56 protein-coding genes and 1 pseudogene (1 of these 57 cut by a window edge) are annotated in these 55,497 nt (G+C 71.7%); 47 read left to right on the forward strand and 10 right to left on the reverse strand.

Annotation, left to right across the window (positions count from 1 at the left end; all coding sequences use genetic code 11):
* Positions 1-754: 754 nt before the first annotated feature.
* The 15 genes and pseudogenes from ffh to ABZS66_RS10390 all read left to right on the forward strand — a co-directional run.
* Complete coding sequence (ffh, locus tag ABZS66_RS10320) at positions 755-2,293, forward strand: signal recognition particle protein (protein WP_354756794.1); 1,539 nt, start codon at positions 755-757, stop codon at positions 2,291-2,293.
* Positions 2,277-3,374 carry an amidohydrolase family protein gene (locus ABZS66_RS10325; protein WP_354756795.1) on the forward strand — a complete coding sequence of 366 codons (1,098 nt, stop codon included), beginning with the start codon at positions 2,277-2,279 and terminating at the stop codon, positions 3,372-3,374. Before ffh ends, ABZS66_RS10325 begins: the two co-directional genes overlap by 17 nt.
* Positions 3,375-3,384: 10 nt before the next feature.
* Complete coding sequence (locus ABZS66_RS10330) at positions 3,385-4,035, forward strand: DUF402 domain-containing protein (RefSeq protein WP_354756796.1); 651 nt, start codon at positions 3,385-3,387, stop codon at positions 4,033-4,035.
* Positions 4,036-4,064: 29 nt separating this feature from the next.
* Positions 4,065-4,691, forward strand: coding sequence for a DUF402 domain-containing protein (locus ABZS66_RS10335; protein WP_354756876.1), 627 nt, complete (start codon positions 4,065-4,067; stop codon positions 4,689-4,691).
* Positions 4,692-4,866: 175 nt separating this feature from the next.
* Positions 4,867-5,337 carry a 30S ribosomal protein S16 gene (gene rpsP, locus ABZS66_RS10340; protein WP_354756797.1) on the forward strand — a complete coding sequence of 157 codons (471 nt, stop codon included), beginning with the start codon at positions 4,867-4,869 and terminating at the stop codon, positions 5,335-5,337.
* On the forward strand, positions 5,312-5,569 hold the full coding sequence (locus ABZS66_RS10345) for an RNA-binding protein (protein ID WP_033357826.1): 258 nt from the start codon (positions 5,312-5,314) through the stop codon (positions 5,567-5,569). The genes rpsP and ABZS66_RS10345 overlap by 26 nt, the downstream gene beginning before the upstream one ends.
* A gap of 4 nt (positions 5,570-5,573) precedes the next feature.
* Positions 5,574-6,125 (forward strand): ribosome maturation factor RimM, encoded by a 552-nt coding sequence (gene rimM, locus ABZS66_RS10350; RefSeq protein WP_354756798.1) that lies wholly within the window; start codon positions 5,574-5,576, stop codon positions 6,123-6,125.
* Positions 6,122-6,826, forward strand: a complete 705-nt coding sequence (trmD, locus tag ABZS66_RS10355; RefSeq protein ID WP_354756799.1) for a tRNA (guanosine(37)-N1)-methyltransferase TrmD — start codon at positions 6,122-6,124, stop codon at positions 6,824-6,826. The genes rimM and trmD overlap by 4 nt, the downstream gene beginning before the upstream one ends.
* A gap of 117 nt (positions 6,827-6,943) precedes the next feature.
* A complete protein-coding gene (gene rplS / locus ABZS66_RS10360; protein ID WP_354756800.1) occupies positions 6,944-7,303 on the forward strand; it encodes a 50S ribosomal protein L19 in 360 nt (119 codons plus the stop codon).
* Positions 7,304-7,910: 607 nt separating this feature from the next.
* Entirely contained in the window at positions 7,911-8,750 is an 840-nt protein-coding gene (lepB, locus tag ABZS66_RS10365; protein ID WP_354756877.1) for a signal peptidase I, read from the forward strand.
* A gap of 21 nt (positions 8,751-8,771) precedes the next feature.
* Positions 8,772-9,413, forward strand: coding sequence for a signal peptidase I (gene lepB / locus ABZS66_RS10370; RefSeq protein ID WP_354756801.1), 642 nt, complete (start codon positions 8,772-8,774; stop codon positions 9,411-9,413).
* Between the two features lie 21 nt (positions 9,414-9,434).
* Positions 9,435-9,893 (forward strand): NUDIX domain-containing protein, encoded by a 459-nt coding sequence (locus tag ABZS66_RS10375; protein ID WP_354756802.1) that lies wholly within the window; start codon positions 9,435-9,437, stop codon positions 9,891-9,893.
* 1 nt (position 9,894) lies between these two features.
* Positions 9,895-10,641: a ribonuclease HII gene (locus ABZS66_RS10380; RefSeq protein WP_354756803.1), complete on the forward strand. Its 747-nt coding sequence runs from the start codon at positions 9,895-9,897 to the stop codon at positions 10,639-10,641.
* The gene (locus ABZS66_RS10385) at positions 10,638-10,958 is read left to right on the forward strand and encodes a DUF2469 domain-containing protein (RefSeq protein WP_354756804.1); all 321 of its coding nucleotides are present in this window, start codon (positions 10,638-10,640) and stop codon (positions 10,956-10,958) included. The genes ABZS66_RS10380 and ABZS66_RS10385 overlap by 4 nt, the downstream gene beginning before the upstream one ends.
* A 110-nt stretch (positions 10,959-11,068) precedes the next feature.
* Positions 11,069-11,458: pseudogene (locus tag ABZS66_RS10390) on the forward strand (M23 family metallopeptidase); the annotation flags it as partial.
* Here the strand turns inward: ABZS66_RS10390 and ABZS66_RS10395 are convergent.
* Genes ABZS66_RS10395 through ABZS66_RS10405 form a run of 3 tightly spaced genes read right to left on the reverse strand, consistent with a single transcriptional unit; the run spans position 11,451 to position 13,712 of the window.
* Positions 11,451-12,620: an aminotransferase class V-fold PLP-dependent enzyme gene (locus tag ABZS66_RS10395; RefSeq protein ID WP_354756805.1), complete on the reverse strand. Its 1,170-nt coding sequence runs from the start codon at positions 12,618-12,620 to the stop codon at positions 11,451-11,453. The pseudogene ABZS66_RS10390 and the gene ABZS66_RS10395 overlap by 8 nt on opposite strands.
* On the reverse strand, positions 12,595-13,485 hold the full coding sequence (locus ABZS66_RS10400) for a tyrosine recombinase XerC (RefSeq protein ID WP_354756806.1): 891 nt from the start codon (positions 13,483-13,485) through the stop codon (positions 12,595-12,597). The genes ABZS66_RS10395 and ABZS66_RS10400 overlap by 26 nt, the downstream gene beginning before the upstream one ends.
* Positions 13,482-13,712, reverse strand: coding sequence for an ACT domain-containing protein (locus tag ABZS66_RS10405; RefSeq protein ID WP_354756807.1), 231 nt, complete (start codon positions 13,710-13,712; stop codon positions 13,482-13,484). The genes ABZS66_RS10400 and ABZS66_RS10405 overlap by 4 nt, the downstream gene beginning before the upstream one ends.
* Positions 13,713-13,808: 96 nt before the next feature.
* Between ABZS66_RS10405 and ABZS66_RS10410 the strand changes: the two genes are divergently transcribed.
* From ABZS66_RS10410 to dprA, 4 genes are read left to right on the forward strand one after another with little or no spacing between them, the layout of a single operon-like run.
* Entirely contained in the window at positions 13,809-14,756 is a 948-nt protein-coding gene (locus ABZS66_RS10410; protein ID WP_354756808.1) for a helix-turn-helix domain-containing GNAT family N-acetyltransferase, read from the forward strand.
* Between the two features lie 48 nt (positions 14,757-14,804).
* Complete coding sequence (locus ABZS66_RS10415) at positions 14,805-15,170, forward strand: YraN family protein (RefSeq protein ID WP_354756809.1); 366 nt, start codon at positions 14,805-14,807, stop codon at positions 15,168-15,170.
* The gene (locus ABZS66_RS10420; RefSeq protein ID WP_354756810.1) at positions 15,170-16,678 is read left to right on the forward strand and encodes a YifB family Mg chelatase-like AAA ATPase; all 1,509 of its coding nucleotides are present in this window, start codon (positions 15,170-15,172) and stop codon (positions 16,676-16,678) included. The genes ABZS66_RS10415 and ABZS66_RS10420 overlap by 1 nt, the downstream gene beginning before the upstream one ends.
* On the forward strand, positions 16,675-17,871 hold the full coding sequence (gene dprA, locus ABZS66_RS10425) for a DNA-processing protein DprA (protein WP_354756811.1): 1,197 nt from the start codon (positions 16,675-16,677) through the stop codon (positions 17,869-17,871). Before ABZS66_RS10420 ends, dprA begins: the two co-directional genes overlap by 4 nt.
* Before the next feature lie 10 nt (positions 17,872-17,881).
* Here the strand turns inward: dprA and ABZS66_RS10430 are convergent, their stop codons facing one another.
* Positions 17,882-19,048: a pyridoxal phosphate-dependent aminotransferase gene (locus tag ABZS66_RS10430; protein ID WP_354756812.1), complete on the reverse strand. Its 1,167-nt coding sequence runs from the start codon at positions 19,046-19,048 to the stop codon at positions 17,882-17,884.
* A 233-nt stretch (positions 19,049-19,281) separates the two neighbouring features.
* On the opposite strand from ABZS66_RS10430, the gene ABZS66_RS10435 reads away from it, so the two are divergent.
* From ABZS66_RS10435 to ABZS66_RS10470, 8 genes are all read left to right on the forward strand, one after another.
* Positions 19,282-20,052, forward strand: coding sequence for a hypothetical protein (locus ABZS66_RS10435; protein ID WP_354756813.1), 771 nt, complete (start codon positions 19,282-19,284; stop codon positions 20,050-20,052).
* A gap of 336 nt (positions 20,053-20,388) precedes the next feature.
* A complete protein-coding gene (gene rpsB / locus ABZS66_RS10440; protein WP_354756814.1) occupies positions 20,389-21,216 on the forward strand; it encodes a 30S ribosomal protein S2 in 828 nt (275 codons plus the stop codon).
* A gap of 21 nt (positions 21,217-21,237) precedes the next feature.
* Entirely contained in the window at positions 21,238-22,065 is an 828-nt protein-coding gene (tsf, locus tag ABZS66_RS10445; RefSeq protein WP_354756815.1) for a translation elongation factor Ts, read from the forward strand.
* Between the two features lie 120 nt (positions 22,066-22,185).
* On the forward strand, positions 22,186-22,977 hold the full coding sequence (gene pyrH, locus ABZS66_RS10450) for a UMP kinase (protein WP_308195704.1): 792 nt from the start codon (positions 22,186-22,188) through the stop codon (positions 22,975-22,977).
* A complete protein-coding gene (gene frr, locus ABZS66_RS10455) occupies positions 22,974-23,531 on the forward strand; it encodes a ribosome recycling factor (RefSeq protein ID WP_354756816.1) in 558 nt (185 codons plus the stop codon). The genes pyrH and frr overlap by 4 nt, the downstream gene beginning before the upstream one ends.
* 116 nt (positions 23,532-23,647) lie before the next feature.
* Positions 23,648-24,514, forward strand: coding sequence for a phosphatidate cytidylyltransferase (locus tag ABZS66_RS10460; protein WP_354756817.1), 867 nt, complete (start codon positions 23,648-23,650; stop codon positions 24,512-24,514).
* Positions 24,515-24,582: 68 nt separating this feature from the next.
* Positions 24,583-25,773, forward strand: a complete 1,191-nt coding sequence (gene rlmN, locus ABZS66_RS10465) for a 23S rRNA (adenine(2503)-C(2))-methyltransferase RlmN (protein WP_354756818.1) — start codon at positions 24,583-24,585, stop codon at positions 25,771-25,773.
* The gene (locus ABZS66_RS10470; RefSeq protein WP_354756819.1) at positions 25,770-26,864 is read left to right on the forward strand and encodes a DivIVA domain-containing protein; all 1,095 of its coding nucleotides are present in this window, start codon (positions 25,770-25,772) and stop codon (positions 26,862-26,864) included. The genes rlmN and ABZS66_RS10470 overlap by 4 nt, the downstream gene beginning before the upstream one ends.
* A 495-nt stretch (positions 26,865-27,359) precedes the next feature.
* Here ABZS66_RS10470 and ABZS66_RS10475 read toward each other — a convergent pair whose 3' ends face one another.
* Complete coding sequence (locus ABZS66_RS10475) at positions 27,360-27,623, reverse strand: DUF2631 domain-containing protein (protein ID WP_354756820.1); 264 nt, start codon at positions 27,621-27,623, stop codon at positions 27,360-27,362.
* A 127-nt stretch (positions 27,624-27,750) separates the two neighbouring features.
* On the opposite strand from ABZS66_RS10475, the gene ABZS66_RS10480 reads away from it, so the two are divergent.
* Complete coding sequence (locus ABZS66_RS10480; protein ID WP_354756821.1) at positions 27,751-28,485, forward strand: DUF2786 domain-containing protein; 735 nt, start codon at positions 27,751-27,753, stop codon at positions 28,483-28,485.
* Here ABZS66_RS10480 and ABZS66_RS10485 read toward each other — a convergent pair.
* Positions 28,451-29,482, reverse strand: coding sequence for a YihY/virulence factor BrkB family protein (locus tag ABZS66_RS10485; protein WP_354756822.1), 1,032 nt, complete (start codon positions 29,480-29,482; stop codon positions 28,451-28,453). The two genes, ABZS66_RS10480 and ABZS66_RS10485, sit on opposite strands and share 35 nt — an antisense overlap.
* A 216-nt stretch (positions 29,483-29,698) precedes the next feature.
* On the opposite strand from ABZS66_RS10485, the gene aspS reads away from it, so the two are divergent.
* Positions 29,699-30,925: an aspartate--tRNA(Asn) ligase gene (gene aspS / locus ABZS66_RS10490; protein ID WP_354756823.1), complete on the forward strand. Its 1,227-nt coding sequence runs from the start codon at positions 29,699-29,701 to the stop codon at positions 30,923-30,925.
* Positions 30,926-31,143: 218 nt separating this feature from the next.
* Here aspS and ABZS66_RS10495 read toward each other — a convergent pair whose 3' ends face one another.
* Entirely contained in the window at positions 31,144-31,893 is a 750-nt protein-coding gene (locus ABZS66_RS10495) for a TetR/AcrR family transcriptional regulator (RefSeq protein ID WP_354756824.1), read from the reverse strand.
* Between the two features lie 161 nt (positions 31,894-32,054).
* Between ABZS66_RS10495 and ABZS66_RS10500 the strand changes: the two genes are divergently transcribed.
* From ABZS66_RS10500 to ABZS66_RS10525, 6 genes are all read left to right on the forward strand, one after another.
* Entirely contained in the window at positions 32,055-34,121 is a 2,067-nt protein-coding gene (locus ABZS66_RS10500) for an MMPL family transporter (protein ID WP_354756825.1), read from the forward strand.
* A gap of 962 nt (positions 34,122-35,083) precedes the next feature.
* Positions 35,084-36,268 carry a 1-deoxy-D-xylulose-5-phosphate reductoisomerase gene (gene dxr / locus ABZS66_RS10505; protein ID WP_354756878.1) on the forward strand — a complete coding sequence of 395 codons (1,185 nt, stop codon included), beginning with the start codon at positions 35,084-35,086 and terminating at the stop codon, positions 36,266-36,268.
* Positions 36,268-37,557: a site-2 protease family protein gene (locus ABZS66_RS10510; RefSeq protein ID WP_354756826.1), complete on the forward strand. Its 1,290-nt coding sequence runs from the start codon at positions 36,268-36,270 to the stop codon at positions 37,555-37,557. Before dxr ends, ABZS66_RS10510 begins: the two co-directional genes overlap by 1 nt.
* 12 nt (positions 37,558-37,569) lie before the next feature.
* The gene (ispG, locus tag ABZS66_RS10515; RefSeq protein WP_354756827.1) at positions 37,570-38,736 is read left to right on the forward strand and encodes a flavodoxin-dependent (E)-4-hydroxy-3-methylbut-2-enyl-diphosphate synthase; all 1,167 of its coding nucleotides are present in this window, start codon (positions 37,570-37,572) and stop codon (positions 38,734-38,736) included.
* Positions 38,737-38,786: 50 nt separating this feature from the next.
* Positions 38,787-39,626, forward strand: coding sequence for a GNAT family N-acetyltransferase (locus ABZS66_RS10520; protein WP_354756828.1), 840 nt, complete (start codon positions 38,787-38,789; stop codon positions 39,624-39,626).
* 81 nt (positions 39,627-39,707) lie between these two features.
* Positions 39,708-40,247, forward strand: a complete 540-nt coding sequence (locus ABZS66_RS10525) for a hypothetical protein (protein WP_354756829.1) — start codon at positions 39,708-39,710, stop codon at positions 40,245-40,247.
* Here the strand turns inward: ABZS66_RS10525 and ABZS66_RS10530 are convergent.
* Positions 40,178-40,996 carry a helix-turn-helix transcriptional regulator gene (locus tag ABZS66_RS10530; RefSeq protein ID WP_354756830.1) on the reverse strand — a complete coding sequence of 273 codons (819 nt, stop codon included), beginning with the start codon at positions 40,994-40,996 and terminating at the stop codon, positions 40,178-40,180. The genes ABZS66_RS10525 and ABZS66_RS10530 overlap by 70 nt on opposite strands.
* 101 nt (positions 40,997-41,097) lie before the next feature.
* Between ABZS66_RS10530 and ABZS66_RS10535 the strand changes: the two genes are divergently transcribed.
* The gene (locus ABZS66_RS10535; RefSeq protein WP_354756831.1) at positions 41,098-41,799 is read left to right on the forward strand and encodes an SDR family oxidoreductase; all 702 of its coding nucleotides are present in this window, start codon (positions 41,098-41,100) and stop codon (positions 41,797-41,799) included.
* A 31-nt stretch (positions 41,800-41,830) separates the two neighbouring features.
* Here the strand turns inward: ABZS66_RS10535 and ABZS66_RS10540 are convergent, their stop codons facing one another.
* Positions 41,831-42,700: a LysR substrate-binding domain-containing protein gene (locus ABZS66_RS10540; RefSeq protein WP_354756832.1), complete on the reverse strand. Its 870-nt coding sequence runs from the start codon at positions 42,698-42,700 to the stop codon at positions 41,831-41,833.
* A gap of 79 nt (positions 42,701-42,779) precedes the next feature.
* Here ABZS66_RS10540 and ABZS66_RS10545 point away from each other — a divergent pair, with 79 nt between their 5' ends.
* Positions 42,780-43,109 carry a nuclear transport factor 2 family protein gene (locus ABZS66_RS10545; RefSeq protein WP_354756879.1) on the forward strand — a complete coding sequence of 110 codons (330 nt, stop codon included), beginning with the start codon at positions 42,780-42,782 and terminating at the stop codon, positions 43,107-43,109.
* A gap of 188 nt (positions 43,110-43,297) precedes the next feature.
* Here ABZS66_RS10545 and ABZS66_RS10550 read toward each other — a convergent pair whose 3' ends face one another.
* On the reverse strand, positions 43,298-45,712 hold the full coding sequence (locus ABZS66_RS10550) for an FAD-dependent oxidoreductase (RefSeq protein ID WP_354756833.1): 2,415 nt from the start codon (positions 45,710-45,712) through the stop codon (positions 43,298-43,300).
* A 199-nt stretch (positions 45,713-45,911) separates the two neighbouring features.
* On the opposite strand from ABZS66_RS10550, the gene ABZS66_RS10555 reads away from it, so the two are divergent.
* The 10 genes from ABZS66_RS10555 to ABZS66_RS10600 all read left to right on the forward strand — a co-directional run.
* On the forward strand, positions 45,912-46,853 hold the full coding sequence (locus ABZS66_RS10555) for a choline/ethanolamine kinase family protein (protein WP_354756834.1): 942 nt from the start codon (positions 45,912-45,914) through the stop codon (positions 46,851-46,853).
* Positions 46,854-46,869: 16 nt separating this feature from the next.
* On the forward strand, positions 46,870-48,429 hold the full coding sequence (locus ABZS66_RS10560; protein ID WP_354756835.1) for an amino acid permease: 1,560 nt from the start codon (positions 46,870-46,872) through the stop codon (positions 48,427-48,429).
* Between the two features lie 56 nt (positions 48,430-48,485).
* The gene (locus ABZS66_RS10565) at positions 48,486-49,226 is read left to right on the forward strand and encodes an FCD domain-containing protein (protein ID WP_354756836.1); all 741 of its coding nucleotides are present in this window, start codon (positions 48,486-48,488) and stop codon (positions 49,224-49,226) included.
* A 36-nt stretch (positions 49,227-49,262) separates the two neighbouring features.
* Positions 49,263-50,588 carry a glutamine synthetase family protein gene (locus ABZS66_RS10570; protein WP_354756837.1) on the forward strand — a complete coding sequence of 442 codons (1,326 nt, stop codon included), beginning with the start codon at positions 49,263-49,265 and terminating at the stop codon, positions 50,586-50,588.
* Positions 50,589-50,701: 113 nt separating this feature from the next.
* Positions 50,702-52,057, forward strand: a complete 1,356-nt coding sequence (locus tag ABZS66_RS10575) for an aldehyde dehydrogenase family protein (protein ID WP_354756838.1) — start codon at positions 50,702-50,704, stop codon at positions 52,055-52,057.
* Entirely contained in the window at positions 52,058-52,825 is a 768-nt protein-coding gene (locus ABZS66_RS10580) for a 3-oxoacyl-ACP reductase (RefSeq protein WP_354756839.1), read from the forward strand.
* On the forward strand, positions 52,822-53,505 hold the full coding sequence (locus ABZS66_RS10585; protein WP_354756840.1) for a gamma-glutamyl-gamma-aminobutyrate hydrolase family protein: 684 nt from the start codon (positions 52,822-52,824) through the stop codon (positions 53,503-53,505). Before ABZS66_RS10580 ends, ABZS66_RS10585 begins: the two co-directional genes overlap by 4 nt.
* A gap of 14 nt (positions 53,506-53,519) precedes the next feature.
* Positions 53,520-54,431, forward strand: coding sequence for an LLM class flavin-dependent oxidoreductase (locus ABZS66_RS10590; RefSeq protein ID WP_354756841.1), 912 nt, complete (start codon positions 53,520-53,522; stop codon positions 54,429-54,431).
* 4 nt (positions 54,432-54,435) lie between these two features.
* The gene (locus ABZS66_RS10595; RefSeq protein WP_354756842.1) at positions 54,436-55,140 is read left to right on the forward strand and encodes a gamma-glutamyl-gamma-aminobutyrate hydrolase family protein; all 705 of its coding nucleotides are present in this window, start codon (positions 54,436-54,438) and stop codon (positions 55,138-55,140) included.
* 60 nt (positions 55,141-55,200) lie between these two features.
* Positions 55,201-55,497, forward strand: partial view of a hypothetical protein gene (locus tag ABZS66_RS10600; RefSeq protein ID WP_354756843.1) — the 5' end (the start) only. It continues 492 nt past the right edge of the window; the window shows 297 of its 789 coding nt (coding positions 1-297); it begins with the start codon at positions 55,201-55,203; its stop codon lies off the right edge, out of view.

A 55,497-nucleotide genomic window follows, 5' to 3' on the forward strand; every position in this document is an offset into this window, starting at 1 on the left:
ACGCGGCGCGGTTTCGGTCGGTCGACTGACCGACTTGGGTGCTCGCGGTTTCGGTCGGTCGATCGACCGGCTGGGGGCTCCGCATGGCGGTCACGGCTGGTGCTCGCGGTTGCGGTCGACCGACCTGGGGCAACGCGGCGCGGTTTCGGTCGGTCGACTGACCGACTTGGGTGCTCGCGGTTTCGGTCAGTCGACCGACCGACTTGGGGCACTCGGCATGGCGGTTAGCGCTGGTGCTCGCGGTTGTGGTCGGCCGACCGGCCTGGGCGGGGTGGTTCGGTCGGTCGACCGACCGACCGAGCAACCGAGCGGCCTCGGGTGCTCGGGTGTCGGTGGCCGCTGGTGTTGGCGGACTCGGTCCGTAGGCCACTGTTTGTCCGGCGTGCTTGTTCGGTCGGTCGACTGACCGACCTGAGGTGGGTTCGGCGCCATTTCGGTCGGTCGACTGACCGAATGGTGGCGACACGACCGCGGCGTGCGTCGGTAGTCGGCTCATGATCGATGGCGAGTTCTGGTTGTCGGGGCAGCCAGAACTCGCCATCGATCATGATGGGTTGGCCGGGAACCGGGCCGGCGGATGCCGAGCTCAAGATCCAGGGAAACATCTGGTCGCCATGACAGCCAGATTCTTCCCTTGATCATGAAAGCGAAGCAGCGCGCATCGACCTTGAGCGAGTCGAAGTGTGCGTAGTGCGAAGGAATCTGCACCGTCGCGTACCCTTCAAGGGACTCCTACACCCGAGGACGGATCGTCGTGTTTGACACCCTCAGTGACCGGCTCTCCGGCATCTTCTCGAAGCTGCGGAGCAAGGGCCGGCTCACCGACGCAGACGTGGACGCCACCGCACGTGAGATTCGGCTCGCGCTGCTCGAGGCCGACGTCGCGCTGCCGGTCGTCAAGGCGTTCATCGCCCGGCTGAAGGAGCGCGCCCGCGGCGCCGAGGTGTCGCAGGCGCTCAACCCGGCCCAGCAGGTTATCAAGATCGTCCACGAGGAGCTCGTCACCACGCTCGGTGGGGAGGCGCGGCGGCTGCAGTTCGCCAAGAATCCGCCCACCGTCATCATGCTCGCCGGCCTCCAGGGGTCCGGCAAGACGACCCTCGCCGGCAAGCTTGCCCGCTGGCTCAAGGGGCAGGGCCACCAGCCGCTGCTCGTCGCCGCCGACCTCCAGCGGCCCAACGCCGTCAACCAGCTGCAGGTGCTGGGCGGCCGGGCGGGCGTCGAGGTGTACGCGCCGGAGCCGGGCAACGGCGTCGGCGACCCGGTGGCCGTCGCCCGCGAGTCGATCGAGCACGCGCGGCGGCAGATGCGCGACATCATCATCGTCGACACCGCCGGCCGGCTGGGCATCGACGCCGAGATGATGCAGCAGGCCGCGAACATCCGGGACGCGGTCGACCCCGACGAGGTGCTGTTCGTCATCGACGCCATGATCGGTCAGGACGCGGTCACCACCGCCGAGGCCTTCCGCGACGGTGTGGGCATCTCGGGTGTGGTGCTGTCGAAGCTCGACGGTGACGCCCGCGGTGGTGCGGCGCTGTCCGTGCGGCACGTGACCGGCCAGCCGATCATGTTCGCGTCGACCGGCGAGAAGCTGGAGGACTTCGACGTCTTCCACCCCGACCGGATGGCCTCGCGGATCCTCGGTATGGGTGACGTGCTCACCCTCATCGAGCAGGCCGAGCAGGCGTTCGCCGACGACGAGAAAGAGCGGATGGCCGCCAAGCTCATGGGCGGCGAGCAGTTCACGCTCGAGGACTTCCTGGAGCAGCTCCAGGCGGTGCGCCGGATGGGCCCGATCGCCAACGTGCTGGCCATGATGCCGGGCATGGGGCAGATGAAGGACCAGCTGGCCGAGCTCGACGACAAGCACTTCGACCGGGTCGTCGCGATCATCCGCTCGATGACCCCGAACGAGCGGGTCAACCCGAAGATCCTCAACGCCTCGCGCCGGGTGCGCATCGCCAACGGCTCGGGCACCAGCGTCACCGACGTCAACCAGCTGCTCAGCCGCTTCGCCGACGCGCAGAAGATGATGAAGCAGATGGGCGGCATGATGGGCCTGCCCGGCGGCCGGCGGAAGGCGACCAAGTCGCCCAAGAACAAGCGCAAGGGCACCAAGGGCGCCAACAGCCGCCAGCCCCGCCTCGGCGGCGGCATGCCCGCGATGCCGCAGCTCCCGCCCGGCCTCGACCCGGCGCAGATGGACCCCAACGCGGCCGGCCTGCCGCCGGGCTTCAAGCTGCCGAAGCTGGACTTTTCGAAGCTCCAGAAGCGTGACAAGGACAACTGAGCAGCCCCTCCACGTCCGGGGCACGGTCCTTCCGGGCGGGGAGCGGCGCGACATCTGGCTGGTCGGCGACCGGGTGACCTTCGAGCCGGTCGGCAACGCCCTGACGGTGGCCGACGGCGGGTTCGTCCTGCCCGGCCTCGTCGACGCCCACTGCCACCTGGGCATCGCCCGCGGCGGCCGGCCGTCCGCCGGCGTGGACCACGCCCGGTCGCTCGCCGTCGTCGACCGCGACGCGGGCGTGCTCGCGATTCGCGACGCCGGCTCCCCGATCCCGTATGCGCAGCTCGACGACGATCCCGACATGCCCCGGCTGGCGCGGGCGGGGCGGCATGTCGCGCCGCCCAAGCGGTACCTGAGAGACATCGGCGTCGAAGTGGGCGAGGGCGACCTGGATGCCGAGGTCGCCCGGCAGGCCGCCGCCGGGAACGGCTGGGTGAAGCTGGTCGGTGACTGGATCGACCGCGGGGTCGGTGACCTCGCCCCGGCGTGGGACGTGCAGGCGATGGCGGGTGCCGTCGCGGCCGCGCACGCCGCCGGCGCGCGGGTCGCGGTGCACGCGTTCGCCGAGGAGTCCGTGGCCGCCCTGGTGCGGGCCGGGGTCGACTCGGTCGAGCACGGCACCGGGCTGTCCGCGGACGACGTCGCCGAGATGGCGGCGCGAGGCACCGCGCTCGTGCCGACGATGATCAACATTGCCACGTTCGGCGGTATCGCGGCGCAGGCCGAGGAGAAGTTCCCGGGGTACGCCCGCCACATGATCGCGCTCCGCGACCGCTTCCCGGCGGTGGTCCGCGCGGCCCACGAGGCCGGCGTGCCGATCTACGTCGGCAGCGACGCGGGCGGCGGCATCGACCACGGGATGGCCGCGCGGGAGATGCTCCTGCTGCACCGCGAGGCCGGCCTGCCCGCCGAGGCGGTCCTGCGCGCCGGCTCCTGGGGCGCCCGGGAGTGGCTCGGCTTCCCCGGCCTGGTCGAGGGTGGCCTGGCCGACCTGGTCGTGTACGCCGAGGACCCGCGCGGCGACCTGACGACCCTGCTGCGGCCGCAGCGCATCGTGCTACGCGGCAGGGTGATCGTCTAGACTCGGCAGCGTGCCGCTGCGTCCCGGAAGACCGGTTCTGCACCGGCACTTCACCCGCGACACGCTGGTCTGGGCGCCCATGACCCGGGTCGTGTCCGATGACGAGCAGGGCACCCGCCTCTGGCTCGCGACCGGCAGCCCGCTCATCCGCGAGGTCACCGTCGACGGCGCCGGGCCGCGCGACCTGCCCTTCGCCGACTGGATCGAGACCCCCAAGAAGATCATCCAGGATGTGTACCGCGGCCCGCACTGCCTGAAGTTCCACCCCCGCGACGCCGCCTACTCCGTCTGGTGGCTCTTCGACCCGTCGTTCGCCTTCCTCGCGTGGTACGTCAACCTCGAAGAACCGTCGGTAACCTGGGACGACGGCGATCTTGCCGGCATCGACCTCACCGATCAGGACCTTGACATCTGGGTGTACCGCGACCGCCGCTGGGGCTGGAAGGACGAGGACGAGCTCGAGGAGCGCCTCGCCTTCCCCGACGCCTACTGGGTCGGCGATCCCGACGCCGTCTGGGCCCAGGGCCGCGCGATCGTCCCCGCGATCGAGGTGGGCGACTGGCCGTTCGACGGCACGTGGACCGACTTCCGGCCGCCGGCCGACTGGACCATCCCCGAGCCCGTCACCAAGGGCTGGGACCGACCGAGGGAGCGCGGTTGAGCGTCGTCTTCACGCCCGGACAGGCGATCATGCACCGCAACGTGCGGCTCGGGCGGCTCGGCTGGGTGCGCCCGGCCCGGGTCGTCTCCGACGACGAGCGCGGGCTGCTGGTGTGGATCGCCCGAGGCACGCCCGTCGTCAACGAGGTGTCGGCGGACGGGCGCGGGATGCGGTCGATGCCGTTCGCCGAGTACGTCACGCTCGGCGCCCCGACGCTGCGGCACGGCACCTGGAACGGCCCGGGCGTGCTGAAGCTGCACCGGCCGGGTGATCCGGCCCACTCGGTGTGGTGGTTCCGCGACGACACCGGGCGGTTCACCGGGTGGTATGTCAACCTCGAGCGCCCCGCGGTCCGCTGGAGCGACGAGGGCGGGGCGGCCGGGGTCGACGTCACCGACGAGGACCTCGACGTGCAGGTCGCCCCCGACCGGACCTGGAACTGGAAGGACGAGGAAGAGTTCCTGGAGCGCCTCGCGATCCCTGAGCACTACTGGGTGCGTGACGAGGCAGCGGTACGGGCAGAGGGCGAGCGGGTCATCAAGGAGATCGAGGCGGGGGCGTTCCCGTTCGACGGCACGTGGACCGACTTCCGCCCACCGGCGGAGTGGGACATTCCGGGCCTGGTGCCCGGCTGGGACCGCCGGCCGCTGCAGTGAGCCCCTGGTTTTTGCGCTCGGTAGCGGGTCTGGCACAATAGTCTGCTGGTATCCGGTGTGTGTCCGAGCCCTCTAACCCGGCGTCACACCAGTCCAACAGAGCAGCCGACCGCGTCATCCCCACGACGTCCGGGCGGTCGCTCGGCTTCCAACAGATCCAGGAGCGAGCAACCAAGTGGCCGTCAAGATCCGGCTCCTGCGGATGGGCAAGATCCGCAACCCGCAGTACCGCATCGTCGTCGCCGACTCGCGCACCAAGCGCGACGGCCGGGCGATCGAGTTCGTCGGGCTTTACCACCCGAAAGAGGAGCCCTCGCGCATCGAGGTCAACTCCGAGCGCATTCAGCACTGGCTGTCGGTCGGCGCGCAGCCGAGCGAGCCGGTGCAGGCGATCCTCAGCAAGACCGGCGACTGGCAGCGGTTCAAGGGCCTGCCCGCGCCGGCCGAGCCGCTGAAGGTGCGCGCCGCGGCGCCCGACCGTCGCGCCACCTATGAGGCCGAGGCCCAGGCCGCCGCCGGTGTGGCGGACGCGCCGAAGGCCAAGAAGGCCGCCGAGCCGAAGAAGAAGGCCGAGGCCGAGGCGCCCGCCGCCGAGGCCGCGCAGGCTGAGGAGCAGTCCGGTGCCGGCGCCGGCGCGGAGGCCTGACGTGCTGCGCCCCGCGCTGGAGCACCTGGTCAAGGGCATCGTCGACAATCCCGACGACGTCCGCGTCCGCATGGTCGACTCCCGTCGCGGTCAGCGTCTCGAGGTCCGGGTCAACCCGGAGGACCTCGGCACGGTGATCGGGCGCGGTGGGCGCACCGCCAAGGCGCTGCGGCAGGTCATCACCTCGATCGGCGGTCGCGGCGTGCGCGTCGAGATCGTCGACGCCTACTGACCGCATGCTCCTCGTCGTCGGTCAGGTGATCCGGGCGCACGGCGTCCACGGCGAAGTCGTGGTCGACGTCCGCACGGATGCTCCGGCTGAACGTTTCGCCGTCGGGTCGGTCCTCACGACCGACTCGACGGCGGTTCGGCGTCTGCAGACCGTCCCGGCCGGGGCCTGGCGGCCGCCGGCGACGCTGACGGTCGAAACCGTCCGGCCGCACCAGGGGCGGCTGCTGGTCGTCTTCGACGGCATCTACGACCGCAACCTCGCCGAGGACATGCGGGGTGTGTTGCTGTGCGTCGACAGCGACACGATTCCGCCCAGCGACGACCCCGACGAGTTCAACGATCACGAGCTGATCGGCCTCGCGATCGTCCGGCCCGACGGCGAGCGCATCGGCGAACTGCTGCGCATCGACCACGCGCCCGCCCACGACCTGCTCGTCGTGCGGCTCACCGACGGGCGCACCGGGCTGGTCCCGTTCGTCCGCGAGATCGTCCCCGAGGTCGACGTGCCCGGCGGGCGGATCGTCGTCACCCCGCCGGAAGGCCTCTTCGACCTATGAGGGTCGACGTCGTCACGATCTTCCCCGACTACCTCGCGCCGCTGGAGCTGTCGCTCATCGGCAAGGCGCGCGCCGCGGGCACGCTCAAGGTCGACGTCCACGACCTGCGCCGCTGGACGCACGACGTGCACCGCACGGTCGACGACTCGCCCTACGGCGGCGGCCCCGGCATGGTCATGCGCCCCGAGCCGTGGGGCCAGGCCCTCGACGAGCTGGCCGGCCCCGACACCCATCTCGTCGTGCCCAGCCCGGCCGGGGCCCCGTTCACGCAGGCCACCGCCCGCGCCCTGGCCGAGGACCCGCACCTGCTGTTCGCCTGCGGGCGGTACGAGGGAATCGACCAGCGCGTCATCGACCACGCGAGCACCCGCATGCGGGTGACCGAGCTCTCCCTCGGCGACTACGTGCTCTTCGGTGGCGAGGTCGCCGTGCTGGTCGTCCTGGAGGCCGTCACCCGGCTGTTGCCCGGGGTGCTGGGCAACGCCGACTCGCTGGTGGACGAGTCGCACGCCGCCGGCGTCCTCGAGGCGCCGATGTACACCAAGCCCCCGACCTGGCGGGGTCTCGACGTCCCGGAGATCCTCCGGTCGGGTGATCACGGAAAGATCGCCCGCTGGCGCCGTGAGCAGGCGCTGCTGCGCACCGCCGAGCGCCGGCCCGACCTGCTCGCGGCCCTCGAGCCCGGTGATCAAGGGACCTGATTTCAGGTTCCGGGCGTCGATGTGGCAAAGTGGTGAGGTTGCCACGGGCATTCGCCCCACAAAACCTATGCGCGTCCCGCACTCGGGCGTGCCTTGAAGTGACGAGGAACAGCCGCGATGAACACGCTGGACGCGCTGGACGCACAGTCGCAGCGGACCGATATCCCCAGCTTCCGCGCCGGTGACACCGTCAAGGTGCACGCCCGCGTCGTCGAGGGCAACCGGTCCCGGGTCCAGATCTTCCAGGGCGTGGTGATCCGTCGCCAGGGCGCCGGCCTGCGGGAGACCTTCTCGGTCCGCAAGGTGAGCTTCGGCGTCGGCGTCGAGCGCACCTACCCGGTGAACAGCCCGGCCGTCGACCGCATCGAGGTCGTCACCCGCGGTGACGTGCGCCGCGCCAAGCTTTACTACCTCCGTGACCTTCGCGGCAAGAAGGCGAAGATCAAGGAGAAGCGCGACACCAGGGTCAGCAGCTGACCCTGCGGTTCGCCACAATGCCATCAGGGAGGGGCGCCATGCGCACCCTCCCTGAGCCATGTCCCGGAACGGCCTTTTCGGCCACGAGGGACTGGGCTCCCCAAAGTGGTCTTGTGCATCTAGGCTGACGCCGATGGCAAGCGACCCCTATGGCCGCGATGGTTACGACGATCGCGGCGATGACTCACCCCCACGTCAACGCCCCCTCGACCAGGAGGGCGAGCAGCGTGGGCAGTTCGGTTTCGGCGGTGTGAGCTACCCGGGACACGATTACTGGGCAGCCACGGGCCGGCCCGAGAACGTCGACCAGCGCTCGTACGACGGCAGTTGGAACCGCGACGGCTACGACACCGAGCCGCGCCGCGACGACCGCTACGACGAGCCGCAGGGTGGCCGGAACGCGGGCCGGGCCGATGAGCTGTACGGCGGCGGCCGGGGTCGCTGGGACCGGGAGCGGTACGACGAGCCGCCGATCGTGCGCGACCGCGCCTTCGAGGACCAGCGCTCGCAGTACGACGACCGTTACGAGCGCAGCTTCGACCGCCGGCGCCCGGCGGCGCGTGACGACTACGACGACGACAGCTCCTCCCAGTCGTGGCGCAGCAAGGTGCGCAAGAAGCGCAAGAACATGCCGCTGTGGCAGGAGCTGCCGCTACTGCTCATCGTGGCGTTCTGCCTCGCGGTGCTCATCCGCACCTTCCTGGTCCAGGCCTTCTTCATCCCGTCCGGCTCGATGGAGGAGACCCTCCTCGTCGGCGACCGCGTCCTGGTCAACAAGGTGCTGTACGACGTCCGGGAGCCCCAGCGGGGCGAGATCGTGGTCTTCGAGGGGCCGGCCAACTGGGCCCCGGAGAACCAGATCGACAAGGACGCGGGCTTCTTCGCCGAGCTCGGCCGCACGGTCGGCGACCTGGTCGGGTTCTCCCAGCCGGGCGAGAAGGACTTCATCAAGCGGGTCATCGGCCTGCCCGGCGACACCGTCGCCTGCTGCGACGTGCAGGGCCGGGTGACGGTCAACGGGTACCCGCTCGACGAGTCGTCGTACGTCTACGAGGACTCGCCGCTCGACGCCACCCCCAACCCGCGGCAGTGCACCGCCCGCCGCTTCGACCCGGTGAAGGTGGAGCCGGGGCAGATGTTCGTGATGGGCGACCACCGCGGGGTGTCGCAGGACTCGCGCTGCCAGGGCCAGGTGCCGATCGACAATGTGATCGGGCGGGCCTTCGTCATCCTGTGGCCGAGCAGCCGATGGGGCTGGCTCTCGGTACCGGAGACATTCAAGAACGTGCCGAAGAGCGCGGCGGCGCCGGCGTCGCCCGGTCCGCGGGTCACCCGCGTGCCGCAGGTCCCATTGACGCCGGACTTCTTCGTTGCCCCCTTGGCGGCTTCTGCCATGGTTTCGACCCGTTCGGCGCGTCCGCAGCGGTTGAGGCGTCGCCGATGGTGAGGAGCACGTACCCTTCAGGGCGTGATTGACGAGCAGACCAAGAAGCGCGGCAGTTTCTGGCGCGAGTTGCCGGTGTTGCTGGGCGTGGCGATCATCGTCGCCGTCGTGGTGCGGGCCTTCGTTCTCCAGACCTTCTACATCCCTTCGGAGTCGATGGAGAACACCCTCCTGATCAAGGATCGGGTGCTCGTCAACAAGCTGGTCTACGACTTCCGCTCCCCGCACCGGGGCGAGGTGATCGTGTTCGAAGCGCCGAACTCGTGGCGCAACGACCCGTCGGAAGAGGACTTCATCAAGCGGGTCATCGCGGTCGGCGGCGACCACATCGTGTGCTGCGACGACAAGCAGCGGATCACGGTCAACGGCACGCCCCTGGACGAGACGTACATCTACACCACCGAGGACGGGCTGCAGGACCTGCCGAGCGAGGAGCAGTTCGACGTCACGGTGCCCAAAGGGCGGCTGTGGGTGATGGGGGACCATCGGTCGCGGTCGGGCGACTCGCGGTACAACTTCATCAGGATGAAGGATCCGGTCCAGGCCACCATCTCCGAGGACGACGTGATCGGCCGCGCGTTCGTGGTCTTCTGGCCGTTCTCCAGAGCCAAATGGCTCAGCGTCCCCGACACCTTCGAGAAGGTGCCCGATCCCGCCGCGAGGTGAGCACGTCGTAGTCTCGTCGGTATGACGGACGGCGCGGGGGTCATCGATCGCAGGGCGGCCCGGGTGCTCCTGATCGATCCGGCCGGACGGGTTCTGCTGCTGCACGGCTGGGATCCGGCCCGCCCCGACCACCGCTACTGGTTCACCGTGGGCGGCGGCCTGGAGGACGGGGAGACGCTGCTCGACGCCGCCGTGCGGGAGGTCTTCGAGGAGACCGGGCTGCGCGTCGAGCCGGCCGACCTGACGGGACCGGTCCGCACCGACGTGGTCCGCTTTCCGTTCGACGGGCAGTGGTATACGCAGGAGCAGGCCTTCTTTGTCGTGCGTACGCTGGAATTCGAGGTCGACCTGACCCACCTGGGGGAGTACGAGGTCGGCTGCATCGACGTCGGCCGGTGGTGGTCGGCCGACGAGCTGCGGGAGACGTCGGAGCGGTACTACCCCGGGGACCTCGTCGCGCTCCTGCGGGAGGTGGGGTGACGTGCTGGCGCCCCCTCGCACCGTCGTGCACCGCGCCGCGGGCCTGTGGGCCCTGGAGCGGGCGCTGCAGCGGCGCGGCTTCGACCGGGTCGCCGGCGCCGACGAGGCCGGCCGGGGCGCGTGCGCCGGGCCGCTCGTGGTCGCCGCGGTCGTGCTGCCGCAGGGCCGCCGCGGCGAGATCGAGGAGCTCAACGACTCCAAGCTGCTGACCGCCGCCGCCCGCGACCGGATCTACGAGGAGGTCGTGCGGCGGGCCGAGGCCTGGTCGGTGGTCATCATCCCGCCCGGCGACATCGACCGCCGCGGCCTGCACGTGTGCAACCTGGCCGGGATGCGCCGGGCGTTCGCCGGGCTGTCGGTCCGCCCCGACTACGTGCTCACCGACGGCTTCCGCGTCGACGGGCTGGGTGTGCCCGGGCTGGCGGTGTGGAAGGGTGACCAGGTCGCCGCCTGCGTCGCCGCCGCGAGCGTCGTGGCGAAGGTCACCCGGGACCGGATCATGCAGGACCTGCACAAGACCCATCCCGAGTACGGCTTCGACGAGCACAAAGGCTACTCGACCCCGGATCACCAGGCCGCGCTCTCGATGCACGGGCCGTGCGCCGAGCACCGTTTCTCCTATGCGAACGTGGCAGCGGTAGGGCGCCCGGGCCAAAGGCGCGGTAACGTCGGCGTGGCGCCCGGCGCGCCCGCACGGGTGCCGGCGCAAGTGGGCGACAATGTGGCTATGGAAGGCGGACCGCGATGAGCGCCGAAGATCTCGAGAAGTACGAAACCGAGATGGAGCTCCAGCTCTACCGGGAGTACCGCGACATCGTCCGCCAGTTCTCCTACGTGGTGGAGACCGAGCGCCGGTTCTACCTGGCCAACCAGGTCGACCTGCACGTGCGCAACTCCGACGGCGAGGTCTACTTCGAGGTCGAGATGCACGACGCGTGGGTCTGGGACATGTACCGTCCGGCCCGCTTCGTGAAGAACGTGCGGGTGATGACCTTCAAGGACGTCAACGTCGAGGAGCTCGAGAAGCCGGACATCTCGCTCCCCGACAACGCCTTCGGCTCGTAGTTGTCCACAAGGCCGTCGTTGTCCACAGATCTTGAGGGTCGGGGCGACGGCGGCTGTCCTGTCTGCGGGACCCTTCCGGGGTGCTCGCTCTGCTGCTCGCCCTGACGCTGTTCCGTGCCCCGCTGCCCTTGGACGTCGTCCGCCCGTTCGAGGCGCCGCCCTCTCCGTATGCGCCCGGCCACCGGGGTGTCGACCTCGCGGGTGCCGACGGCGCCCAGGTGGTCAGCGCCGGACTCGGGGTCGTGACGTTCGCCGGGCCCGTGGCCGGTCGGGGCGTCGTCGCCATCGCCCATCCCGGCGGCCTGCGCACCACCTACGAACCCGTCGACCCCCTGGTCAGTGCCGGGATCACGGTGGCGGCCGGGACGCCGATCGGCCTGCTGCGGGCCGGTCACTGCCCCGCCGTCTGCCTGCACTGGGGCCTGCGGGACGGCGATACGTACCTCGACCCGCTGAGCCTCCTGGGCCGCGGCCGGGTGCGCCTGCTCCCCATCACCGGAGCAGTTTCGGCAGCCCCTCGGCGAGCCGCTGGAAGTCCTCCACGCGGTTGTAGACCTGGGCCGACAGCCGCAGGTAGCCCCGGCCGTGCCAGGCGGCCAGCCCGACTTCGGCGCCGAGCTCGTCGGAGATCCGGCGCCGGAGGGTGACGGCCGACGTCAGGTCGGCGGCGACCCCCGGCGGCAGCGGCACCAGCGTCATCGGCAGGCCGGTCGGCGGCGGCGCCTCGGTGCCGATCGCCGCGGCCACGACGTGCTGCCCGTGCTCGGCCAGCGCCGCGTTGTGCCGCCGCACGTCGTCGACGCCCAGCGACCGCAGCACGAACAGGCCGGTGGGCGCGGCGAGCCACGGGGTGTAGTCGTGGGCGCCCACCCACTCCAGGCTGGCCGGGAAGCCCGCCTCTGTCGACCAGGACAGCACCAGCGGCCGGATGCGGGACCGCCAGGCCGGCGCGACGCTGAGCAGCGCCGTGCCGCGCGGTGCGAACGCCCACTTGTGCAGGTTGCCGACCCAGAAGTCGGCGCCGAGCTCGCTGACCGGGTCGTCGACGATCCCCGGGCCGTGCGCGGCGTCGACGTGGACGGCGACGCGGTCGCCGGCCGTCGCCCGCACCGCATCGATGATCTTGCGGACCGGGAACAACCGCGCCGTCGCGGCGGTGACCCGGTCGACGATCACCAGCCGGGTCCGCGGCGTGATCGCGCCCAGCACGGCGGCCGTCACCGTCGTGTCGTCGGCGTTCATCGGGACCCGCGCCACCCGGTGGACGGCGCCGGTCCGCCGGCAGGTCTCGTCGACCGCCAGGTCCACGGCGCCATATCCGTGGTCGGTGGTGAGGATTTCCTCTCCGGTACCGAGGGGAATGCTCGACAGGACGATCGAGGTCCCGGTGGTGGCGTTGTCGACCAGCGCCGTGCCCTCCGGGTCGGCGCCCACGAACGCCGCCAGGTGCCGCCGGACGTGCGCGACGCGCTCCTCCAGCCCGACGCTGAAGAACCGGTGCGGGTTGGCCTCCATCTCGTCACGGAAGCGCTGCTGGGCCCGCTGGACCGTGATCGGCACCATGCCGAAGGAGCCGTGGTTGAGCTGGGCGACGGTCGCGTCGTTGGAGAAGAGCAGCCGCGCGCCGGGAATCGGGTCAGGCACGCGGATGGGCTTGTTCATATGCGGCACGCAATCGCTCGATCGACACATGAGTGTAGATCTGCGTGCTCGACAGCGAGGCGTGTCCGAGCAACTCCTGCACGGAGCGCAGGTCGGCGCCGCCCTCCAGCAGGTGCGTCGCGGCCGAGTGCCGCAGGTCGTGCGGCGAGGTGTGCGGCAGGCCGGCCGCGCGGGCGTAGCCGTCGACGATCCGCCGCGCCGCGGTCGTCTGCAGCCGGCCGCCCCGCGCGCCCAGCAGCAGCGCGTTGCCGCTGGCGGAGACGGCCAGCGCCGGCCGGCCGTGCCGCAGCCAGGCGGTGAGGGCCTGGTCGGCCGGCAGCCCGTAGGGCACGGACCGCTCCTTGTCGCCCTTGCCGACCACCCGGACGACCCGCCGCATCCGGTCGACGTCGGCCAGGTCGAGCCCGCACAGCTCGCTGACCCGGACGCCGGTGGCGTAGAGCAGCTCCAGGACGAGGCGGTCGCGCAGGCCGACGGCGTCGGCGCGGCCCGCCGGCCCGGTCACCAGCGTCGCGGCCTGGTCCTGGCGCAGCACCGTGGGCAGGTCGCGGTGGGCCTTCGGGCTGGCCAGGCGCTGGCCGGGGTCGGTCGGGACGAGGCCCTCGCGATGGGCCCAGGCGGTGAACGTGCGGGCGGCGGCCGCGCGCCGCGCCAGGCTGGTCCGGGCGTCGCCGGCGGCCCGGCGGCGGGCCAGCCAGCCGCGCAGGATGGCGAGGGTGAGGTCCTGCGGACCTTCGGCGCCGCCCTCGGCGGCGTGCCGGAGCAGGTCCGTGACGTCGCCGACGTAGGCGCGGACGGTGTGGGCGGACCGGTTGCGCTCGGCGGCGAGGTGCCGGGCGAACGCATCGACCGCCTCCGCCATCATGCGTCCACGATAGCGGCCGCTCGCACTCCGGGGATCTCCTCCAGCAGCGTGGACAGCGACCGCTCGATCACCGGTCCGGGCACGCTGATGGTGAACTCGTCGGTCGCCACTGCGCCGTCGCGGCTGAGCACCCGCATCTCATGGATGTCGACGCCCAGGCGACCGAGCAGCGTCGTCACCTGGCCGAGGGAGCCGGGACGGTCGGGGAGCTCCACGATGAGTCTCATGGGACGAGCCTTCCGAACGTGCGTTTCCGGGCGATTTCGACGCCACGTCGTTCGTGTTCGTTGACTTCGTCAACTGATTGCTTGACTATGTCAAGTATGACTACCGAGGCTGTGGCGGCCGTGCGGAGGTTCAGCCGCTTCTACACCAACATGATCGGCGCGCTGCGGGCCGGGCTGCTCGACTCGCCGTACTCGCTGTCGGAGAGCCGTGTGCTCTTCGAGCTCGCCCAGACGCCCGACGGCGTCGACGTCGCCGAGCTGCGGCACCGGCTCGACATGGACGCCGGCTACCTCAGCCGGATCCTCGGCCGCTTCGAGGCCGACGGCCTCGCCGTGCGGGAGCGCTCCGCGGCCGACGGCCGCCGCCAGCGGATCAGCCTGCTGGAGGCCGGCCGCTCGGGGGCGGCCGACCTGGGCCGGCGCTCGGACGCGCAGGCCGCCGCGCTGCTCGCCTCGGTGAGCGACGTGGACCAGCGGCGGCTCGTGGGCGCGATGGCCGCAATAGAGTCGATCCTGGGCGACCCGGTTCCCTCGGCCCCGGCGGTGGTGCTGCGGCCGGTGGGCCCGGGCGACCTCGGCTGGGTGGTGCAGCGCCACGGGGTGCTCTACGCCGGCGAGTACGGCTGGGACGAGACCTTCGAGGCGATGGTGGCCCGCATCGTCGCCGACTACGCGGCGGGGCACGACCCGCGCCGCGAGCACGCCTGGATCGCCGAGGTCGACGGGGAACCGGTCGGCTCGGTCTTCTGCGTCCGCGACACCGAGACGACCGCGAAGCTGCGGCTGCTGTTCGTCGACCGGAAGGCCCGCGGCCTGGGCGTCGGCACCCGGCTCGTCGACGAGTGCCTGCGGTTCGCCACCCGCGCCGGCTACCGCGACATCGTGCTGTTCACCCATGACGTGCTCGCCGACGCCCGCCGCGTCTACCAGCGGGCCGGGTTCGAACTGGACAGTTCCGAGCGGGCGCCGGCCTACGGGCACGACCTCGTGCACCAGTACTGGCGGCGGTCGTTGTCCACAAGCGACCCGTTGTCCACAGTTTGATCTTCCTCCGCCGTCGCGGCGGGCCGGATTTTGGCAGAGTCCCGGGCCATGACGCACCACAACCAGATCGTCGCGGGTTACGGGGAACGCCTCGCCGGCCGCTATCTCGTGTCCCAGGGCCTCGTGATCCTCGACCGCAACTGGCTGCCGCCGCCCGGCCCGCTCCGCGGGGAGCTCGACCTCATCGCCCGGGACGGCGCCGACGTCGTCTTCGTGGAGGTCAAGACCCGCCGCAGCGTCCGCTACGGCAGGCCGGCCGAGGCGGTCGTGCCCAGCAAGGCGCGCCGCCTGCGCCGGCTGGCCCTGCAGTGGCTGGCCGCCAACGACGCGACCTACCGCAACGTCCGCTTCGACGTCGTCAGCGTCCTGCTGAGCCGCCCGATCGCCGTCCAGCACCTGCGCGGGGCCTTCTGATGGGTTACGCACAGGTGCGGTCGGTGGCGCTGTCCGGCGTCGTCGGCGAGGTGATCGTCGTGGAGGCCGACGTCGCACCCGGCCTGCCCAGCCTGGTCGTGTCCGGCCTGCCGGACGCGGCGCTGAGCGAGGCCCGCGACCGCATCCGCGCCGCCGTCCACAACTCGGGCGCGTCGTGGCCGCAGCAGCGCATCACGGTCAACCTCCTGCCGGCCCACCTCCGCAAGCACGGTTCGGGCTTCGACACAGCGATGGCGCTGGCCGTCCTGGCCGCCGGCGCCGGCCTGCCCATCGGCCGCCTGGTCGACGCGGTGGTCCTCGGCGAGCTCGGCCTCGACGGCACCGTCCGCCCGGTCCGCGGGGTCCTGCCGGCGGTGCTGGCGGCCAGCCGCGCGGGCGTCGGCGCCGCCGTGGTCCCGCCGGCCAACGTCGCCGAGGCGCGCCTGGTGCCGGGCGTGGAGGTGCGGGCCGCCGACAGCCTGGGGCGCATCATCGGCTATCTCCACGGCGCCGAGCGCCTGCTCGATCCGGTCTCCGGCGCATCCGTGCCCGAGCCGCCGCCGCTGGACCTCGCCGACGTCCTCGGTCAGGAGCGCGGCCGGCGGGTCATCGAGCTGGCCGCGGCGGGGCGCCACCACGTGGCGATGTTCGGCCCGCCGGGCGCCGGCAAGACGATGCTGGCCCACCGGCTCCCCGGCATCCTGCCGCCGCTGGGCGACGAGGAGGCGATCGAGGCGACGGCGCTGCACTCGGTGGCGGGCACCCTGCCGCCGGGCAGCGGCCTGATCCGGCGCCCGCCGCTGCAGTCGCCCCACCACACGGCCTCGGTGGCCGCCCTGGTGGGCGGCGGCTCGGGCCTGGCCCGCCCGGGCGCCATCAGCCTGGCCCACAACGGCGTCCTCTTCCTGGACGAGTGCGCGGAGTTCCAGCCGGGCGCGCTGGACGCGCTGCGGGAGCCGCTGGAGGAGGGGCGGATTCGGCTGCGGCGGGCGTCGGGGGAGACGGTCTACCCGGCCCGGATGCAGCTGGTGATGGCGGCGAACCTGTGCCCGTGCGCCCGGCCGCCACACCTGTGCCAGTGCCCCTCGGTGGTGCGCCGGCGCTATCTGGGCCGGTTGTCCGGTCCGCTGATGGACCGCATCGACCTGCAGGTCGATCTCGACCCGGTCCGCTCGGCCGCCCTCGTCGACACCGAGATCGTCGAGTCCTCGGAGGTCGTCGCCAAGCGGGTGGCGGAGGCCCGGGGCATTGCCGCCGAGCGATGGAAGCCGTGGGCCGGGGCCAACGCCGAGGCGCCCGGCCACGTCATCCGCCACCACCGGATGCGACTGCCGCGGTCTGTCCTCCACCCACTCGTCCGGGCCGTGGACCGGGGTCGCATGTCGGCCCGCGGGTTCGAGCGATGCGTCCGCGTCGCCTGGACCATGGCCGACCTCGACGGCCGCTCGGCTCCCGACACGGGCGACGTGGCCGAGGCCCTGCAGATGCGCTCGCGGAGCAGCCGATGAGCGACGATCGCGAGGCGCGGATGGCGCTCGGGGTGCTGGTCGAGCCCGGGAGCCGGGAGCTCGGGCTGCTGGTCCGTGCCGAGGGGGCCGCCGTCGCGCTCGACTGCGTGCTGCGGGGCGTCGGGGTCACCGACCACCTCGCCGGGGCGGTCCGCGCGCGGCTGGTGTCGGCCGGACTGGCCGGCGCGGCGGATGTCACCGCCCGGATCGTGGAGGGGTTGACCGAGCGGGCCGACCGGCTCGGCGCCCGGATCGTCACCGCGGCCGACGACGAGTGGCCGCCGGCGCTCGACGACCTCGTGTCGGCCAGCCGCGAGGGCAACATGCTGCGCCGGGACACGGATCCGCCGCTCGCGTTGTGGATCCGGGGCGCCGGGCGGCTCGCCGACGTGCTGGTGCGGTCGGTGTCGGTGGTCGGCGCGCGAGCGGTGACGGCGTATGGCGAGTTCGTGGCCTCCGAGTTCGCGTACGGGTTGGCCCAGCGGGGCTGGACGGTCGTCTCCGGCGGCGCGCTCGGGGTCGACGTCACCGCCCATCGCGGCGCGCTGGCGGCGGCCGGGCCGACCGTCGCGGTGCTGGCGTGCGGGATCGACCGCAACTACCCGGCGGCCAACGCCAACGTGCTGGAGCGGATCGCCGAGGAGGGGCTGCTGCTCACCGAGTGGCCGCCGGGCACCAACCCGCACAAGACGCGGTTCCTGACCCGCAACCGGGTCATCGCGGCGGCGACGCGCGGCACGGTGGTGGTCGAGGCCGGGTCGCGCAGTGGGGCGCGGAACACGCTCGGGTATGCGCGGCTGCTGCGGCGCTCGGCGATGGTCGTGCCCGGGCCGATCACGTCGGCGATGTCGATCGGCTGCCACGTGGAGCTGCGGGTGCCGGGCACGGTGCCGGTGACCCGGGTCGAGGAGATCATCGAGGAGGTCGGGGCGGTGGGGGAGCTGGCCGACCCGATCCAGGGCGCGGAGCGGCCGGAGGACGTGCTCGACCCGTTGCAGGCCCGGATCCTCGACGCGGTGCCGCCGCGGCGCCCGCGCACGGCCGAGGAGGTCGCCGCCGTGGCCGGGGTCAGCGGCCGCGACGCGCGGCGCAACCTGCCGCTGCTGGAGGAGCTGGGGTTCGTGGTCCTGGGCGACGCCGGCTACCGGCTGGCGGCCGGGCTCGACGTGCCCCGGCCGCCGGAGGAGGGCTGAGATGCGCGGTTCAGAGCCGTTGCAGGCGGGCGACGGCCTCGTCGAGCACCTCGTCGCGCTTGCAGAAGGCGAAGCGCACGAGCCGGCGGCCCGCGGACACGTCGTCGTAGAAGACCTGCGTGGGCACGGCGACGACGCCGCAACGCTCCGGCAGCGCCAGGCAGAACTCGATGCCGTCGGTGCCGCCGAGCGGGGTGATGTCGGCGGTGACGAAGTACGTGCCCTCGGGCCGCAGCACCGCGAAGCCCGCCTCGGCCAGGCCCTGGCACAGGCGGTCGCGCTTGCGCTGGAGGTCGTCGCGGAACTGCTCGTAGTAGGACCGCGGCGAGTCCAGCGCCACCGCGACCGCCGGCTGCAGCGGGCCGGCGTTGACGTAGGTCAGGAACTGCTTGACCCGCGTCACCGCCGACACCAGCGGGCGGGGGCCGCAGGCCCATCCGATCTTCCAGCCGGTGCAGGAGAAGGTCTTGCCGGCCGAGGAGATCTGCACGGTCCGCTCGCGCATGCCGGGGAGGCCGGCCAGGGGCACGTGCGGCGCGGCGGCGTCGGTGAAGATCAGGTGCTCGTAGACCTCGTCGGTGACGGCGTAGGCGTCGAACTCGGTGCACAGGGCGGCGACCTGCGCCAGCTCGTCGGCGGTGAAGACCTTGCCGGTGGGGTTGTGCGGCGAGTTGAGCAGCACCAGGCGGGTGCGCGGGCCGAAGGCGTCGCGCAGCTCGGCCGGGTCGAAGGTGTAGCGCCCGTCGTGGACCCGCAGTGTGACCGGCCGCCGGACCGCGCCGGCGAGGGCGATCGAGGCCGCGTAGGAGTCGTAGTAGGGCTCGAAGCAGACGACCTCGTCGCCGGGCTCGCACAGGGCCAGGATGCTGGCCGCGATGGCCTCGGTCGCGCCGGCCGTCACCAGGATCTCGCCGTCGGGGTCGTAGTCGAGCCCCCAGAAGGCCTTCTGGTGCGCGGAGACCGCGGCGCGCAGCTCGGGGACGCCGGGGCCCGGCGGGTACTGGTTGCGACCGCCGTGGATCGCCGCCGCGGCCGCGTCGAGCATCGCGGCCGGGCCGTCGGTGTCGGGGAAGCCCTGGCCGAGGTTGACCGAGCCGGTGCGCACGGCGAGCGCCGACATCTCGGCGAAGATGGTGGTGCCGAAGGGGCGCATGCGGGCGACGAGGGGATCAGTCACCCCCCGAGTATGCGGCCCGCCACGCTGGACCTGCGCCGGGTGGCGGTGATCATGCTTAGGGCCTACCGTGACGGACCGTGGATGGACGCCGCAGTTTCCCGGACCCGGATGCCGAACCCCGCTGGTATCCGGATGATCGGGGATATGACGACCGTGTCCGGGACGAATCGCCCCGTGACGAACGCGGATACGGGGACGATCGGGGATACGGCGAGGAGCGGGACCGCGGCTACGTGCCGACCCGGTACGCCGAGGAGCGCGACGGCTACCGGGTGCCCGAGCCGCGCCAGACCGGCCGGGGGTACGAGCCGGTGTACGGCGACAGCCCGAGCGGGCAGTTCCCGGGCCCGCTGAGCCGCGACCCGTACGGCAACGACTCCGCGGAGATGCCGCTCGAGTCGGTGAGCCGGTCGCGCCGGTCGGAGCCGATCGACCGCAGCACGCTGCAGCGGCCGACCTCCGGGGCGCCCGCCGCGCCCGAGCCGGTGCCGGCGACGGCGCCGCTCTCCGGCCCGCCGATGTCCGGTCCGCCGATGTCGGGCCCGCCGCTCGCGCTGCCGACCGTGCCGCCGCCCCCGCCGGGTGGCCACGGCGGCCATGGCGGGTACGCGGGGCCGCCGCCCGGCGCCGAGGGCACCAGCGCCTTCGCCGCGCCGACGACGCTCACCGCCGCGGTCCCGCCGCCCGGTGTCGAGCCGGGTGGCGCGGTGTACCGCAGCAAGCGGCCGGGTCTGGCCGTCGCGCTGGTGGTCCTGACCGTGGTGTTCGAGCTGCCGGTCCTGCGGCTGTTCCTGACGGCGGTCACCGCCGACCGGATCGAGGCCGGCGGGACGCTCGCCGGCATCTTCATGATGGTCGGCATGCCGATGTTCGCCCTCGGGCTGTACGGCCTGATCGGCGGCGCGGCGGGCGCGGCGCCAGGGGCGCGGGCGTGGTCGCGGACGCCGCTGGCGTACCTGCCGGTGGCCCTGCTGCTGTTCGTCGCGGCCGGCCTCGCCGCCTGACGAAGCCGCCTGACGAAGCCGCCTGACGAAGCCGCCTGACAGACTGCCTGACGAAAACGGCAAAACCGCCCGAACCGGTCGTGGCCGGGGGGATTCGAGCTCTCCTCCCGGCTACGCGTACACTTTCCATCGGCGACCGCGCACGCGCGGTCGACCTCGCGCGCCCTCCCACAGCCCGCCGCACTTCTTCTGCGCCGGGCGATCAAGGGCGGCGGCCGCCCTGGTCCCGAGATCAGCAGTCAGCATGCACTCGGGTGAGAACGGCCGACGACCGGGCGCCAGGACGGCGGTCCGACCGGCCCGCCGTGACAACCAGGATCGAAGGGATCCACCAACATGGCTGTGACCATGCGCCAGCTGCTTGAGAGCGGCGTGCACTTCGGGCACCAGACTCGCCGCTGGAACCCGAAGATGAAGCGCTTCATCTTCACCGAGCGCAACGGCATCTACATCATCGACCTGCGCCAGACCCTCGACTACATCGAGAAGGCCTACGACTACATCCGCAACACCGTCGCCGAGGGCGGCTCGGTGCTGTTCGTGGGCACGAAGAAGCAGGCGCAGGAGGCCATCGCCGAGCAGGCGACGCGCGTCGGTCAGCCCTACGTGAACCACCGCTGGCTGGGCGGCATGCTCACCAACTTCCAGACCGTCTACAAGCGGCTCCAGCGCATGAAGGAGCTGGAGTCGCTCGACCTCACCGGCACCGCGCAGGGCTACACCAAGAAGGAGACCCTGCAGCTGTCGCGCGAGCAGACCAAGCTGAGCCGCACGCTCGGCGGTCTCCGCGACATGCAGAAGCTCCCGTCGGCGATCTGGGTCATCGACACCAAGAAGGAGCACATCGCGGTCGACGAGGCCCGCAAGCTGGGCATCCCGGTCATCGCCGTGCTCGACACCAACTGCGACCCGGACGAGGTCGACTTCCCGATCCCCGGGAACGACGACGCCATCCGCTCCGCCGCGCTGCTGACCCGCGTGGTCGCCGACGCGGTCGCCGACGGCCTGATCGCCCGGTCCGGACGGGCCACCCGCGCCGACCAGAAGCCCGAGCCGGGCGTCGTGGCCGGTGACGAGCCGCTCGCCGAGTGGGAGCGTGAGCTGCTCGAGGGTGCCAAGCCCGCCGAGGCCGGCCCCGCCGCCGAAGACACCACCCAGGCGTAACCCGAAGAGCGAGAGAGAGTCATGTCCAACTTCACCGCCGCGGACGTCAAGCGACTCCGCGAACTCACCGGCTCCGGCATGATGGACTGCAAGAAGGCGCTCGAAGAGGCCGAGGGCGACTTCGACAAGGCTGTCGAACTGCTGCGCATCAAGGGTGCCAAGGACGTCGGCAAGCGCGCCGGCCGCACGACGGCCAACGGCCTTGTCGCGCACGCCGGCTCGGGTCTGGTCGAGCTCAACTGCGAGACCGACTTCGTGGCCAAGAACGAGGCGTTCGTCGAGCTCGGCCAGAAGCTGGCGGAGCACGTCGACGCGATCAAGCCGGCCGACGTCGACGCCCTGCTCGCCTCGAAGCTCGGCGACAGCACCGTCGCCGACCTGATCCAGGCCGAGTCGGCCCGGATCGGCGAGAAGATCGTCGTGAACCGCATCGCGGTCCTCGGCGACCAGGTCGCGATCTACATGCACCGCAAGAGCCCCGACCTCCCGCCGCAGGTCGGCGTCGCGGTCGAGTTCACCGGCAAGACCGACGAGGCTGCCGTCGCCGACGCCCGTGGCGTGGCGATGCAGATCGCCGCGATGCGCCCGAAGTACCTCACCCGCGAGGAGGTGCCCGCCGACGTCGTCGAGTCGGAGCGCCGCATCGCCGAGGAGACCGCCCGCGAGGAGGGCAAGCCGGCGGCTGCCCTGCCGAAGATCGTCGAGGGCCGGGTCAACTCGTTCTACAAGGACTTCGTCCTCATCGAGCAGCCCTCGGTCGGCGACAACAAGAAGACCGTCAAGCAGGTGCTGGCCGAGGCCGGTATCGAGGTGACGCGGTTCGTGCGCTTCGAGGTCGGCCAGGCCTGATCCGGCGCAGCCGAGAACGGTAGCGATCGCGCAGAGGGGGTCACGGTGTCCACATGTGGAGGCCGCGACCCCCTCGTCGTACATACCAACCAGAGTCCGACCGCTCGAAAGGTGCCATAGATGACGAACACCGCCATGGAAGCGACACGACAGGCACTGGCGCCCACCCCGATCGGGGCGCGGCGCGTCGTGCTCAAGCTCTCCGGCGAGGTGTTCGGCGGCGGTGCCGTCGGTGTCGATCCGAACGTCGTGCGGCACATGGCCCGCCAGATCGCGACGGTCTCCCGCCGCGGCGTGCAGGTCGCCGTGGTCGTCGGCGGCGGCAACTTCTTCCGCGGCGCCGAGCTCTCCCGCGCCGGCATGGACCGGTCCCGCGCCGACTACATGGGCATGCTGGGCACCGTCATGAACTGCCTGGCGCTGCAGGACTTCCTGGAGAAGGAAGGCATCGACACGCGCGTGCAGAGCGCGATCAGCATGGCGCAGGTCGCCGAGCCGTACATCCCCCGGCGGGCGATCCGGCACCTGGAGAAGGGCCGCGTGGTCATCTTCGGCGCGGGCGCCGGCATGCCGTACTTCTCGACCGACACGGTCGCCGCCCAGCGGGCGCTGGAGATCCACGCCCACATGGTGTTGATGAGCAAGAACGGCGTCGACGGGGTGTACACCGCCGACCCGCGCACCGACCCGACCGCGCGGAAGCTCGACAGCCTGACCTTCGCGGAGGCTCTGCTGCAGGGCCTGCGGGTCGTCGACCAGACGGCGTTCAGCCTCTGCCAGGAGAACGCGCTGCCGATGCTGGTCTTCGGCGCGGAGGGGGAGGACAACGTCGCTCGCGCGTTGAGTGGTGAGAGGATCGGCACGCTCATCACCGCCGAGCCCATCCCGGACCGAGGAGGAAAGACCACGTGATCGAAGAGACACTCTTCGAGGCCGAAGAGAAGATGGAGCGCGCGATCGAGCACGCCAAGGAGGAGTTCGCGGTCATCCGTACCGGCCGCGCCACCCCGGCGATGTTCGGCAAGGTGATGGTCGACTACTACGGCACGCCAACTCCGCTGCCGCAGATGTCCTCGATCGGGATCCCCGAGCCGCGCATGGCGATCATCAAGCCGTACGACGCCTCGCAGATCGGCGCCATGGAGCGCGCCATCCGCGACTCGGACCTGGGTGTGAACCCCAGCAACGAGGGCACTCAGATCCGCATCCTGCTGCCGCAGATGACCGAGGAGCGCCGCCGCGAGATGATCAAGGTGGCCCGGCACAAGGCCGAGGACTCGCGGGTCGCGATCCGCAACGTCCGGCGCAAGGCCAAGGAGGAGCTCGACCGCATCGTCAAGGACGGCGAGGCGGGTGAGGACGAGGGGCGCCGCGCCGAGAAGGAGCTCGACGACCTGACCCACCGGTTCGTCGTGCAGGTCGACGAGCTGCTCAAGCACAAGGAAGCCGAGCTACTCGAGGTCTGATGGCCCACCTCGACCGAGCCCACCGGCTCCCCGGAGACCCGTCGACCCGGGCGCGGCAGGACGTTGCCGCGCCCGAGTTGTCTGCGAGCCTTGCCCAAGAGGTGGTACCGGCTGCCGTGTCAGCGAACGGAAAGACGCCCGCGCCGGGCGAGCCGAAGCGCAAGAGCCGCGCCGGCCGGAACCTGCCCGCCGCGATCGGCGTCGGCGCCGGCCTGGGCGGGCTCGTCATCGTCTCGCTGTTCGCGTTCGACAAGTGGCTCTTCCTCGGGCTGATCATCGCGGCCGTACTCGTCGGCAGCTGGGAGATGGTGCGCGCGGTCAGCGTGCAGAAGGCCCGGCCGCCCCTGGTGCCGCTGCTGCTCGGCGGCCCGCTCATGGTGTGCCTCGCCTGGTTCGGCGGCGCCGACGAGCTGCCGGTCGGGCTGCTCGCCACGTTGCTCTTGATCTTCATCTGGCGGTTCGCCGCCGGGCCGGCGCACTATCAGCGCGACGTCACCGCCGGCGCTTTGATCGCCGTGTACGTCCCGTTCCTCGGGTCTTTCGCCGCGCTCCTGGCCTATCCGGCCGAGGACGGCAGCGTCCGGGTGCTGGTGACGATTCTCGCCGTGGTGCTGTCCGACACCGGCGGCTATGTCACCGGCGTGTTCCTCGGCAAGCATCCGATGGCACCGTCGGTGAGCCCGGCCAAGTCGTGGGAGGGCTTCGCCGGCTCGGTCGTCTGGACCGGCGCCGGCAGCGCGGTCGCCCTGCCGCTGCTGCTCGACGACGCCGTCTGGTGGCACGGAGCGGTCTTCGGCGTCGCCGTGTCGATCGCCTCCGTCCTCGGCGACCTCGGCGAGTCGCTGATCAAGCGGGATCTCGGCGTGAAGGACATGAGCAACCTGCTGCCCGGGCACGGCGGGCTCATGGACCGCCTCGACTCGGTGCTGCTCGCCCTGCCGACCGCGTACGCCGTCCTGGCTTTTCTGGTCCCGCCCTGGTAGCTGAGCGTGACGCTCTCGTGAGCGGCCTTGTAGATCACGCGCCTCGGCATGGGACACTGGATAGCGTCATGACACAACTTCCCGTACTGAACTTCTCCTCCGAAGCGACCGGCACCACCCGTGACGGCCGTCGAGCGTCGTTGCCCCCGCGCCATCTGGCCGATCTCGATCTCGCCGGGCGCCGCGCAGCCGTCGCCGAGCTTGGTGAGCAGGCGTTCCGGGCCGGGCAGGTGTCGGCGCACTACTTCGGCCGCCTCATCCGCGACCCCGCCGAGATGACCGATCTTCCGGCCCGCAGCCGCGCCGCGATCACCGACGCGCTGCTGCCCCAGTTGCTGCATCCGGTCAGCGAGCTGGCGACCGACAACGGCACCACGCGGAAAACCTTGTGGCGCCTTCACGACGGCGCTCTCGTTGAGAGCGTCCTGATGGGATATCCAGATCGCGTGACGGTGTGCGTGTCGAGTCAGGCGGGGTGCGGGATGGCGTGCCCGTTCTGCGCGACCGGCCAGGCCGGGCTGACCCGCAACCTGTCGACCGCGGAGATCGTGGACCAGGTCGTGTGGTTCGCCGGCCAGGCCGCTCGTGGCGCGCTGCCGGGCTGCCCCGACCGCCTGTCGCGGGTCGTGTTCATGGGCATGGGCGAGCCGCTCGCCAACTACAACCGGGTCATCGCCGCCGTCCGTCGCCTGACCGAGCCGGCGCCGGAGGGGCTGGGGCTGTCGCAGCGGCACATCACGGTGTCCACCGTCGGACTGGTCCCGGGGATCCGCCGGTTGACGGAGGAGGGGCTGTCCGTGACGCTTGCGCTGTCGCTGCACGCACCCGATGATGATCTGCGCGACACGCTCGTGCCGGTCAACCAACGTTGGAAGGTCGCCGAAGTGCTGGATGCCGCGTTCGAGTATGCGGCTCGCACCGGTCGGCGCGTGTCCATTGAGTACGCAATGATCCGGGATGTGAACGACCATCCTTGGCGGGCGGATTTGCTCGGTCGGCTCTTGTCCGGCCGTCTCGCGCATGTCAATCTCATCCCGCTCAATCCGACTCCGGGCAGCAAGTGGGACGCTAGCCCTAAGCCGGTTGAGCGTGAGTTCGTCCGACGCCTCCGGGCTGCCGGTGTCGCGACCACCGTTCGTGACACCCGGGGTCGGGAGATTGACGGAGCCTGCGGGCAGCTTGCCGCCTCATCAGGTGGCACAGTGGGAGAGCGTGAAGACGGCTTGCTAGCACGGCGAGCGAACGAGGAGACACAGTGAGTCAGGGTCAGCGGTTCCGGCGCCGTGCGATGCGTCGGGGATACAAGGTCGACGAGGTCGACTCGTTCCTCGACCGGGTGGAAGCAACGCTCTCCGGTGACCCTATGGGCGCTCCGGTGAGCGCTCAGGAGGTCCACGACGTGGTCTTCCGCGTGCGCTTCGGCGGTTACGACGAGTGGCAGGTCGACCTGCACCTCGACCGCGTCGAGCGCCAGCTGGCCGAGCTGGAGGAGCGGGGCGGCGGCGGTTTCGGCCGCGCCCTCGACTCGCGCAACGAGATGCGGATGGCTCCCGAGCGCATGCCGGACCGGATGCCCGACCGCATGGGCCCGCCGCCGATCGACCGCATGGGCCCGCCTCCGATGGGCCCGCCCGACCGGATGGGCCCGCCGCCCATGGACCGGATGGGTCCCCCCGACCGCATGGGCCCGCCCGGCCCGCCGCCGATGGAGCGCATGGCCCCGCCGGCCATCCCGGCCCCGCCGATGCCGACCCGACCGACCCCGTCCCCGGCGGGCCCGCCGCCGCGCGACCCGGCCTACGGGCGCTACGACGAGCCCACCTATGGCGGCGCCTTCGACGACGACCGTGGCTACGAGCCCGCCGGCCGCCCGCCGCCGCGCGCCGACATGACGGCCGAGATCCGTATGGACCGGGAGCGTCCGGAGCCGGCCACCTATGGCGGCGGCCCCGACCGCGACCCGTATGGCGGCCCGGACCGCGATCCCTACGGTGGCGTCCCCGACCGTGACCCGTATGGCCCGCCGCCCGGCGACCCCTACGGCCCGCCCCCCGGCGATCCGTACGGTCCGCCGCCCGGTGCGCCGGTCCAGCACCAGTCGTCGGAGGTGGCGCGCATCGACCAGCTGCGGCGCACCTTCCAGCTGCGCCGGTTCGGCAGCGGCTACGACCGGGCGCAGGTCGACCGCCTCTTCGAGGGCGTGATGGCCTCGCTGTCCGGCCGGGGCGGCCCGCTGACCGACGGCGACCTGGACCCGTCGCACCTCAACCTGGTGCCCGGCGGATACTTCGAGGCGGAGGTCGACGCGGCCCTGAAAGAGGTCCGCGACATCGTCACGCGCCGCCGCTGACCGCCGCGAACGCCTGAAAGGCGCGCCCGGCCGACCTCCGTGTCGGGTCGGGCGCGCCTTTGCGCTTGGCGGCGCGTGTCCTTCGTCCTACTCCGGACCCGCGCGACGTCCGTGTCGCCGCTCTTCACCGTGCCCGATCGCGCCGCGAAGCTTCATGAGGATATTCCGGATTTGTCCGGCAAAAGTAGGCGGCGCGGAGTGCCCCGGCGATCGTCGCGGCCCGGTGCCGCTCGGCCGGGCTCATGATCGATGGAGAGTTCTGGTCGCCATGGCAGCCGGAAGTCTCCATCGATCATGAAGGTGGCTGCGTGACGTGAGTGCGGAGGCCGGGGCGGACGGTGGCCTCGTCGCGGGCGTCAGCCCGCGGGCTCTTTGGGACGACGGCGATGGCAGCGTCCGTGGGGGCGGGACGGATGTCCCGGCCCCACGAGCGGTGTCCGACGGGAGCAACGGTCGTACGCCCGACGGTGATTTGGCGCTGGAAGGTCCTTGTTCTTAGCGCAGGCCGTTGCGGCGCAGAATCCAATCACCGATCAGGGCGAGGAGCAGGATACCGGCCACCGCGATCAGCCAGATGTCCTCCACGCGGCCGCCGTGGTTGCCGATCAGCATCGACAGCAGCAGCACGATCGTGACGGCCGCGCCGATGCGGGCCGCGCGCGGGTGCCCGGGCTTGTGCTGGTCGGGGGAGGTCACTGGCTCGTGCTCAGCCACGGCGCTTCCTTTCGCTGCTGATGTTGTCCTGGGAAAGTCTGGCATGCTGCGTCGGACGCTACGGGTGCGGGTCGGCCGCGTCGGGCACGCCGGGTTACCGGGCGGCTACCGGCGTTCGAAAGTGTCGTACCGCCGGGCTAGCCTCCGGGACACAGAGCGAATGGGGGGCCTGATGCTCGACAAAGTCCGCAAGTTGCTGGCCAAGGCGGAGGATCCGGCGTGCACGCGCGAGGAGGCTGAGGCGCTCACCGCGAAAGCGGCGGAGCTGATCGCGAAGTACGGGATCGATCAGGCGGTGCTCGCGGCCGCCGAGGCGGCGGGGCGGCCGCAGGTCGTGGGGAATCGGCTCGTGGAGCTGGCGCCGCCCTATCTGCGGGAGAAGGCGCACCTGCTGCACGTCGTGGCCGGGTCGCTGCGCTGCCGGTCGGTGCGGCTGGAGCGGCGCGGGGCGGACGGGTTACGCGTGTCGATGCACCTGTTCGGGCTCGAGTCCGACGTCGACGGGGTGGAGCTGCTGTTCGCGTCGTTGCTGGTGCAGGCCGCGCGGGCGCTGCTGGCCGAGGCGGTGCCCGACGGGGAGCAGCCGGCGGCGTGGCGGCGGTCGTGGCTGGTCGGGTTCGCGGCGGCGGTGGCGCAGCGGTTCGTGGACGCCGATCGGCGCAGTCGCGAGGCCGAGCAGGGGGTGCCGGGGGTGGCGCTCGTGCTCGCCGACCGGCAGCGGGCCGTCGACCTCGCCGTCGAGGAGGCCTATCCGCGGCTGACGCGCGGGCGGGCGCGGCGGCTGACCGGCGGTGGGTATGCGGCCGGGCAGCAGGCCGGGCAGCGGGCCGACCTCGGCGGTGCGCGGGTCGGCGCGAGCGGGCGGGCGGCGGTCAGCGGGGCGCGTGCTCGATCTGGTCGCGGGTGACCAGCCGCGGATCGGCGCCGGGGTCCTGGTCGAGCTGCTCGTCGACCGGCACCCACTGGTCGGGCACGACGGGTTCGGGCACGCCGACGCGGCGCGCCTCGAGCTGGGCGGCGAAGGCCAGGCCCAGGAAGAGCGCGATGCCCGTGAGGTTGGCCCACAGCAACAGGGCCATGATGCCGGTCAGCGCGCCGTAGGTGGCGCCGAAGGCGTCGCTCGTGCCGACGTAGACGGCGAGCAGTGCGCTGATCAGCCACCACAGCGCGGTGGAGAGGGCGGCGCCGAAGAGCAGCCAGGAGAAGGCAGGCTGCCGGCGACGCGGGGCGAAGCGGAAGATCGCCGCCACGGCGGTGACGACGAGGGCGACGGAGGTGGGCCAGCGCAGCACCTGCCAGAAGGCATCGACCGGGCCGCCCCACGAGTAGTGGCGGCGCACCGAGGCGCCCAGGGCGTCGCCGGCGACCAGCATGAGGAAGCCGACCAGCGCCGGGATGCCGGCGGCGACGGAGAGCACGGCCGCGCGGGCGTACTTCGCGTGCGCCGGGCGGTCGCGCTCGACGCCGTAGATGCGGTTCGCGCCGCGCTCGATCTGGGCCATCGCGGTGGTCAGCGCCAGCATGCCGGTGAGCAGGCCGACCGCGAGGGCGAACTCGCCGATGTCCTCGGTGCGCTCGGTGTCGGCGAGCAGGTCCTCGACCAGCCGGTCGCTGGCGCCGGGCGTGAGCGCGAGCACGGTGTCCGCCACGACGTGCCCGCCCTCGTCGACGCCCAGCTTGCTGACGAGGCCGCTGAGCGCGATGAGGAACGGCACGATGGCCAGGCACAGCTGCAGGCCGAGGGCGCGGCTGTGGCTGAAGCCGTCGCCGTAGCGGAAGCGCAGGAAGGCGTCGCGCAGCAGGTGCCATCCGCCGTAGCGGCGCAGGGCGTGCCAGGCGTCGTCGGCGGACAGGTCGTCGCGCGACATCAGCCGGGTCTCCGGCACCTGGCGAGTGCTGCTCATGGGTGCGTGAATTCCCGTCGCGGCCGGCGCGGAAACCCTCCTATGCTCGTTGGAGCAGCGGGGTGGCGCGTGACGACCGCCGATGGGCCCCGCCGGGCTGGCCTTCCGTCATCAGGGCCGAGAGGCCGTGGCGGCCCGCCGCGGCGAAGGTGTGGTGGCACCGCGACCGGCCCCATCGCCCACACCTCCGGGGAACGGATTCCTCAGGAGGTGTTCATGCAACGCGTGCTGTCCGACCAGCTGTCCGCCCACGTGGGCGAGACCGTGCGACTCGCCGGATGGGTCCATCGCCGCCGGATCCTGGCGAAGGTGGCCTTTCTCGTGCTGCGCGACCGCGCCGGGCTCGCCCAGGTGGTCGTCGCGGAGCCGTCCGGGCTTCCGCCCGAGGAGACGGTCGTCGAGGTGACCGGGCGGGTCGTGGCCAACGAGGTCGCGCCCGGCGGGGTCGAGCTCGTCGAGCCGTCGGTCTCGGTGCTGTCCGTGGCCGAGCCGCCGCCGGTGGAGCTGTTCCGCCCGGCGCTGACCGCGGCCCTGCCCGTGCTGCTCGACCAGGCACCCGTGACGCTGCGGCACCTGGCGCGCCGCGAGGTGTTCGCGGCGTCGGCGGCGGCCGTGGGCGCGTTCCGGGCGGCGCTGGACGGCCTCGGCTTCACCGAGGTGTTCACGCCGAAGATCGTCGGGACCGCGACCGAGTCGGGCGCCAACGTGTTCGCGCTCGACTACTTCGGGCGGCCGGCGTACCTCGCCCAGTCCCCGCAGTTCTACAAGCAGACGATGGTCGGGGTGTTCGAGCGCGTCTACGAGGTCGGTCCGGTGTTCCGGGCCGAGCCGCACGACACGTCGCGGCACCTGGCGACGTACACGTCGCTCGACGCCGAGCTCGGGTTCATCGCCGACCACCGGTCGGTGATGGAGGTGCTCACGAGGGTCGTGCGTGCGATGGTGGCGCCCTTTGCCGACGTCCGGCTGCCCGAGGAGATCCCGGTGCTGCACTTCCGGGAGGCGCTGTCGCTGGCGGGGGCGGCGCCCGACGAGCCGGACCTCGCGCCGGAGCACGAGCGGGCGATCGGCGCTTGGGGGCTGCGGGAGCACGGGTCCGACTTCGTGTACGTCGAGGGGTACCCGATGGTGAAGCGACCCTTCTACACGCATCCGTCGCCGGAGCCGCGCTGGTCGAACTCCTTCGACCTGATTTTCCGCGGGGTGGAGCTGGTCACCGGCGGGCAGCGGCTGCACCGGTACGCGGACTACGTGGCGGCCCTGACCGGGCGGGGCGAGCGGCCGGGGGACTACGAGTCGTACCTCTCGGCGTTCCGCCACGGGATGCCGCCGCACGGCGGGTTCGCGATCGGGCTGGAGCGGTTCATGGCCCGGGTGACCGGTGCGGCGAACGTCCGCGAGACCACGCTTTTTCCACGTGACCTGCACAGGATCGCGCCGTAATTCGATTGCCGCGAGCGCGATGAAGATCTATAATTGGTACATGCGTACTAACGGGGATGGCGTCTGGGACTCGCCGAAGTGACTCATGGGCGCGCGGCTGCTCGCGCGTCGTATCCGCACTGCTCACACCACTGTTGATCTAGGATCACAAGGCTGAGTCGTGCCCTGATGAAGGCGGCTGCTCCGGGGGTCGGAGTGGCCGCCTTCCACCTTCTTGTCTACAGAGGACGGTCGCGGTAGCGGGTCGGGTCCAGGCCCAGCTGCTGGGCGGCGGCGTCGAGCTCGGCGTCGAACATGGGGCCCACGTTGCTCAGCGCGAACTTCAGGTGGCCGTAGACCTCCAGTGCCACGATGCCGTACATGCGCACCCAGCAGGAGAGGTACAGCTGGGCCGCGCCGACCGGCAGGGACGACGTGCCCGGCCGGGCGCCCTGCTGGCCCAGCTCGTCGACGAACTGGTGCAGCTGCTCGGCCAGCAGTGGTGGGAGCTCCTCCTCCGGCGGCACCGGGAACGGTGCCCGCTGCCACAGCTCGCCGAAGATGTCGGCGAACGTGAGCGCGAAGCGGAACCCCGCGCCGAACTCGCCCGTCTTGAGCCGGCCCGCCTCGGGGACGGGGCTGGCGAACATCAGGTTGAACTCCGCCGGGTGCGTCACCGACCAGGCCCGGAAGGTGCGGCACATCGCGTAGAGCCGGGCGCCGGGGTCGGATCCGGCGCGGTCGCGTGCGTCGGAGATCTCCGTGGTGCACTCGTCGTAGAGCCGTGCGCACAGCCCGGCCACCAGGGACTCGAGGTTCGGGTAGTACCGGTACAGGGCGGCGGCCGTCATGCCCATCTCGCGGGCGATGGCGCGCAGCGTCACGCCGGTGATCGACTCGTGGACGAGCAGCCGGCGGGCGACCTGCAGGATCTCGTCCAGCGTGGCGGCGCGGACGCGTTCGCGGCGGGTGGGGGGCAGGGTGGTCAAACCGATACATCCTTGACGGCGGTGAATGATGATGACAAAGTAAACGGTGTTAACTCAGGTGAGCATCGGATACTAATCCTAGTGGGGGACGCGTGTTCGCGTGGTGGGGGAAAGCCGTTGTTCGTGCCCGATGGGTGGTCATCGCCGCGGGTGCCGCAATCGTGCTCGCCGGTGTCCTGTGGGGCACCGGCGTTTTTGCGCGTATGACCAGCGGTGGCTTCGACGACCCGGGGAGCCAGTCGGCCGCCGCGCGGGCCCGGATCGAGGCGGAGGTCGGCCGTCAGTCCGTTGACGTGCTCGCCCTGTACTCGTCGCCGGAGCACACCGTCGACGACCCGGCCTTCCGGGATGCGGTCGGGCAGGTCGTGAGCCGTCTGCAGGGGCGCTCCGAGGTGGTGAAGGCCGTCTCGTACTACCAGACCCAGAGCCCGGCCTTCGTGTCGAGCGATCGGCACTCCACCTACTTGGCCGTGCAGCTGACCGAGGCGCAGGACGCCGAGTTGCTGCACGCGATCGAGCCTGACCTGCAGGCCGCCGGCCTGACGGTGCAGATCGGCGGGCCGACAGCGATCTTCGGTGACGTCAGCGAGCGGGTCGAGCAGGACATCGTGCGGGCCGAGATGCTGTCGATGCCGGTGCTGCTGATCCTGCTGCTGTTCGTGTTCCGGGGCGTGGTCGCCGCCTTCATGCCGCTGCTCGTGGGGGTCATCGCGGTGCTGGGGGCGTTCGTGGCGACGCGGCTGCTGACGTATGCGACCGACGTCTCGGTCTTCGCGATCAACATCATCACCATGATCGGCCTCGGCATGGCGATCGACTATTCGCTGTTCGTCATCAGCCGGTTCCGCGAGGAGCTGGCCGCCGGGCGGGACGTGCCGTCGGCGGTCCGGCACACCATGACGACCGCCGGGCGGACGGTCGCCGTCTCCGGGCTGACGGTCGCGCTCGCGCTGGCCAGCCTGCTGGTGTTCCCGCAGGTGTTCCTGAAGTCGATGGGCTTCGGCGGCATGGCCGCGGTGCTCGTCGCGATGCTGGCCGCCCTCACCGTGCTGCCGGCCCTGCTGGCGGTGCTCGGGCCGCGCGTCAACGCCTGGCGGCTGCCGCTGCCGGTGCGGGTCAAGAGCCGGTGGGGTGGCATCGCGCGGGCCGTGATGCGGCGGCCGATCTGGATCATCGCCGGCACCCTCGTGGTGCTGGGTGTGCTGGCGTCGCCGTTCACCCGGGCGCAGTTCGGCGCGGCTGACGAGCGCGTGCTGCCGGCCGGGACCGAGAGCCGGGTCGTCAACGAGACCTTGGCCCGGGACTTCTCCGGTGGCGGGACGTCGTCGCTGGAGGTGCTGGTCAGCGGCGGCGGGCAGGGAGCGGCCGACGCGGTGGCGGCGCAGCTGCGGCAGATCCGGCCGATCACCGGGGTCGAGGCGAGCGCGGCCCGGGGCGACTCGACGCTGCTGACCGCGACGTTCAGCGGCAACGGGAGCGACGAGGCGGCGCGTGAGCTCGCCGAGCGGGTGCGGGAGGTCAAGCAGCCGGGGAGCGAGCTGTCCGTGGCCGGGTCGGCGCCCGAGGTGGTCGACATGCTCGACAGCCTGGCCGCCGGGCTGCCGGTGATGGGGCTGCTCGCCGGGCTGAGCACGATCGTGCTGCTGTTCCTGGCGTTCGGGTCGGTGCTGCTGCCGATCAAGGCCGTGTTCATGAACCTGGTGTCGATCGGCGCCTCCTTCGGCGCCGTCGTGTGGGTGTTCCAGGACGGTCACCTGTCCGGGTTGCTCGGGTTCACCTCGACGGGCGACCTGGAGGCGAGCCAGCTCATCCTGATGCTGGCGATCCTGTTCGGCCTGTCGACCGACTACGAGGTGTTCCTGCTGTCCCGCGTCCGCGAGGAGTGGGACCGCACCGGCGACAACGGCACGGCCGTCGTGTCCGGCCTGGAGCGTACGGGCGGCATCATCACCTCGGCCGCGCTCCTGCTGGTCATTGTGGTGGGCGGGTTCGCCACGGGCGGCATCTCGTTCATCAAGATGCTGGGTGTCGGCATGGTGGTCGCCATCCTGGTGGACGCGACGATCGTCCGCGCGCTGCTCGTGCCGGCCACGATGCGACTGCTGGGCCGCGCCAACTGGTGGGCCCCTGGGCCGCTGGCCCGCTTGTACCGCCGCTACGGCATCAGGGAGTCCGACGCCCCGTCGCCGGACGGCGCCTCGGCCCCGCAGGTCCCGGTCAACGCCTGACGGCCCGCGGCGGCGTCGGCGACGCGCTTCGAACCGCCGGCTCAGGCCAGTGCCTGGGCCGGCGGTCGCGGTCGTCGGCCCGTGCGGCGTGGTGCGGGTTGGCTTCGGCGGCCTCTGTGAGGCGTTTCGAACTGCCCCGGCTCGGGTTGGTGCCTGGGTCGGCGCTGCGGGCTTCTCCGGCGTGGTGCGGGTTTGCGTCGGCGGTCTCGGCACGCCCGCCGCGGTCGATAGTGGTCGACAGTGGGCGGCTGGCGGTCGCGGCGGGCGTGGCAGTGATCCGCGGTCGGGCGTGGCGGTGGGGCGTGGCGGTCGGGCGTGGTGCTCGGGCGCGGCGGGCGTGGCAGTGATCCGCGGTGGGGCCGTGGCGGTCGGGCGTGGTGCTTGGGCGTGGTGCTTGGGCGTGGTGCTTGGGCGTGGCGGTCGGCGGTGGCGGTCCGCGGTGGGGCGTGGTGCTCGGGCGTGGCGGTCGGCGGTGGCGGTCGGCGGTGGCGGTCCGCGGTGGGGCGTGGCGGTCGAGCGTGGTGCTTGGGCGTGGCGGTGACGGTCGGGCGGTGCGCGCGTCCAGGGCCTGATCTCGACCGGCATCCTGCCCGAGGTCCTCGACGCGCCACCCTCGTGCTGCGTGCGATGGGGCGCGGCGGGCGGTTGGGTCGGCGTCCGTGCGTGCGCTCCCTGTCCATGCCCCTGTGCCTGTGCCTCGCCCATGCCCTTTGCTGCGCTTCGCCCTCTGTGCTGGGGCTTCCGTTGGCCTTATGCCCGATTTGCCAGGGTGTCGGCGTTGGGTGGGTCGGCGGCTGGGCCATGATCATGGGAAGGATTTGGCTGTCCCGGCTGCCAGAAGTTTCCCTTGATCATGGGGTCGGCGGCGGGTGTGGGCATGGGGGGTGTGGGGAGATGGTGTGACGGGGCGGAAGGGGCTGCGCGGGGCCTGAAAGAATGGGGGTGTGAACCCCCGCGAGATCGTGCTCCTCGGTTCCACCGGGTCGATCGGCACGCAGGCCATCGACATCGTCCGGCGCAACGCCGACCGGTTCCGGGTCGTCGGGATCGGGGCCGGTGGTGGGAACGTCGGGCTGCTCGCGCAGCAGGCGCTCGAGCTTGGTGTCGATGTTGTCGGCGTGGCCCGGGCCAGCGTTGCCCAGGATCTGCAGCTTGCCTTCTATGCCGAGGCGAGCCGGCGTGGGTGGGCCACCGGTGACTTCAAGCTTCCCAAGATTCTGGCCGGGCCCGACGCCATGACCGAGCTGGCCGAGTGGCCCTGCGACACGGTCCTCAACGGCGTTGTCGGGTCGCTCGGGCTGGCGCCGACGCTGGCCGCGCTCAAGGCCGGGCGGACCCTCGCGCTCGCCAACAAGGAGTCGCTCGTCGCCGGTGGGCCGTTGGTGCGAAGCGTGGCCCGGCCGGGGCAGATCGTGCCCGTCGACTCCGAGCACTCGGCGCTCGCGCAGGCGCTGCGGGCGGGCAGCCGGAGCGAGGTCAGGAGGCTCGTCCTCACGGCCTCCGGCGGGGCGTTCCGCGGGCGGCGCCGCGAGGAGCTCGAGCACGTGACGGTACAAGAGGCGCTTGCTCATCCGACGTGGGACATGGGGCCGGTCGTCACGATCAACAGCGCGACGCTCGTGAACAAGGCGCTCGAGGTGATCGAGGCGCACGAACTGTTCAACGTCCCGTACCGAGACATTCACGTGATGGTGCATCCGCAATCGGTGATCCACTCGATGGTCGAGTTCGTGGACGGGTCGACGCTCGCACAGTGCAGCCCGCCCGACATGCGGCTGCCGATCGCGCTCGCGCTCGGGTGGCCGGAGCGGGTGGCGGAGGCCGCCCAGGGTGTCGACTGGACCGCGGCGCACACGTGGGAGCTGCGGCCGCTCGACGACGACGCGTTCCCGGCGGTGAGGCTGGCGAAGGCGGCCGGCGAGGCCGGGCGATGCCGGCCGGCGATCTACAACGCGGCCAACGAGGAGTGTGTGGCCGCGTTCACAGCCGGTGACCTTCCGTTCCTGGGCATCGTCGAGACGCTGGAGCGGGTGCTCGCCGCCGCACCGGATTTCGCCGAACCAGGTACCGTCGATGACGTACTCGCCGCCGAATCCTGGGCGCGAGCGTCCGCGCGCGAGATCATCGCGAACGAGAGAGGGGCCTGATGGCGTTCGCGTTGGGGATCATCCTGTTCGCCCTCGGCATTCTGGTTGCCGTGGCACTGCACGAGGCCGGCCACATGTGGTCGGCCCGCGCGTTCGGGATGAAGGTCACCCGCTTCTTCATCGGCTTCGGCCCGACCATCTTCGCGTTCAAGCGCAAAGGCGTCGAATACGGTCTCAAGGCCCTGCCGTTCGGTGCCTTCGTGAAGATCACCGGCATGACGCCGCAGGAAGAGGACATCGACCCGGAGACCGGCCGCTCCGGCGCCGAGGATCCGAGAGCCATGTGGCGATACCCCGTGTGGAAGCGGACGATCGTGATGTCCGCGGGGTCGATCACCCACTTCGCGCTCGCGCTGGTGACGCTGTGGGTGCTGTTCGCGTTCGTGGGCGTCCCGGATGGGACGAAGGCCAACGAGGTGCCGGTCCGCGTGGGCGCGGTGGCCGAGTGCGTCAGCCCCAAGTATGTGTACGACCCGTCGACCGGCACCCAGAAGGCGTGCGACCCGGCGACCGACCCGAAGAGCCCGGCGTCGCAGCTCGGCCTCCAGCCCGGCGACATCATCGTCTCCGTCGACGGCCAGGCCATCGGCGGCAACCAGCAGCTGCGCGACGTGCTCAAGGGCTCGGTCAACAAGACCGTCGAGGTGCAGTACAAGCGCGGCGACCAGCTGCTCAGCGGTAGCGCCACCATCCCCGAGGCCGAGCGCGTGAAGGTCAGCAAGCCGGCCGACGAGGTCACGGCGGCCGACCTCGAACGCGGCGGTCTGCTCGGCATCCAGGTCGACATCCGCAACGCCGACCTGCCGGTGTACCGCTACGGCGCCGTCGACGGCGTCGGTCAGACGTTCTCGGTGACGGCGACCCTGGTCGAGCGCACGTTCGCGTCGTTCAAGGACATCCCGGAGAAGGTCCCGAACCTGTTCAAGGCGATCTTCGGCGAGCAGCGCGACCCGGAGACGCCGGTGAGCGTGGTCGGCGCCAGCCGGATCGGCGGCGAGCTGTTCGAGCTCGGCGACTGGGCGTCGCTGCTGTCGCTGTTCGCCACGCTGAACCTGTTCTTCGGCATCTTCAACCTGTTCCCGCTGCTGCCGATGGACGGCGGCCACATCGCCATCGCCTGGTTCGAGCGCGTGCGCTCGTGGATCGCGGCGAAGCGCGGCCGCCCCGACCCGGGCCGCGTCGACTACTACAAGCTGGCTCCGATCACCTTGGGCGTGATCGGTGTCCTCGGCGTCTTCGTCCTGCTGACGGTGACGGCCGACTTCGTCAACCCGATCTCGCTCAAGTAGGGGCGCCCTTTCATGACCGCAGTCAGCCTTGGCCTGCCCGCCGTGCCGCCGCCCCCGCTGGCGCCGCGCCGCAAGTCCCGCCAGATCATGGTCGGCTCCGTGCCGGTCGGCGGCGGGGCGCCGGTGTCGGTCCAGTCGATGACCACGACCCTCACCGCCGACGTCAACAAGACGCTGCAGCAGATCGCCGAGCTGACCGCCTCGGGCTGCCAGATCGTGCGCGTCGCGGTGCCGAGCCAGGACGACGTCGAGGCGCTGCCGGCGATCGCGAAGAAGTCGCAGATCCCGGTCATCGCCGACATCCACTTCCAGCCGAAGTACGTCTTCGCGGCGATCGACGCCGGCTGCGCCGCGGTGCGGGTCAACCCGGGCAACATCCGGCAGTTCGACGACAAGGTCAAGGAGATCGCCAAGGCGGCGTCGGACGCGGGCGTGCCGATCCGGATCGGCGTCAACGCCGGCTCGCTGGACAAGCGCCTCCTGGAGAAGTACGGCAAGGCGACCGCCGAGGCCCTTGTGGAGTCGGCGCTGTGGGAGTGCTCGCTGTTCGAGGAGCACGGCTTCCGCGACATCAAGATCAGCGTCAAGCACAACGACCCGGTCGTGATGATCCGGGCGTACCGGCAGCTGGCCGAGCAGTGCGACTACCCGCTGCACCTCGGCGTGACCGAGGCCGGCCCGGCGTTCCAGGGCACGATCAAGTCGTCGGTCGCGTTCGGCGCGCTGCTCGCCGAGGGCATCGGCGACACGATCCGGGTGTCGCTGTCGGCGCCGCCGGTCGAGGAGATCAAGGTCGGCCAGGCCATCCTGGAGGCCCTCGGGCTGCGCGAGCGCGGCCTGGAGATCGTCTCCTGCCCGTCCTGCGGCCGCGCCCAGGTCGACGTGTACACGCTGGCCGAGCAGGTGACGGCGGCGCTCGACGGCTTCCCGGCCCCGCTGCGGGTGGCGGTCATGGGCTGCGTCGTCAACGGCCCGGGTGAGGCACGCGAGGCCGACCTCGGCGTCGCCTCCGGCAACGGCAAGGGTCAGATCTTCGTCAAGGGCCAGGTCATCAAGACCGTGCCCGAGTCGCAGATCGTGGAGACGCTCGTCGAGGAGGCGCTGCGCCTCGCCGACGAGATGGGGGTCGACCTGCCCGAGGAGCTGCGCGGCCTCGGCCCCTCGGTGACCGTTCACTGACGCGAGGGTATGTGCAGCCACATCTCCGCTGATCTGGCAGGCTTGTACGCATGCTGACGGTGGCGGCGCGGCTCCTCGGCGACGCGGAGCGCGGTTCGGTTGAGCGACTGCTCGACCAGGACCCGTTCGGTGGTGCCCAGGTCGCCGAGCGGATCTCGATGGCAGGGCTCGCCTGGTGGCGTCAGGACGCCCGGATCTTCGGCTACGGTTCGCGCCGCCACCTGGAGTCGCTCTGTTGGCTCGGCGCGAACCTGATCCCGGTGCACGCCACCCCTGCCGCCGTCGCCGCGTTCGCCGAGATGGTCGTCAACGAGCCGCGCGGCTGCTCCTCGATCGTGGGCTCGGCCGACGCCGTGCTCGGCCTCTGGGAGCGGCTCGGGCCGAGCTGGGGGCCGTCCCGCGATGTGCGGCCCGACCAGCCGCTCATGGCGACGTCCACGCTCGCGCCGGTGCCCGCCGATCCCGGGGTACGACTCGTGCGTCCGGACGAGATCGACCTGCTGTTCCCCGCCGCGGTGGCGATGTACACCGAGGAGGTCGGCGTGTCGCCGACCGTCGACGGGGGCGAGCGGTCGTACCGCGACCGCGTGGCGGAGCTGGTCCGGGCGCGTCGCGCCTACGCCCGGGTCGTCAACGGCCAGGTGATCTTCAAGGCCGAGCTCGCCGTCGTGACCCGGCACACGGCCCAGATCCAGGGCGTGTGGACGGCCCCGGAGTGGCGGGGCCGGGGCATCGCACGGGGCGGGATCGCGGCGGTCGTCCGCGACGCGTTGCGCCGGGTGGCGCCGTCCGTCAGCCTGTATGTCAACGACTACAACGCCCCCGCCCGCAGGGTGTACGAGCGCTGCGGGTTTCGGCAGGTAGGAACCTTCGCCACGGTGCTGTTCTGAGCGGCGATTCCCCCACAGGTCGCCCGGCCGTGGCGGATGATCACCACGGACCCGCTTGAGCCGACGGATGGGATGCTCCGCATGGGCCAGATGGTCAGGCAGCTGTCGCCGAACGCCACCCGCTACTACTGGTACCCCGGCGAGAAGAAGGACTGGCTTCGCGCCCTGCTCGCGGTCGGCGCCGGCGCCGGCGTCTTCGGCCTCAGCTACCTCATCACCCGCAGCACCCTGACCGCCGCCGTGCTCGGCCTCGCGGTGCTGACCGGCGTGGTCGGCTTCAACCTCGGCCGCCGCGACCTGCGGGCGCTCGACGACAAGGCCTTCAAGAAGGGCCGCCGCGAGGCGATCGCCGCATCCGGCCGGGCCACCTGGCGCGGCCTCGTGCAGGGCGGCGTCGCGGCCCTGGCCGTGCTCACGATCGCCCACCTGCCCGCGCGCGGACTCGCCGCCGACTGGCTGCTGCCGCTGGTGCCCGCCGTCGTCGGCGCGCTGGCCCGGCAGGCCGGCCTGCTGAGCGGCCGCTTCGTCCGCGAGTCGGCCCCCGCGACGACCTACGCGACGACCGCCTCCCGCAAGCCGCACAGCACCGAAGCGGTCGGCGAGCCCGGCGCCGCCGTGTAGAAGACCACGCGCTGGCCCTGCTCGTCGGCGTGCAGCACCTGGCACTCCAGGACCAGCTCGCCGAAGACCGGGTGCCGCAGGGTCTTCAACGTGGTCCGCCGCACGCACACCTTGTGCTCCTCCCACCGGCGCACGAACTCGGGGCTGGCCGCGCGCAGCCGGGCGATGAGCGACCGGATGCCGGGATCGCCGGGATAGCGGACCGACGCCGCCCGCAGGTCGGCCACGCACTCGTCGGCGAACGCCTGCGCCTCCGGCGGCGAGTCGGCGCCGAGCGGCCACGGGCCGCAGAACGCATTCCAGATCATGTTGCGCCCGTGCGCGTCCGGGTCGCCCATGAGCCGCACGGCCATCCGGTTCCACGCGAGTAACTCGTACTTCGCGTCGATCACGAACGCCGGCGTGTCGTCGAGCCGGTCCAGCAGGTGGCGGATGCCGGGGGAGACGACGGCGCTCGGGCCGGCGGGCGGGCCGGGCTGCTCTCCGGCCACCTGGAACAGATAGTCGCGTTCGTCGTCGAACAGGCGCAGCGCCCGGGCCAGCGCCGCCAGGACCTGCCGCGACGGCCGGGGGCCGCGGCTCTGCTCCAGTCGCGCGTAATAGTCGACCGAGATGCCGGCGAGCCGCGCGACCTCCTCGCGGCGCAGCCCGGGGGTCCGCCGCCGCCCGCCGTCGGGCAGCCCCGCGTCGGCCGGCCGCACGCGCGCCCGGCGGCTCCTGAGGAACTCCGCGAGCTGATCCCGGTCCATGCCACCATGCTGCCGAATCCGCCGGACGGTAACCAGGGATCGCTGATCCCAGGTTAGACAGGCCCCTGCTACTTTCCCGCCCCCCGGTGAATGCTCGATGCATGACCAACCGGATCGCCCTCGTCACGGGGGCCAACAAGGGCATCGGGTTCGAGATCGCGCGTTCGCTCGTCACCGACCACGGCATGACCGTGCTGATCGCCGCCCGCGATCCGCAGCGCGGCAAGGAGGCGGCCGAGGCCGTCGGCGGGACCGCGGTCCAGCTCGACGTGACCGACCCCGCGTCGGTCGCCGCGCTGGCGGCCGAGATCGACGAGCTCGACGTGCTCGTCAACAACGCCGGCATCCTCCTGGAGCGGGGCGCCCCACCCAGCGGCACCCCGGTGGAGATGCTGCGCGAGACGTTCGAGACCAACGTGCTGGGCGTCGTCGCCGTCACCAACGCGTTCCTGCCGGCCCTGCGCCGCTCGCCGGCCGGCCGCATCGTCAACCTCGGCAGCGGTCTGGGCTCGCTCACCTTCACGACCGACCCGGCGCACGTCTTCGCGCAGAACCCGCTGCTGGCGTACAACGCCTCGAAGTCGGCGCTGAGCGCGGTCACCGTGTCGTATGCCAACGAGCTGCGCGGCACGCCGATCAAGGTCAACGCGGCCGACCCCGGCTATTGCGCGACCGACATGAACCACCACTCCGGCTACCGCACGCCGGTGCAGGGCGCGATCGCCGCGGTGCGCCTGGCGACCTTACCCGCGGACGGGCCCACGGGTGGCTTCTTCGACGAGGACGGGCCCGTGCCCTGGTGACGTGGCTACGGGCAGACGCGACCGGGTGTCGCTACAGCCGGGCCCGCGCGTGCGCGAGCCAGGCGGCCGCGGCCGGCCCGGCCGGACCCGCGAGGCGCCAGGCCAGCCCGAGCCGCCCGCGCAAGGCGGGCTCGGTGATGCGGAGCGCGCGCAGCCCGGCCCGGTGGCGCGAGATCGACGACGGCACGATCGCGATCCCGAGCCTCCGCTGCGCCAGGTCGGCCAGCACGCCGGGCGACCCGGCCTCGAAGACGACCTTCGGCGCAAACCCGGCCGCCGCACAGGCCGAGTCGAGGATCGCCCGGATGCCCGACCCGCGCGGCAGGCACACGAGCGGCCGGTCACGCAGCTCGGCGAGCGCGACGGACTCCCGTCCGGCGAGCTCGTGGCCGTCCCACACGGCGGCGTCGAGCGCCTCGTCGGTGACCACGTGCACGCCCAGCCCGCCGGGCAGCACGCCGTATGCGATGACGGCCGCGTCGAGGGTCCCGTCGCGCAGCCCGGCGACCAGCCGCTCGGTGCTGTCCTCGACGAGCGTCACCTCGATGCCGGGGTGGCGCGCGTGGAAGTCGGCGAGTAGCCCCGGCAGGTCGACGTCGTGCGAGGTGACGGCCCCGACCGCGACCCGCCCGCGAGCGAGCCCGGCGAGGGCGGCGACGGCCTCCCGAGCTCCGTCGACGGCCTGCAACGCGGCCCGCGCGTAGGGGAGCACGGCCTCCCCGGCCGCGGTCAGCCGCACGGCCCGCCCCGACCGGTCGAACAGCGCCGACCCGAGCTCCCGCTCGAGCCGCTTGACCTGCGCACTGACCCCGGGCTGAGCGATGCGCAGCCGCTGCGCGGCCCGCGTGAACCCACCCTCCTCGGCCACGGCGACGAAGTACACGAGCTGATGGAGCTCCATAACGAATGATTCTAGATCCGATCACAAACCACGCTTGGACTTCTGACTGAGGCCGCGCGAGGGTAGTGGCATGAAGGCGATGACCCCGGAAGACATCTCGCGCCTGTTCGTCGAGCGCGCCAACGCGGGCGACGCGGCGGGCCTGACCGAGCTCTACGAGCCGGACGCCGTGCTCGCGTACCCGCCGGGCTCCCGCACGGTCGGCCGCGAGGCGATGCGCGCGGTCTTCGAGCAGATGCTCCAGCACGTCCCGAAGTTCGAGCCCGAGGACGCGCTCCCCACGATCACCCACGGAGACCTGGCCCTGACGTCGACCCGCCCCAAGGACGGCACGGGCGGCCGCGTCCAGCTGGTGCGCCGCCAGCCCGACGGCAGCTGGCTGCGGGTGATCGATCGGCCCGAGCTCTAGATTCTCGAGACTGCCAAATCACCGTCGGGCGTGCGACCGTCGCTCCCGTCGGACACCGCTCGTGCCGCCGGTGCATCCGCCCCGGCGGCACGGACGCTGCCGTCGCCGTCGCCCCAAGAACCCGCGACCTGCCGGCCGCGCTTGACGTCCGCGGTGGTCGCGCGAGTTCCCACGCTCAACAGCGGCGGTCAGGCGCGGACGCGGAGCATCTTCGGGTCGTAGAGGGGCTCGCTCCGCACCACGGCCGGGATCCAGCGGTCGAAGACGCTCACCTCGACCGCGGTGCCGATCTCGACCTCCGCGGGCAGGTACGCGTACGCGATCGACGCGCCCACCCGGTAGCCGAAGCCGCCCGACGTGACCCGGCCGGAGGCGACGCCCGCCACGCGGACCGGCTCGCTGCCCAGGCAGACCGTGCCCGGGTCGTCCAGCACCAGGCAGCGCAGGACGCGGGACGGGCCGCCGGCCGACCGCAGCGCCGTCAGCGCGTCGCGGCCCAGGAACGGCTTCTCCAGGCGTACGAACGAACCCAGGCCGGCCGAGAACGGGTCGGTGTCCGTGGTCAGGTCGGAGCCCCAGACCCGGTAGCCCTTCTCCAGCCGCATCGAGTCGATCGCCCGGTAGCCCGCCGGGCGCAGGCCCATCGGCTGGCCGGCGGCGCTCAGGGTGTCCCACAGCGTCAGGACGTACTCGGTCGAGGCGTAGAGCTCCCAGCCCAGCTCGCCGACGTACGTCACGCGCTGGGCCAGCACCGGGACGTGGCCGACGGTCAGGCGGCGGGCCCGCATGAACGGGAAGTCCGCATTGGACAGTGACGCGTCGGTCAGCGGCTGGAGGATGTCGCGGGCGGCGGGCCCCCACAGGCAGAGGCAGCCGTACGCGCCGGTCACGTCGTCGACGAGCACGTCGTCACCAGCGTGCTTGCGGATCCAGTCCGCGTCGCGGACGCCGCACGCGGTGCTCGTGACGACGCGGAAGTGCTGCTCGCCCAGGCGGGTCACGGTGAGGTCGGCCTCGATGCCGCCGCGGGCGTTCAGGAGCTGGGTGTAGACGAGCGAGCCGACCGGGCGGTCGATCTCGTTCGCGCACAGGTGGTTGAGCAGGGCGAGGGCGCCGGGGCCGCGGACGTCGAGCTTGGCGAACGAGGACTGGTCGAACAGGCCGGCCGCGGACGTGGTCGCGGCGACCTCGCCCGCGATGGCCGGGGACCAGAAGCGGCCGGCCCAGCCCTTCGGGCGCTGCGCCTGCGGGGTCAGCCCGGCGTTCACGCCGAACCAGTTGGCCCGCTCCCAGCCCGCCTTCTCGCCCAGCGCGGCGTCGAGCTCGCCGAGGCGCGGCCACACCGCGGAACGGCGCAGAGGGCGGGCCGCCTGCCACTCCTGGCCGGGGTAGACCACGTCGTAGTACCGCGAATATCCGTCGATGGCCTTCGTGCTCGCCCACCGCCGGCTCGCCGCGTGCCCGCCGAAGCGGCGGACGTCCATCGTGGACACGTCGTACTCCGGCGTGCCGTCGACGATCCACTCCGCCATCACCTTGCCGACCCCGCCGGCGGCGGCCAGGCCGTGGACGCAGAACCCGGCCGCGACCCAGAGCCCCGCGACGGGCGTCTCGCCGAGCAGGAACTCGCCGTCGGGCGTGAACGCCTCCGGGCCGTGGACCACGCGGGCGATCCCGAGGTCGCGCAGCGCGGGCACGCGGTGCCGGGCGTTCTCCCACGACTCGGCGAACTTCGGCATGTCGGGCTCGAACAGCGTCCGCGGCCGGTCCATGGACGCCGGCCAGAAGAGGGACGGGTCGCGCACGTACCCGCCGACGAGCAGCCCCGTCTCGTCGCCGCCCCTGAAGTACACGATGCGATCAGGGTCCCGGACCGTCGGCAGCTCCATCGTGGGCATGCCCAGCGTCTCCGAGACGACGTACTGGTGCTTGATGGGCACGATCGGCAGGTCGACGCCGGCCAGCAGGCCGATCTGCCCGGCGGCGGCGCCGGCCGCGTTGACGACGACCTCGGCGGTGATCCGGCCGGCCGACGTGTCGACCGCGCCGACCCGGCCGTTCGAGACCACAATGCCGGTCACCCGGGTACCGGTGACGATCCGCACGCCGAGCGAGCGCGCGCCGGCGGCCAGGGCCTCGGCGAGCTGGGCCGGCTCCAGCCAGCCGTCGCCGGGCAGCCAGCCGGCGAGCCGCACGTCGGCCACGTTGAGCAGCGGGAGGCGGTCGACCGTCTCGGCCGGGCCGAGCAGGTCCATGTCCAGGCCGTACGTGGTGGCCGAACTCGCCTGCCGGCGCAGCTCCTCGACCCGCGCGGGCGTGGTCGCCAGCCGCAGCCCGCCGACGCCCCGCCAGCCGGGGTCGAGGCCGGTCCGCTCCCGCAGCTCGGCGTAGAGGCCGGACGAGTACATGATCATCCGGGTCTGGCTGATCGTCGACCGCAGCTGGCCCACGAACCCGGCCGAGTGCCAGGTCGTGCCCTCGGTGAGCTCGTGCTGCTCGACGAGCACCACGTCGGTCCAGCCGAGGCGGGCCAGGTGGTAGGCGATGCTGCAGCCGGCGACCCCGCCGCCGATGACGACCACACGCGCGGTTGCGGGAAGCATCGCATGATTGTGGCCCTTGGATCGGCAGCGGAAAAGGTCTGAAGCCGTGCCACTTGTTTCCGCCAGGTAAACGCGAGCGGTCCTCTTGACGGGCGGCTGACGGGGGCGTTAACTCTTGCACACCATGACGCCGATCACTTCGGGCCAGCCACGTTAAAGGCACGAAACCGGCGTTTGATCGCGGCGAAGGGGCCGGGTCATGAGCGCGGTGCCGTCAGTGGCGGACCTGCTGGAGCGGGTCCCGTCGTGGGTGGGCCGCGCTGTGGAGTGGCAGCGCCTCGACGGTGGCCTGTCGCACCACATCTTCCGCGTGGACGTCGACGGCCAGCCCTACGTGTTGCGGGTGCTGGAGCCGGCGGTCTCCGCGGCCGGCCTGGGCATCCCGCCCGAGCTGGAGATCGTCAACACCGTGCGGGCAGCCGAGACCGTGGGCGCCCGGGTCTACGCGGTGCTCGAGGACGTGCCCGCGGTCGTGCTGGAGTTCCTGCCCGGCCGCACGCTCCACGCCGCAGACGTGCGGCATCCGGCGGTGGTGCCGGCGATCGCCGAGGCCTGCCGGCGGCTGCACGCCGGTCCGGCGTTCGGCAACGCCTTCGACATCTTCGCCAAGCGGGACGAGCTCCTCGCCGTCTGTGCCCGGCACGAGCTGCCGTTGCCGGAGGGGTACCTCGACCGCACGTCCACAGTGGAGGAGATCCGGGCAGCGCTCAGCGTCGCGCCGTTGCCCGCAGTACCGTGCCACAACGATCTGCTCGCCGAGAACTTCATCGCCACCGGCGACGGCGTCCGGATCATCGACTACCAGCTGTCCGGCAACAATGACCCCGCGTTCGAGCTGGGCGACATCGCGGCGGAGGCCGACTACGACCCGGATCAGGTCGAGCTCCTCGCCGGCGCCTACTTCGGAGCGGACCGCACACCGGCGCTCGTCGCCCGCGTGCGGCTCTTTCTGATCGCGTCCAACGTCACCTGGGCGCTGTGGTTCACCGTCCACCATGGACTGTTGACGGCGACGGGCTTCGACTACGCCGCCGAGGCGGCCGACAAGTGGAGCCAGGCCCGGCGCTCGCTCGACGACCCCGGGCTCGGTGGCCTGCTCGACGCGGTGACCGGAAGGAACACCACCACCCCCAAGCACTAGCACCGAGGAGGTGCCCATGTCGGCATCGCCGACCCAGGCCGACCGGCCGCTCGACGACGACGAGCGGCGGCTCGCCGAACTGGGTTACAAGCAGGAGCTCCGGCGCAAGTGGAGCGGGTTCTCCAACTTCGCCATCTCGTTCTCCATCATCTCGATCCTCGCCGGCTGCTTCACGACGTTCGGCCAGGCCTGGATGAACGGCGGTCCGATCGCCATCTCGTGGGGCTGGCCGCTCATCTCGATCTTCATCCTGATCATCGGGTTCTGCATGTCGGAGCTGGTGTCGGCGTACCCGACGGCCGGCGGCATCTACTGGTGGGCCGCGAAGATGGGCAAGCCCGTCCACGGCTGGTTCACCGGCTGGCTCAACCTGGTCGGGCTCATCGCGGTGACCGCGTCGGTCGACTACGGCTGCGCGACCTTCCTCAGCCTGGTGCTCGACGCCTACAGCTCGTGGGACAGCGGCAACCTGAACCTGACGTTCCTGCTCTTCGTGCTGATCCTGGCCGCCCACGTGGCGATCAACATCTGGGGCCACAACATCATCGACGTGCTCCAGAACGTCTCGGTGTGGTGGCACGTCGCGGGCGCGGCGGTCGTCGTGCTGATCCTGGTCTTCGTGCCGGAGAAGCACCAGAGCCTCTCGTTCGTGTTCACCGAGCGGTTCAACAACTCCGGCTACTCCGACGCCACCTACTGGTTCCTGGTGCTGCCGTTCGGCTTCCTGCTCACGCAGTACACCATCACCGGCTTCGACGCCTGCGCCCACGTCTCCGAGGAGACCAAGGGCGCCTCGACCGCCGCCGCGAAGGGGCTCTGGCAGTCCATCTTCTACTCGGCGATCGGCGGCTGGATCCTGCTGCTGGCGTTCCTCTTCGCGGCGACCGACGTCGAGGCGATCACCGCGGCGAACGGCTTCTCCGGCGCCATCTTCGAGACCGCGCTGAGCGCCGGCTTCTTCAAGGCGGTCATCCTGATCTCCACGATCGGGCAGTTCTTCTGCGGCATGAGCTGCGTGACGAGCATGTCCCGGATGACCTACGCGTTCAGCCGGGACCGGGCCGTGCCGGGCTGGCGGCTGTGGTCCAAGGTGGACCGCAACGGCACGCCGGTCAACGCCATCATCGGCGCGGCCATCGCCGGCCTGGTGCTGACCCTGCCGGCGCTCTACAAGAGCCCGTCGGGCGCGCCCACTGCGTTCTACGCCGTGGTCTCGGTGGCGGTCATCGGCCTCTACCTCGCGTTCCTGATCCCGATCTACCTGCGGCTGCGGATGGGCGACCGGTTCGTGCCCGGCCCGTGGACGCTCGGCAGCAAGTACAAGGTGCTCGGCTGGATCGCGGTCGTCGAGATCATCGTGGTCTCGATCTACTTCATCATGCCGTTCACGCCGACCGCGATCCCCGGCAACAAGGACTTCACGTTCACGGCCGTGAACTACGCGCCGATCGCGATCCTGATCGTCATCGGCGGCGCCGCGGCCTGGTGGTTCATGTCGGCGAAGCACTGGTTCACCGGCCCGATCCGGACGATCGACGAGGCCCCGGAATCGGCCACGGCCAAGGCCACTGAGTAGGGAATGATGTGGTCCGGGCCGGGAGTCCCGGCCCGGACCACGACGCGGGAGGACGGATGCCGGTGGCGGCGGAGCCCTTGTCGAGCGTGCCGATGTGGCGCCCGGTGCGGGGCGGCAACGCCTTCGAGATCACCGTCGCCCGGCTCGCGCAGGCGATCCGGCTCGGGCTGGTGCCCGTGGGCGAGCGCCTGCCGCCCGAACGTGAGCTGGCCGAGCGCCTCCAGGTGAGCCGGGTGACCCTGCGGGAGGCGATCGCCGCCCTGCGTGAGGCCGGGTTCCTGGAGTCGCGGCGCGGGCGGTCCGGCGGCACGTTCGTGGTCCGTGCCTCGGGGGACGCCGTCGTCGCGCACGACCGCGACGCCGTCGCCCTCGCCCGCGAGATGGGCGACGCGCTGCACGACGCGCTGGACTTCCGGCGCGTGCTCGAGCCGGGCGCCGCGGCCCTCGCGGCGACCCGCGCGCTGTCCGCGCCCGACCGGGCGCACCTCGTCGCCTGCCTCGGCGCGGCCCGCACCCGCGACCCGATCACCCGGCGGGTCAACGACTCCCGGCTGCACCTGGCGATCGCCTCGGCGAGCGGCTCGACGTCGGTCACCGCCGCGATCGCCGACGTGCAACTGCGCCTGGACCGGCTGCTGGCCGCGATCCCGGTCCTGCGGCGCAATCTCGACCACTCCGACGCCCAGCACGAGCGGGTCGTGGAGGCGATCCTGGCCGGCGACCCGGCCACGGCGCGGGCCGAGATGGAGGAGCACTGCGACGCCACCGCGGCGTTGTTGCGCGGCCTGTTGGGTTGAGTTTATGGTTTGGTACTAGACCTTTAGGGGAAGCCGATGTTGACCGTCGAGCAGCTGCGCATCGCCGTGGACGAGGGCGAGATCGACACCGTCGTCGTGGCGATCACCGACATGCAGGGGCGGTTGCAGGGCAAGCGGTTCCACGCACGCCACTTCCTCGACGAGGTCGTCGCCCACGGCACCGAGGGCTGCAACTACCTGCTCGCCGTCGACGTCGAGATGAACACGGTCGACGGCTACGCCATGTCGAGCTGGGCGCGCGGCTACGGCGACTTCGCGATGATCCCCGACTTCGCCACCCTGCGCCGCATCCCGTGGCAGCCCGGCACCGCCCTCGTGCTGGCCGACCTGAGCTGGCTCGACGAGTCCGGCCCGGTGCTCGCCTCGCCGCGCCAGATCCTCCGGGCGCAGCTGGCCCGCCTCGCCGACGCCGGCCTGCGGGCGTTCACGGGCACCGAACTCGAGTTCATCGTGTACCGCAACAGCTACGAGGACGCCTACAAGCGCGGCTACCGGGACCTGACCCCGGCGAACGTCTTCAACGCCGACTACTCGCTGCTCCAGACGGCCCGGATCGAGCCGCTCCTGCGGCGCATCCGCAACGACATGGCGGGCGCCGGCCTGGTGCCGGAGAGCGCCAAGGGGGAGTGCAACCTCGGCCAGCACGAGATCGCCTTCCGCTACGACGAGGCGCTGCGCAACGCCGACGGGCACACGCTGTACAAGAACGGGGCCAAGGAGATCGCCGCCCAGGAGGGCGTCTCCATCACCTTCATGGCCAAGCCCAACGCGCGGGAGGGCAACTCCTGCCACATCCACTTCTCGCTGCGCGACGCGGGCGGCCCGGTCGGCGACGCGGTCTTCCACCACGCGATGGCCGGCCTGCTGGCGACGATGCGCGAGTTCACGCTGCTCTACGCGCCGAACATCAACTCGTACAAGCGGTACCAGGCCGGCTCCTTCGCGCCGACCGCGGTGCGGTGGGGTGAGGACAACCGCACCTGCTCGCTGCGCGTCGTGGGCCACGGGGCGTCCCGCCGGGTGGAGAACCGGGTGCCGGGCGCCGACGTGAACCCGTACCTGGCGATCGCCGCCCTGGTGGCCGGCGCCCTGCACGGGATCCGCAACGAGCTGCCGCTGGAGGACATCTACACCGGCAACGCCTACGAGGACGCCGCGGCGCCGCGGGTGCCGGCGACGCTGCGCGAGGCGCTGAACCTGTGGGAGTCGAGCGCCCTGGCCCGCGAGGCCTTCGGCGAAGAGGTGGTCGAGCACTACGCGAACAACGCCCGCGTCGAACTGGCCGCGTTCGACGCGGCGGTGACCGACTGGGAGCTGCTGCGCGGCTTCGAACGCCTGTGACACCCGTGGCTTCCGCGCCGACCTTGGAGTTGCGGTCCCGGATAAAACGGATATGCCGGGAATATTAGGGACCACCAGTTCAAGATCGGGGCGGTACAGGAAGGAATACAGGAGTGCATGACGTCATTTCGCCGGTGACCGAAGAGGTCGTCGCCACCGTGCCGGCCACCTCCGTCGAGGAGACCGACGCGGCCGTCGAGCGGGCGCAGCGGGCGTTCGAGCGCTGGCGGAACGTCGCGCCGGGGGACCGGGCGCGGTTGCTGCGGCGCTTCGCCGCCGTGGTCGACGCGCACAACGAGGAGCTCGCGCAGCTCGAGGTGCGCAACTCCGGCCACACCATCGGCAACGCCCGCTGGGAGGCCGGCAACGTCCGCGACGTCCTCGACTACTACGCCGGAGCGCCCGAGCGGCTCAGCGGCCGCCAGATCCCCGTCGCCGGCGGCATCGACGTCACCTTCTACGAGCCGCTGGGCGTGGTGGGCATCATCGTGCCCTGGAACTTCCCCATGCCCATCGCCGGCTGGGGCTTCGGCCCCGCCCTCGCGGCCGGCAACACCGTGGTGCTCAAGCCGGCCGAGCTCACCCCGCTGACCGCCATCCGCCTCGGCGAGCTGGCCCTGGAGGCCGGTCTGCCGGAGGGCGTGTTCACGGTACTGCCGGGGAAGGGCTCCGTCGTCGGGCAGCGGTTCGTCACCCACCCGCTCGTCCGCAAGGTCTGCTTCACGGGCTCCACCGACGTCGGCAAGCAGATCATGGCCGGCTGCGCCGACCAGGTGAAGCGGGTGACCCTGGAGCTCGGCGGCAAGAGCGCCAACATCGTGTTCGCCGACGCCGACCTGGAGAAGGCGGCCGCCGGCGCGCCCGGCGCCGTGTTCGACAACGCCGGCCAGGACTGCTGCGCCCGGTCCCGGCTGCTGGTGCAGGCGAGCGTGTACGACCGGTTCCTCGGCCTGCTGGAGCAGTCCGTGAAGGCGTTCCGCTGCGAGGACCCGGCCCTGGAGACCGCGCAGATGGGCCCGCTGATCTCCAGCGGCCAGCGCGAGTCCGTCAAATCGTACATATCCGAAAAGGAAGTGCTTTTCACGGGCAGTGCGCCGGACGGCAAGGGCTGGTGGATGCCGCCGACCGTTGTCGGCGCCCGGTCGACCGACGACCAGCACTGGCGTGAGGAGATCTTCGGCCCGGTCCTGTCGGTCATGCCGTTCGACGACGAGGACGACGCGATCCGGAAGGCCAACGACACCGAGTACGGGCTGTCGGGCTCGATCTGGACCGGCGACCTGGGCCGCGGCATCCGGGTCGCCCGCGGCGTCGAGGCGGGCAACCTCAGCGTCAACTCCAACTCCTCGGTCCGCTACTGGACCCCGTTCGGCGGGGTCAAACAGAGCGGCCTGGGGCGCGAGCTCGGGCCGGACGCGGTCGCCGCGTTCAGCGAGGTCAAGAACGTCTACTTCAGCACGGAGGCATAGGTGCAGGCACGTCTGCAGGACCGCGTCGCGGTCATCACCGGCGCCGGCAGCGGCATCGGGCTCGCCACCGCCCGCCGGTTCGCGTCGGAGGGCGCGAAGATCGTGGCGGTCGACCTCAACGAGGACGCGGGGAAGGCCGCGGCCGAGGAGGTGGGCGGCGAGTTCGTGGCCGCCGACGTGGCCGACGAGGAGGCCGTCAAGGCGCTCTTCGACGGGGTCGTCGAGCGCCACGGGCGCGTCGACATCGCCTTCAACAACGCCGGCATCTCGCCGCCCGACGACGACTCGATCCTCGAGACGGGCATCGAGGCGTGGGAGCGGGTCCTGAAGGTCAACACGACCAGCGTCTACTACTGCTGCAAGTACGTCATCCCGCACATGCTGGCGCAGGGCAAGGGCTCGATCATCAACACGGCCAGCTTCGTGGCCCTGCTGGGCGCCGCGACCTCGCAGATCGCCTACACGGCGAGCAAGGGCGCCGTGCTGTCGATGACCCGCGAGCTCGGCGTCCAGTTCGCCCGCCAGGGCATCCGGGTCAACGCGCTGTGCCCCGGCCCGATCGCGACCCCGCTGCTCATGGAGCTGTTCGCGAAGGACCCGGAGCGGGCGGCCCGGCGGCTGGTGCACGTCCCGATGGGCCGCTTCGGCACCCCGGAGGAGATCGCCGGCGCGGTGGCGTTCCTGGCCAGCGACGACTCGTCCTTCATCACCGCCTCGACGTTCCTGGTCGACGGCGGCATCACCGGCGCGTACGTGACCCCGCTATGAGACCGCTGGTCGGGATCACGGCCTATGCCGAGCCGGCGCGCTGGGGCGTCTGGGACACCCGGGCGGTGCTGATTCCGGAGTCGTACGTGCGGATGGTGCGCGACGCCGGAGCCCGCCCGGTCGTCCTGCCGCCCGACGCCGGAGACGACGCCGCCGGGCTCGTCGGGCGGCTCGACGGCCTCGTGCTGGCCGGCGGCGCGGACATCGAGCCGTCGCAGTACGGCGCCGAGGCGCACCCGACGACGAAGACCCGGCCCGACCGGGACGCCGGCGAGCTGGCCGTGCTGCGGGCCGCGCTCGACGCCGACCTGCCGGTGCTGGGCGTGTGCCGTGGCATGGAGCTGCTCGCCGTCGCCTACGGGGGCACGCTGTACCAGCACCTGCCCGACCTGCTGGGCAACGATCGCCACCAGCCGGCCCCGGGCGTCTACGGCGCCCACCCGGCGCGCTTCGCCACGGGTTCCCGGGCGGCTGAGATCTTCGGGCCGGCGGCGGAGGTCAACTCGTACCACCACCAGGGGGTCGACAAGCCCGGCACGCTGACGGTCACCGGCTGGTCCGACGACGAGGTGACCGAGGCGGTCGAGGACCCGGCCCGCCGGTTCGTCCTCGGCGTCCAGTGGCACCCGGAGGAGGCGAGTGACGTCCGTCCCTTCGCGGCGCTCGTGCGGGCGATCTGAGTAGGTTGGGTGGCATGCGGATCGGGTTCGGGCTGCCGGTGTCGGGCTCGTGGGCCACGCCGGAGCGGCTGGTGCAGGTGGCGGCCGAGGCGGAGCGGCAGGGTTACGACTCGCTCTGGACGTTCCAGCGCCTGCTGGTGGGCGCTGACCAGGAGCTCGACCCGGTGTACCGCAGCGTCCTCGACCCGATCGTCGCGCTGAGCTTCGCCGCCGCGCGGACCAGCACGATCCGGCTCGGCGTGGCGGTCGTCAACCTGCCGTTCCTGTCGCCCGCGTACCTCGCCAAGCAGGCCGGCACGCTCGACCTGCTCAGCGGCGGCCGGCTCGACCTGGGCCTGGGCACGGGCTGGTCGCCCGCCGAGTTCGCCGCCACCGGCGGGTCCGTCGAGCACCGGGCGAAGCGGGTGCGGGAGTACGTCGCCGTGCTGCGCACGCTCTGGAACGACGAGGTCAGCGCGTTCGACGGCGACCTCTACCCGCTGCCGCCGAGCCGGATGGCGCCGAAGCCCCCGGGCCCGCAGCTGCTGCTCGGCGGCTCGGTGCCGGCGGCGCTCGCGCGGGCCGGCGAGATCGCCGACGGCTGGGTCAGCCGCAGCGCGACCGACCTGACCCACATCCACCGCGACGTCGAGCTGGTCCGGGCCGGCGCCGAGAAGGCCGGCAAGGACCCGTCGAAGGTGCGCGTGGTGTGCCGCGGTGTGGTCCGGCTCAGCGACCGACCGCTCGGGGACTCCCGCCGGCGGCTGGAGGGCTCGTACGAGCAGGTGCGCGAGGACGCGGCCTGGCTCGTCACCCAGGGCGTCACCGAGGTGTTCTACGACCTCAACTGGGATGGCCGGATCGCCCACCCCGAAGCTGACCCTTCGGCTGCCCTGGATCTGGCCTTGGAGATCCTCCACAACCTCACACCCGCCGGGTTAGGTTGATGGCATGTCGCGACCGGTCATCGGCCTGACCACCTACGCCGAGGAGACCCGTTTCGGGCTCAACGACACGTTCTCCGCGGTCCTGCCCCTGTCGTACGTCCACGCCGTGCACGTCTCGGGCGGCCGTGCGGTCCTCGTCACCCCGGACGACCCGGACATCGACGTGCTCGAGGGCCTGGACGGGATCATGTTCACGGGCGGCTCCGACGTGAACCCCGACCTCTACGGCGAGCCGCCGCACCCCACCACCAAGGTCAAGCCGGAGCGGGACGCGGCCGAGCTGCTGCTCATGCGCGCCGCGCTCGACGCGGACCTGCCGCTCTTCGCCATCTGCCGGGGCATGCAGCTGATGTGTGTCGCCTACGGCGGCCGCCTCCACCAGCACCTCCCCGACGTGCTGGGCCACAACAACCACCGTCCGGTGAGCGGTCCGAAGTTCGGTGAGCATCCGGTCCAGCTCGCGCCGGGGTCGAGGGCTTCAGCGGTACTGGGCGAGGCCGTCATCGTGAACTCCTTCCACCACCAGGGCATCGCCGACCCGGGCAAGCTCACGGCGACGGGCTGGTGCCCGGAGGACGACCTGATCGAGGTCGTGGAGGACCCGTCGAAGACCTTCGCGATCGGCGTCCAGTGGCACCCGGAGGACACCACGGACTTCCGCCTGTTCGAGGCCTTCGTGGAGGCCGCCCGAGCACACCGGGGCCGCTGACCGCTGTCCGGTTGGTGCCAGCTTGCGGCGCGCGCGGTGTGGGATTCCTAACCTGCATCCATGAGGAAGCTGTTCGCGATCGAGCACATGCGCACGATGCTCATGATGGCGTTCGTGTACATCCCGTTGATCGTCGGTGTGATGTGGCTCGGCCTGGCGCTGGTCGTCGGCGGCGGCGACGAGCCGGTGGATCCGAGTTTCCACCTGTACCTCGGGATCGCCATGGTGGCGGCGCTGCTCATCACGATGGCCGTGCTGCTGTGGTTCATGTTCGCCGTGCTGCGGCCGCAGCGGTACATCCAGGACATGGACCGGCTGGCCGCCGGTGAGCACTGGGTCCACTGGGCCTACGACGAG

Source organism: Dactylosporangium sp. NPDC005572, from assembly GCF_040605515.1.
Classification (GTDB): domain Bacteria; phylum Actinomycetota; class Actinomycetes; order Mycobacteriales; family Micromonosporaceae; genus Dactylosporangium.

What these genes read in the sequence shown, in the direction of transcription:
- ABZS66_RS10335 (WP_354756876.1), top strand. Translation starts at nt 4,065, where the DNA reads ATGCACCGCAACGTGCGGCTCGGGCGGCTCGGCTGGGTGCGCCCGGCC.
- rimM (WP_354756798.1), top strand. Translation starts at nt 5,574, where the DNA reads ATGCTCCTCGTCGTCGGTCAGGTGATCCGGGCGCACGGCGTCCACGGC.
- trmD (WP_354756799.1), top strand. Translation starts at nt 6,122, where the DNA reads ATGAGGGTCGACGTCGTCACGATCTTCCCCGACTACCTCGCGCCGCTG.
- rplS (WP_354756800.1), top strand. Translation starts at nt 6,944, where the DNA reads ATGAACACGCTGGACGCGCTGGACGCACAGTCGCAGCGGACCGATATC.
- ABZS66_RS10375 (WP_354756802.1), top strand. Translation starts at nt 9,435, where the DNA reads ATGACGGACGGCGCGGGGGTCATCGATCGCAGGGCGGCCCGGGTGCTC.
- ABZS66_RS10385 (WP_354756804.1), top strand. Translation starts at nt 10,638, where the DNA reads ATGAGCGCCGAAGATCTCGAGAAGTACGAAACCGAGATGGAGCTCCAG.
- ABZS66_RS10395 (WP_354756805.1), bottom strand. Translation starts at nt 12,620, where the DNA reads ATGAACAAGCCCATCCGCGTGCCTGACCCGATTCCCGGCGCGCGGCTG.
- ABZS66_RS10400 (WP_354756806.1), bottom strand. Translation starts at nt 13,485, where the DNA reads ATGATGGCGGAGGCGGTCGATGCGTTCGCCCGGCACCTCGCCGCCGAG.
- ABZS66_RS10405 (WP_354756807.1), bottom strand. Translation starts at nt 13,712, where the DNA reads ATGAGACTCATCGTGGAGCTCCCCGACCGTCCCGGCTCCCTCGGCCAG.
- ABZS66_RS10410 (WP_354756808.1), top strand. Translation starts at nt 13,809, where the DNA reads ATGACTACCGAGGCTGTGGCGGCCGTGCGGAGGTTCAGCCGCTTCTAC.
- ABZS66_RS10415 (WP_354756809.1), top strand. Translation starts at nt 14,805, where the DNA reads ATGACGCACCACAACCAGATCGTCGCGGGTTACGGGGAACGCCTCGCC.
- ABZS66_RS10420 (WP_354756810.1), top strand. Translation starts at nt 15,170, where the DNA reads ATGGGTTACGCACAGGTGCGGTCGGTGGCGCTGTCCGGCGTCGTCGGC.
- dprA (WP_354756811.1), top strand. Translation starts at nt 16,675, where the DNA reads ATGAGCGACGATCGCGAGGCGCGGATGGCGCTCGGGGTGCTGGTCGAG.
- rpsB (WP_354756814.1), top strand. Translation starts at nt 20,389, where the DNA reads ATGGCTGTGACCATGCGCCAGCTGCTTGAGAGCGGCGTGCACTTCGGG.
- tsf (WP_354756815.1), top strand. Translation starts at nt 21,238, where the DNA reads ATGTCCAACTTCACCGCCGCGGACGTCAAGCGACTCCGCGAACTCACC.
- pyrH (WP_308195704.1), top strand. Translation starts at nt 22,186, where the DNA reads ATGACGAACACCGCCATGGAAGCGACACGACAGGCACTGGCGCCCACC.
- rlmN (WP_354756818.1), top strand. Translation starts at nt 24,583, where the DNA reads ATGACACAACTTCCCGTACTGAACTTCTCCTCCGAAGCGACCGGCACC.
- ABZS66_RS10475 (WP_354756820.1), bottom strand. Translation starts at nt 27,623, where the DNA reads ATGCCAGACTTTCCCAGGACAACATCAGCAGCGAAAGGAAGCGCCGTG.
- ABZS66_RS10480 (WP_354756821.1), top strand. Translation starts at nt 27,751, where the DNA reads ATGCTCGACAAAGTCCGCAAGTTGCTGGCCAAGGCGGAGGATCCGGCG.
- ABZS66_RS10485 (WP_354756822.1), bottom strand. Translation starts at nt 29,482, where the DNA reads ATGAGCAGCACTCGCCAGGTGCCGGAGACCCGGCTGATGTCGCGCGAC.
- aspS (WP_354756823.1), top strand. Translation starts at nt 29,699, where the DNA reads ATGCAACGCGTGCTGTCCGACCAGCTGTCCGCCCACGTGGGCGAGACC.
- ABZS66_RS10510 (WP_354756826.1), top strand. Translation starts at nt 36,268, where the DNA reads ATGGCGTTCGCGTTGGGGATCATCCTGTTCGCCCTCGGCATTCTGGTT.
- ispG (WP_354756827.1), top strand. Translation starts at nt 37,570, where the DNA reads ATGACCGCAGTCAGCCTTGGCCTGCCCGCCGTGCCGCCGCCCCCGCTG.
- ABZS66_RS10520 (WP_354756828.1), top strand. Translation starts at nt 38,787, where the DNA reads ATGCTGACGGTGGCGGCGCGGCTCCTCGGCGACGCGGAGCGCGGTTCG.
- ABZS66_RS10525 (WP_354756829.1), top strand. Translation starts at nt 39,708, where the DNA reads ATGGGCCAGATGGTCAGGCAGCTGTCGCCGAACGCCACCCGCTACTAC.
- ABZS66_RS10530 (WP_354756830.1), bottom strand. Translation starts at nt 40,996, where the DNA reads ATGGACCGGGATCAGCTCGCGGAGTTCCTCAGGAGCCGCCGGGCGCGC.
- ABZS66_RS10535 (WP_354756831.1), top strand. Translation starts at nt 41,098, where the DNA reads ATGACCAACCGGATCGCCCTCGTCACGGGGGCCAACAAGGGCATCGGG.
- ABZS66_RS10540 (WP_354756832.1), bottom strand. Translation starts at nt 42,700, where the DNA reads ATGGAGCTCCATCAGCTCGTGTACTTCGTCGCCGTGGCCGAGGAGGGT.
- ABZS66_RS10545 (WP_354756879.1), top strand. Translation starts at nt 42,780, where the DNA reads ATGACCCCGGAAGACATCTCGCGCCTGTTCGTCGAGCGCGCCAACGCG.
- ABZS66_RS10550 (WP_354756833.1), bottom strand. Translation starts at nt 45,712, where the DNA reads ATGCTTCCCGCAACCGCGCGTGTGGTCGTCATCGGCGGCGGGGTCGCC.
- ABZS66_RS10555 (WP_354756834.1), top strand. Translation starts at nt 45,912, where the DNA reads ATGAGCGCGGTGCCGTCAGTGGCGGACCTGCTGGAGCGGGTCCCGTCG.
- ABZS66_RS10560 (WP_354756835.1), top strand. Translation starts at nt 46,870, where the DNA reads ATGTCGGCATCGCCGACCCAGGCCGACCGGCCGCTCGACGACGACGAG.
- ABZS66_RS10565 (WP_354756836.1), top strand. Translation starts at nt 48,486, where the DNA reads ATGCCGGTGGCGGCGGAGCCCTTGTCGAGCGTGCCGATGTGGCGCCCG.
- ABZS66_RS10570 (WP_354756837.1), top strand. Translation starts at nt 49,263, where the DNA reads ATGTTGACCGTCGAGCAGCTGCGCATCGCCGTGGACGAGGGCGAGATC.
- ABZS66_RS10585 (WP_354756840.1), top strand. Translation starts at nt 52,822, where the DNA reads ATGAGACCGCTGGTCGGGATCACGGCCTATGCCGAGCCGGCGCGCTGG.
- ABZS66_RS10590 (WP_354756841.1), top strand. Translation starts at nt 53,520, where the DNA reads ATGCGGATCGGGTTCGGGCTGCCGGTGTCGGGCTCGTGGGCCACGCCG.
- ABZS66_RS10595 (WP_354756842.1), top strand. Translation starts at nt 54,436, where the DNA reads ATGTCGCGACCGGTCATCGGCCTGACCACCTACGCCGAGGAGACCCGT.